The 57,671-nt window shown below is 61.8% G+C and carries 45 protein-coding genes (1 of these 45 running past the window's edge); 29 read left to right on the plus strand and 16 right to left on the minus strand.

The genetic code is table 11. The features are described from left to right. The first annotated feature begins 131 nt into the window (after positions 1-131). Complete coding sequence (locus AAAX36_RS06340) at positions 132-365, plus strand: hypothetical protein (protein ID WP_349074679.1); 234 nt, start codon at positions 132-134, stop codon at positions 363-365. Between the two features lie 101 nt (positions 366-466). Here AAAX36_RS06340 and AAAX36_RS06345 read toward each other — a convergent pair whose 3' ends face one another. The 7 genes from AAAX36_RS06345 to AAAX36_RS06375 all read right to left on the minus strand — a co-directional run bounded on the left by AAAX36_RS06345 (position 467) and on the right by AAAX36_RS06375 (position 6,222). After that, entirely contained in the window at positions 467-2,425 is a 1,959-nt protein-coding gene (locus AAAX36_RS06345) for a type IV secretory system conjugative DNA transfer family protein (RefSeq protein WP_349074681.1), read from the minus strand. Further along, positions 2,422-3,777 carry a hypothetical protein gene (locus AAAX36_RS06350; protein WP_349074684.1) on the minus strand — a complete coding sequence of 452 codons (1,356 nt, stop codon included), beginning with the start codon at positions 3,775-3,777 and terminating at the stop codon, positions 2,422-2,424. The genes AAAX36_RS06345 and AAAX36_RS06350 overlap by 4 nt, the downstream gene beginning before the upstream one ends. Next, on the minus strand, positions 3,770-4,234 hold the full coding sequence (locus tag AAAX36_RS06355) for a hypothetical protein (RefSeq protein WP_138113696.1): 465 nt from the start codon (positions 4,232-4,234) through the stop codon (positions 3,770-3,772). The genes AAAX36_RS06350 and AAAX36_RS06355 overlap by 8 nt, the downstream gene beginning before the upstream one ends. 82 nt (positions 4,235-4,316) lie before the next feature. Beyond that, positions 4,317-4,775, minus strand: a complete 459-nt coding sequence (locus AAAX36_RS06360) for a hypothetical protein (RefSeq protein ID WP_227790518.1) — start codon at positions 4,773-4,775, stop codon at positions 4,317-4,319. A gap of 57 nt (positions 4,776-4,832) precedes the next feature. Further along, positions 4,833-5,297: a hypothetical protein gene (locus AAAX36_RS06365; protein ID WP_349074686.1), complete on the minus strand. Its 465-nt coding sequence runs from the start codon at positions 5,295-5,297 to the stop codon at positions 4,833-4,835. Between the two features lie 84 nt (positions 5,298-5,381). Then, positions 5,382-6,014: a hypothetical protein gene (locus tag AAAX36_RS06370; protein ID WP_227790517.1), complete on the minus strand. Its 633-nt coding sequence runs from the start codon at positions 6,012-6,014 to the stop codon at positions 5,382-5,384. Between the two features lies 1 nt (position 6,015). Beyond that, the gene (locus AAAX36_RS06375) at positions 6,016-6,222 is read right to left on the minus strand and encodes a hypothetical protein (RefSeq protein WP_138113704.1); all 207 of its coding nucleotides are present in this window, start codon (positions 6,220-6,222) and stop codon (positions 6,016-6,018) included. A gap of 116 nt (positions 6,223-6,338) precedes the next feature. On the opposite strand from AAAX36_RS06375, the gene AAAX36_RS06380 reads away from it, so the two are divergent. After that, entirely contained in the window at positions 6,339-7,769 is a 1,431-nt protein-coding gene (locus tag AAAX36_RS06380) for a hypothetical protein (protein ID WP_349074690.1), read from the plus strand. A gap of 1 nt (position 7,770) precedes the next feature. Here AAAX36_RS06380 and AAAX36_RS06385 read toward each other — a convergent pair whose 3' ends face one another. After that, positions 7,771-9,063, minus strand: coding sequence for a site-specific integrase (locus AAAX36_RS06385; RefSeq protein ID WP_227790515.1), 1,293 nt, complete (start codon positions 9,061-9,063; stop codon positions 7,771-7,773). Between the two features lie 775 nt (positions 9,064-9,838). Between AAAX36_RS06385 and bilR the strand changes: the two genes are divergently transcribed. From bilR to AAAX36_RS06425, 8 genes are all read left to right on the plus strand, one after another. Further along, entirely contained in the window at positions 9,839-11,869 is a 2,031-nt protein-coding gene (bilR, locus tag AAAX36_RS06390; protein ID WP_349074692.1) for a bilirubin reductase, long form, read from the plus strand. A 447-nt stretch (positions 11,870-12,316) separates the two neighbouring features. Then, on the plus strand, positions 12,317-12,712 hold the full coding sequence (locus AAAX36_RS06395; RefSeq protein WP_349074694.1) for a transposase: 396 nt from the start codon (positions 12,317-12,319) through the stop codon (positions 12,710-12,712). A gap of 181 nt (positions 12,713-12,893) precedes the next feature. Further along, positions 12,894-15,776 carry a proton-conducting transporter membrane subunit gene (locus AAAX36_RS06400; protein WP_349074696.1) on the plus strand — a complete coding sequence of 961 codons (2,883 nt, stop codon included), beginning with the start codon at positions 12,894-12,896 and terminating at the stop codon, positions 15,774-15,776. Positions 15,777-15,788: 12 nt separating this feature from the next. Continuing rightward, entirely contained in the window at positions 15,789-16,391 is a 603-nt protein-coding gene (nuoB, locus tag AAAX36_RS06405) for an NADH-quinone oxidoreductase subunit NuoB (RefSeq protein WP_349074698.1), read from the plus strand. Then, positions 16,391-17,101 carry an NADH-quinone oxidoreductase subunit C gene (locus AAAX36_RS06410; protein ID WP_349074700.1) on the plus strand — a complete coding sequence of 237 codons (711 nt, stop codon included), beginning with the start codon at positions 16,391-16,393 and terminating at the stop codon, positions 17,099-17,101. The genes nuoB and AAAX36_RS06410 overlap by 1 nt, the downstream gene beginning before the upstream one ends. A 5-nt stretch (positions 17,102-17,106) precedes the next feature. Continuing rightward, entirely contained in the window at positions 17,107-18,195 is a 1,089-nt protein-coding gene (locus AAAX36_RS06415; protein WP_349074702.1) for a nickel-dependent hydrogenase large subunit, read from the plus strand. Positions 18,196-18,202: 7 nt separating this feature from the next. Further along, positions 18,203-18,544 carry a 4Fe-4S dicluster domain-containing protein gene (locus AAAX36_RS06420; protein ID WP_349074704.1) on the plus strand — a complete coding sequence of 114 codons (342 nt, stop codon included), beginning with the start codon at positions 18,203-18,205 and terminating at the stop codon, positions 18,542-18,544. 730 nt (positions 18,545-19,274) lie between these two features. Then, positions 19,275-25,553 (plus strand): FctA domain-containing protein, encoded by a 6,279-nt coding sequence (locus tag AAAX36_RS06425; RefSeq protein ID WP_349074706.1) that lies wholly within the window; start codon positions 19,275-19,277, stop codon positions 25,551-25,553. 607 nt (positions 25,554-26,160) lie between these two features. Here the strand turns inward: AAAX36_RS06425 and AAAX36_RS06430 are convergent. Then, the gene (locus tag AAAX36_RS06430; protein ID WP_349074708.1) at positions 26,161-26,790 is read right to left on the minus strand and encodes a response regulator transcription factor; all 630 of its coding nucleotides are present in this window, start codon (positions 26,788-26,790) and stop codon (positions 26,161-26,163) included. After that, a complete protein-coding gene (locus AAAX36_RS06435) occupies positions 26,787-27,932 on the minus strand; it encodes a histidine kinase (RefSeq protein WP_349074710.1) in 1,146 nt (381 codons plus the stop codon). The genes AAAX36_RS06430 and AAAX36_RS06435 overlap by 4 nt, the downstream gene beginning before the upstream one ends. A 197-nt stretch (positions 27,933-28,129) precedes the next feature. On the opposite strand from AAAX36_RS06435, the gene AAAX36_RS06440 reads away from it, so the two are divergent. The 4 genes from AAAX36_RS06440 (at position 28,130) to AAAX36_RS06455 (ending at position 32,781) form a co-directional block, all read left to right on the plus strand. After that, positions 28,130-29,068, plus strand: a complete 939-nt coding sequence (locus tag AAAX36_RS06440; protein WP_349074712.1) for an ABC transporter ATP-binding protein — start codon at positions 28,130-28,132, stop codon at positions 29,066-29,068. A 9-nt stretch (positions 29,069-29,077) separates the two neighbouring features. After that, entirely contained in the window at positions 29,078-30,265 is a 1,188-nt protein-coding gene (locus AAAX36_RS06445) for an ABC transporter permease (protein ID WP_349074715.1), read from the plus strand. Further along, entirely contained in the window at positions 30,252-31,457 is a 1,206-nt protein-coding gene (locus AAAX36_RS06450) for an ABC transporter permease (protein ID WP_349074717.1), read from the plus strand. The genes AAAX36_RS06445 and AAAX36_RS06450 overlap by 14 nt, the downstream gene beginning before the upstream one ends. Before the next feature lie 118 nt (positions 31,458-31,575). Further along, complete coding sequence (locus AAAX36_RS06455; RefSeq protein WP_349074719.1) at positions 31,576-32,781, plus strand: DUF362 domain-containing protein; 1,206 nt, start codon at positions 31,576-31,578, stop codon at positions 32,779-32,781. A 251-nt stretch (positions 32,782-33,032) separates the two neighbouring features. On the opposite strand, the gene AAAX36_RS06460 is transcribed toward AAAX36_RS06455, so the two are convergent. Further along, the gene (locus AAAX36_RS06460; RefSeq protein ID WP_349074722.1) at positions 33,033-33,998 is read right to left on the minus strand and encodes an alpha/beta hydrolase; all 966 of its coding nucleotides are present in this window, start codon (positions 33,996-33,998) and stop codon (positions 33,033-33,035) included. 186 nt (positions 33,999-34,184) lie between these two features. Between AAAX36_RS06460 and AAAX36_RS06465 the strand changes: the two genes are divergently transcribed. From AAAX36_RS06465 to AAAX36_RS06500, 8 genes are all read left to right on the plus strand, one after another. Continuing rightward, on the plus strand, positions 34,185-34,868 hold the full coding sequence (locus AAAX36_RS06465) for a hemolysin III family protein (RefSeq protein WP_227790499.1): 684 nt from the start codon (positions 34,185-34,187) through the stop codon (positions 34,866-34,868). Positions 34,869-34,978: 110 nt separating this feature from the next. Further along, a complete protein-coding gene (locus AAAX36_RS06470) occupies positions 34,979-36,352 on the plus strand; it encodes a hemolysin family protein (protein ID WP_349074725.1) in 1,374 nt (457 codons plus the stop codon). A gap of 24 nt (positions 36,353-36,376) precedes the next feature. Continuing rightward, positions 36,377-37,210, plus strand: coding sequence for a hypothetical protein (locus AAAX36_RS06475; RefSeq protein ID WP_349074727.1), 834 nt, complete (start codon positions 36,377-36,379; stop codon positions 37,208-37,210). Between the two features lie 136 nt (positions 37,211-37,346). Then, entirely contained in the window at positions 37,347-37,736 is a 390-nt protein-coding gene (locus tag AAAX36_RS06480; RefSeq protein ID WP_035136593.1) for a YtxH domain-containing protein, read from the plus strand. Beyond that, positions 37,736-38,491: a PRC-barrel domain containing protein gene (locus AAAX36_RS06485; protein ID WP_117773686.1), complete on the plus strand. Its 756-nt coding sequence runs from the start codon at positions 37,736-37,738 to the stop codon at positions 38,489-38,491. Before AAAX36_RS06480 ends, AAAX36_RS06485 begins: the two co-directional genes overlap by 1 nt. 72 nt (positions 38,492-38,563) lie before the next feature. Then, positions 38,564-39,970: a polysaccharide deacetylase family protein gene (locus tag AAAX36_RS06490; protein ID WP_349074730.1), complete on the plus strand. Its 1,407-nt coding sequence runs from the start codon at positions 38,564-38,566 to the stop codon at positions 39,968-39,970. A 327-nt stretch (positions 39,971-40,297) separates the two neighbouring features. After that, entirely contained in the window at positions 40,298-42,142 is a 1,845-nt protein-coding gene (locus AAAX36_RS06495; RefSeq protein WP_349074733.1) for a CBS domain-containing protein, read from the plus strand. Positions 42,143-42,216: 74 nt separating this feature from the next. After that, the gene (locus AAAX36_RS06500) at positions 42,217-43,413 is read left to right on the plus strand and encodes an Nramp family divalent metal transporter (protein WP_271737788.1); all 1,197 of its coding nucleotides are present in this window, start codon (positions 42,217-42,219) and stop codon (positions 43,411-43,413) included. Positions 43,414-43,956: 543 nt separating this feature from the next. Here the strand turns inward: AAAX36_RS06500 and AAAX36_RS06505 are convergent. Continuing rightward, positions 43,957-46,173 (minus strand): acyltransferase family protein, encoded by a 2,217-nt coding sequence (locus AAAX36_RS06505; protein ID WP_349074735.1) that lies wholly within the window; start codon positions 46,171-46,173, stop codon positions 43,957-43,959. A 186-nt stretch (positions 46,174-46,359) separates the two neighbouring features. Here AAAX36_RS06505 and AAAX36_RS06510 point away from each other — a divergent pair, with 186 nt between their 5' ends. The 7 genes from AAAX36_RS06510 (at position 46,360) to AAAX36_RS06540 (ending at position 53,872) form a co-directional block, all read left to right on the plus strand. Beyond that, complete coding sequence (locus tag AAAX36_RS06510) at positions 46,360-47,253, plus strand: ribokinase (protein WP_349074737.1); 894 nt, start codon at positions 46,360-46,362, stop codon at positions 47,251-47,253. A 98-nt stretch (positions 47,254-47,351) separates the two neighbouring features. Continuing rightward, positions 47,352-48,326, plus strand: a complete 975-nt coding sequence (locus AAAX36_RS06515; RefSeq protein ID WP_349074740.1) for a nucleoside hydrolase — start codon at positions 47,352-47,354, stop codon at positions 48,324-48,326. 102 nt (positions 48,327-48,428) lie between these two features. Further along, positions 48,429-48,917, plus strand: a complete 489-nt coding sequence (locus AAAX36_RS06520) for an S-ribosylhomocysteine lyase (protein WP_349074743.1) — start codon at positions 48,429-48,431, stop codon at positions 48,915-48,917. Between the two features lie 144 nt (positions 48,918-49,061). Further along, complete coding sequence (locus tag AAAX36_RS06525; protein WP_349074746.1) at positions 49,062-49,706, plus strand: DUF4867 family protein; 645 nt, start codon at positions 49,062-49,064, stop codon at positions 49,704-49,706. Positions 49,707-49,959: 253 nt separating this feature from the next. Then, entirely contained in the window at positions 49,960-51,759 is a 1,800-nt protein-coding gene (locus AAAX36_RS06530; RefSeq protein WP_195445921.1) for a histidine kinase N-terminal 7TM domain-containing protein, read from the plus strand. Between the two features lie 2 nt (positions 51,760-51,761). Then, positions 51,762-53,255, plus strand: a complete 1,494-nt coding sequence (locus tag AAAX36_RS06535; protein ID WP_349074748.1) for an ATP-binding protein — start codon at positions 51,762-51,764, stop codon at positions 53,253-53,255. Then, entirely contained in the window at positions 53,252-53,872 is a 621-nt protein-coding gene (locus AAAX36_RS06540; RefSeq protein ID WP_006236292.1) for a response regulator transcription factor, read from the plus strand. Before AAAX36_RS06535 ends, AAAX36_RS06540 begins: the two co-directional genes overlap by 4 nt. Positions 53,873-53,980: 108 nt before the next feature. Here the strand turns inward: AAAX36_RS06540 and AAAX36_RS06545 are convergent, their stop codons facing one another. From AAAX36_RS06545 to AAAX36_RS06560, 4 genes are all read right to left on the minus strand, one after another. Continuing rightward, a complete protein-coding gene (locus AAAX36_RS06545) occupies positions 53,981-54,823 on the minus strand; it encodes a hypothetical protein (RefSeq protein WP_050766192.1) in 843 nt (280 codons plus the stop codon). 80 nt (positions 54,824-54,903) lie between these two features. Beyond that, on the minus strand, positions 54,904-56,145 hold the full coding sequence (locus tag AAAX36_RS06550; RefSeq protein ID WP_349074750.1) for an SPFH domain-containing protein: 1,242 nt from the start codon (positions 56,143-56,145) through the stop codon (positions 54,904-54,906). 48 nt (positions 56,146-56,193) lie between these two features. After that, positions 56,194-57,516 carry a hypothetical protein gene (locus AAAX36_RS06555; protein ID WP_349074751.1) on the minus strand — a complete coding sequence of 441 codons (1,323 nt, stop codon included), beginning with the start codon at positions 57,514-57,516 and terminating at the stop codon, positions 56,194-56,196. Between the two features lie 24 nt (positions 57,517-57,540). Further along, a protein-coding gene (locus AAAX36_RS06560; protein ID WP_349074752.1) for a DUF4428 domain-containing protein crosses the window boundary here: on the minus strand, positions 57,541-57,671 show its final stretch. Its footprint extends 607 nt past the window's final position; only the last 131 of its 738 coding nucleotides appear in the window; its start codon lies beyond the right edge, outside the window — the gene reads right to left on this strand; it ends in the stop codon at positions 57,541-57,543.

The raw sequence follows: 57,671 nt of genomic DNA on the forward strand, positions 1-57,671 counted from the left end.
CCAGCCGGGGGCGGATTCGGCCTCATGTTGTGGCGCACGGCCTTCAGGGGCTTCCCCTGGTGAGTTATGTTCGTCCGTATGGGTAAGGGTTGGGTTGAGCTGACAATCCCGTGTCGGAAGGGGCTTGCACCATGCGCGCGATGACAGAGATTGAGTGGCTGGACGGCCGTGTGACGAAGGTGCCGGAGCTCGCCCGGGGCGATGCGTTCGGCGAGAGCGTCCAGGCGGAGCTCGATTTCGGGTTCGACGATGTGTTGGAGGGCCTTTGGGTCGAGGTGCGCCATCATGAGCAGGATAAGGGCGCACTACGGGCGCCCGGGATTTTACGGCGCAACTCGGCGTGCCGAGTTCGTTGCCGCTGGTAGCGTGGCCGGTTAACCCGGAAGGCGGTCACGGCCCGCCGTCATACGCGCCTCGCGTGCCGTATGACGGCGGGCAGTTTTTGCAGGCAGGGCCGTATGACGCATCAGAACCCGTCGGGCGCGGCGGACACCTTGCGCTTCCTGCCGCCGGGCGGCGACCCCTTGGGCTTTTTCGGCTTCTCCGGGATGCGCCATACCGGTGCCGGGGAGGTGTTGCGGGTCTCCCCCTCGAGCGCCCGCGCGAGCAGCGCGCCCTCGGCCTCCGGCGACGTCAGGCCCAGCAGCGGCCCCAGGAACGTCTCGGTGATGTCGCGGCTGGCGAGCGCCATCGGTCCCCCCGCGTCGATCACGAGCGCGCCATTCTCGCGCGCGCTCCAGGCCATGAGCTCCGACGGGGTGATCAGCGGGCGGCGCGCCACGGAGAACGACTTGCCGGACGAGGAGCTCTGCGTCCCCTTGGTGGAGCTCTCCCCGGTCGTCCTCACGCTGTAGTCGCCGAGGCGCTTGCTGATCTCCTCCGCCTCGCCGACGGACTCAACCGAGAGGACGACCTGGGTGCCGAGCAGCGCCAGCAGCGCGTCCGACTCGGCCCTGGAGTAGCCGCACCGCGCCTCGAGCAGATGGGTGTTCTGGAGCACGAAGACGACGTGCAGTCCGATGCTCCGGACCTCGGCGAGGTCGCCGAGGAGGCGGGGGATCTTGGGGATCCCGGACCCCTCGTCGATGGCGAGCAGGGTCTCGGCCGGCAGCCTGCCGCCCGACAGGCGCGCGGTCTCGCGCAGCGCCGACAGCGCCTGGGAGAAGATGCACGAGACGAGCGCGCCGCGGTCCCCTCGGTCCGTCGCGCTGGCGATGTAGAGGATGGTGGGCTTGCGCCCGACCGATGCGAGGTCGACCTCGCCGTCCCAGAGCATTCGGCTGACGTCGTCGTCGCAGAAGGACATGAGGTAGTTGCGCGCGGTGGAGACGAGGGCCTCCCCTCCGCCGCCGTTCGACGAGGCGACGAGGAGGAACTGGCGCGCCGGGTTTCCCGCCGGCAGGTCCGCGGCGAGCTCCTCCAGCGACTTCACGGCGCTCTTCCCGTCGCGGGGTTCCAGGAGCGCGAGCACGGTCGAGAGGTTCCGCGCGCCGTCGGGGATCCGCTCGTCCGTTATCGCGAGCAGGCAGAGGCCGGTCAGCAGGTTGCGGCTGGCGTCCGTGAAGAACCTCTGGCCTGAGGAGAAGGCGTCGGGCACGATGGCGGACGACAGCTCGCGGAGCTCGGCCACGGCGCCGGCGGTGCCCTCGGTCCCGAGTGCCGCGATGGCGCGGTCGAGGGGGTTGAACCTCGCCGACTTGACGGGCTCGTCGAGCCGGATGGCGACGACCTCCATCCCGGCCCTCCTGGCGAGCGGCTCGGTCCATGCGCGGATCTCGGACTTCGGGTCGTGGACGATGACGGACGTCGGGATCCCGTGGGCGTTGCGGTCGATCGCCGCCGCAATTGATGGCGCCAGCGCGCGTCTGCTTTTGCCGGCTCCACTGCCCGCCCTTATGAGGCAGTGGACGGCGGGGACCATCGCGATCCCGCCGCCGATGCAGCCGGCCGCCACGAGCCCCTCCGCGGCGGCCTTCCCGTCCCAAGGAGGGCAGCGCCTCGCGACCCTGGAGGGCCTCGACTCGAGCCAGGCGTCCCCGTGCGTGCGCGTGGGCGCGCGGTCGCCGGCGAACGTCCCGTCGTGGAGCCTCGCCCATGAACGGCCCCAAGAAACGAATCCGAGCGCGAGGACGGAGGCCGCGACGAGGGCGAGCGCCGCGAGCAGCTCGCCCGCCTGGCCCGACGCCGCCGCGTCGGCGGCCGCCTCGAGGGGGCCGCGGAAGACGTAGGTGGGCTCGGGGCCCGGGTCGGCCGTGGGCAGCCGCAGCAGGACGGAGAGGCCCGAGATGAGGGATAGAGTCCACCACCTGGCGTAGTCCCAGGCACCGGCGGCCGCGGCGCAGGCTATGACGGCGGCGACGCCGTGGGCCGCGAGCGTGCCGGCGAGCTCCCTTTTCATGTCGCGGTTGAAGGATTTCGGTTTCATCTCGTGATCGTCCTCTCTATCCTGTTCGCTATCTTCAGCGCGGGGACGCTCGACGGCCCGGTGCCGCCGGAGGCGAGGATCCTCAGGGTCGCGGCGATGAGCCGCAGCGCCCTCTCGCCGGCCTCGTCCCCCATGTCGCGTCCTCTGGCGTCCCGTGTGGCTTCCCTGGCGACCAGGGTCGCCATCGCGGCGGCGCGCCCGAGGGCCGGACCGGGCGACGGCGCATGCCTGAAGGCCCGGTCTGCCGTGGGACACCCCCTGAGGTCTGCCGGCTCGAGGGTCCGGCCGCGCGCGGCCTTTCGCGCGAGCTTTTCGAGGCGCGTCTTCGGGATGCAGGCCCGGGCCTCGGTGGTGAGTCCGGCTTCCCGCCGCCTCTCCGTCGCGGGGCCGGTTTGGGGCGCGGCGCGTCGTGTCGGCACCTCCTCGCGAGCCGGCGTTCTGTCTGGGACTATGACCCGCAGCGCCGCGTTCTCGCACCGGAGGCCGAGGTCGGCGGCTGCCTTGCGGACGTAGACATCCCGCGCCTCACCGGTCAGGCACTTGAGGCCGGCGCACCTCTCGACCGCTTTCCTGTGGCGCTCCAGTGCGCCGGCGAGTGCGGGGGAGTCGGACGCCGCCCGGCCGAGGGCCTCCCTCAACGCGGCGGAGGCCTCCGGGTGGAAACGCCTGAGGTGGGCGGCCTCGATCCTTCCGTTCGGCGGCAGGCCGATGTCGAGCTTTCCGCGGTCGATTCGCGCAACTGCTTCCAGGGCCGCCTTCCTCGCGAGGTCGCGCTCGATGTACGCTTCCCGCAGCAGCGGTGCCATGGCCTTCGAGGAGATCTCGAGTCTGGCCGCCTCCATCTTCCCCTTTGGCAGCAGGGAGTCCCAGTCGCCCTCGCGGTCGATCGTGAGGATGTGGACGTGGTGGCTCGTGCCGTTGATGTGCATCGCCGCGTAGAACTCCACGCGGCTCTCGGGCACGCCGGTCATCTCGGAGAAGAGCCTCGGCCACTCGGACCGCACCAGCGCCTGCCAGGCGTCCAGGCGATCGAGGCCGGCGCCTGGGGCGATGTCGTTCGGGACCGTGACGACGGTGGTGAGCACTGCGCCGCCGTTTTGGGCGATGGCGCGCCTGGCCTCCGCCACGGGGACCGGGCCGTCCGCGCCCCAGAGGCCGCCGGTCGAGCCGGTCCTGTTCGCGGCGTAGGCGGCCAGGCCGTCCACGCCGAGCCTCCTGCCGTCCGCCTCGCTGATCTCGATGACGACGCCGCGGCGGGTGCCGGCGTATGCCGCCAGGCCCGCGGCGGACGCCCTCGCTGACGCCCCCGCGCGGACGACGGAGTGGTTGACGATGACGGGCGGGCTAGCCATCGGCGCGCTCGCGCGCGTGGAGCTTCACCTCGTCGATTCGGCCGAGCCCGGCGCGGCTGAGCTCGCCGGCCTGCGCGAGGTAGTTCTTCCAGATGTCCGCGACGGGGACCTCGTCGAGCGAGGCGTAGGAGGCCTTGAGGACGTCGGCCGACATGAGGCCGGCCATGATGGCGGCGGTCATGGGCCGCGAGAGGACCGCGGCGATGCGGTCCTCGGCGGCGTCGAGCTTGCGCTCGATGTCGAGTGCGGCGACGTCCATCCGCGCGTCGACGACGCCGCGGATGAAATCTGCGACCTCGTTGCCGTAGAGGTCGAGCCCCTCCGTGGCGAGCGCCGAGCGCAGGAGCGAGCGGATCTCGTCGCTGACGTTGGAACCGTTGAGCTCTGCCCGCGTCTTGAGGGCGGTGTAGAGCTTTGAGTCGAGCTTCACGCTGACGTTCTTTGTTGCTGCTGTCATTCGATCCTCTCTTCGATGCGCGGTGATCGTCGGCCCGAAAGCAGGGGCGGACCGACCGTTGTCGATCCGCCCCGCTTGAGGCCTACTCGTCTTCGAGAAGGACGTTGGGATAGCCCTCGGGCGCCTGGTCTGCCGGGAGGGGAGGATAGGCGACAAGCTTGTTCACGACTCCCAACGTATCGAGGTCCAGGATGCAGTCGATACCGCGGAGGACGCTGTCCGGGGTGTAAGAGCGATCGCCGCTGCGGGCGACCCCGACGATGACCCTGGCGAGCTCGCGGGGGTCGATGCCGGACCAGCGCCTGGCGATTTCCGCGACGATGGCGGGCGCGACGTAAGGGATATTGGGGACGGAGGAGTGGGACGCGATGACGAAGGCGCCGGGGATGCCCTCGATCTTCTCTGCGGGCTCGATAACGATGGGCTGGACGCCGAAGGTGCTCCAGCCGTCGAGCAGGCATTCGGCGTCCGAGGGGATGCGGAAGGAGTGGCCGTTGAGGGTGAGGGGCTTGTGGTTCTTATCGACACTTTTCTTGGGCATGGTTTTCCTTTCGATGTGAGATGGCCGCCGCCCGCTCGGGCGGCGGCGTACGATGGGCTAGTCGTCGATGTCTTCGACGGTGAAGATAGGCCAAGGGGCGCGATCGGCGAGTTCAATGGGGACTGCGCCGAAGACACCGAGTTCCTGAGTAATATTCTCGAGTCGAGCTGCGAAGCGTTTGACGAACGCGTCGTGCATCGCGCCAGTGCCGTTGACGACATAGGCGCGAGCTGCGATCTTGACGAGCTCGTGGTCGGGGATGCCATAGCACTCGTCGATGGCAGCGAGACAATCCACCGCGTCGGGGGCCTCGTCGGTGGGGCTAAACGCCATGAGGGTGCGGGGAACGTTCGCAATCGCGTGCTTGAACTGCAGGATCCAGGCGCTCTGGGCGTTTTCGGTGTGCTCGAGGTTGAGGACGGGGGTGTCCTGGCCGCCATGGTAGACATAGCGCTTCTTAGCGATGTCGAAGACGAGGGCCGGACCGCTGTCCGTCTGGACTACGACAGTCTGATGCCGCATAAGTACCTCCTAGATGTTGGGATGTATAGAAAAGTTGCCAATGGCGAATGCCGCTGAAAGGCGGAGCCCTCGCCCTCGCGCCGGTCACGACCTCCTCCCCTCGCGCACTCCGGCGCTAATCAGTTCGATGAGCTTGCGCACCTGATCGGAGTTCGATCCGGCCGCCTCCAGCGCCCTGGCGATGCTCTTGCCGGTAAAGGTCGACGCGAACAATGTCGAGCGCTTGTGGCGCCGACGATCTCCGAGCAACTCGATCAGCGCGAGTGCCTCCTCGCGCATACCGCTCGCGCCAAGATCCGCGATGACGAGCACGGGCAGATCGCGATAGCGATCGACGGTGTGGGCCTTCGAGTTGGGGCCGTAAAGTTCGCCGCCGTTCCATGCCGTTGCAAGCTCACATGCCGAGATGAATACAGCGCGCTCGTGGGAGGCCATGGCGGCCGCCGTAGCCACCGCTGCCGCTTCGTCGGCATCGTCGTGCGCGTACCAGATCCATGCGCCGATAGAGAGGCGAGCAGCCTCCTTCTCTTTAGCGTTTCCGGTCTTTGCCGCGAAGATGGCCGAGGCGCGCTCGGCGATGAGCCTGGGAGTGTGCTCGGGAACGCGATGAGCGCGGTTGCCGGGCCCGCGCAACGCCCGCCACGCCTCGGGCGTGATGACGGTGCCGATGGCGCCGTAGTACTCCTTCGAGGCGGGCAGGCCGTCGTAGTCAATCATCCTATTCGCCGCCTTTGCCGCGCAGAGCGCTGAGGTAGACGTCGAGATCGCGCTCATAGATGTACGTGCGGCGACAGAGGTAGATGCCCTTGCCGGTGCGGGCAATCAGCTGGCCGGCGGTGTCGGCGGTGAGGTGAAGCTTGTCAGCGACCTCGTCGCGAGTGAGAAGCGGGCCCGTCTGGATGCCAGGCGTGTCGTTGTCGTCCATGTGTATGCCTCCTTCGGTGTATGTGTTACGGGGCGGGAGCTGCTCCGTGACTACACAATGCCGTCGGCGGGCATAAATCGAGGTATTACATCACCTATTACGGGGGTTTACCTGCGATGATGCTTATCGATAAATTGATAAATAAGATTGAATTGCTGTTGACCGATGCCAAGGGCGGTGAATCGGACTCAAAGGTTATCGATGTTGTGGAGGAGGGGGAGCCGTCTTTGCCGCCTGAAGATGAACGTCGATATTGGCCGATCATGCCGCTTGATCCCGCGACCGGTCAGGTTCAGGTCGGCTATAAGACGAAGGACGGGCTTGAATTTCACGAGAACGGTCGTCTCGTTCCGGACGTAGCGGGCGAGAGTGCAGGCGACCACATGAACTTCACTTATCGCGAAGAATCAATCGGTATGCCGAACAGGCCGTCAAGCGTTGAAACAGACGCACCGGGGGCGGACAAGGACCTTGCTTTCGGCCTGATTCGCTCCGTGGCCCTTGACGGTCTTCTGGAAGGCGTTCTGCCGTCTTGTAAATTGGAAGATTACGGAAGCGTTGATGCGATGCTGCTCGCTCTGTCAGAAGTGCCGGCACCGGCGTGTTGCGTCGACGACGCGCCGCATCCCGGTGACAAGGCCTCCGGCGTCGACCCTCGGGAGAGGTTCGCTGCCGCGGCGCGCGTAACCGGTCCTTTGTTTGGCTTTGTGGGGAGAGTCGGCCCCTATGAAATCGACGAACCGCTTGACGCCTGGCTTTCGGTCGCCGGGGCAATGAAGATCTCTTCCCTGGCTTCATCGGTCGAGATGGGTTCGCCGTCTTCGCTGGGGGTTTTGGATCCCTATTGGCGCGTGTATTGCTTCGGCAACGTTGAGGCAAATAAAACCGCGTACGTGGTTCTCACCAACCTGCAAATCCCTAGCGATCATGAGTTTAGGGATAGCTTCGTGGGCGGGCTTGAGCGCGGTGGCAAGTGGGCGGTGATCAATGAAAGGATTGAGCCCGGGACTGCCATGGTCGAGCGTTCGTTTGTCAGGTGGTGCAAGAACGATACATTGTCCTTTATGGAGACAGTTGGAGAAGCTGACTTTCCAGGTCCGTCTTTTGTTGCAAGGGTGCCTGGTGATACTCTCAGGGGGCTCGACGAGTCTTCCGAGCGCGTTCTCAAGACCGAGGAATCCCTTGCCTCGCATCTGGTGCAGGACATGACGGAGTGGTTCTCGCGCTGCGCGGGTTATGGGTGGAGGAGAATCCTCGAGCCCAAGCGGCAGACTCCGACGCAGATGGCTAATGGCGTCATCGATTATGGCCGCGGCTCTTCTTTCGACCTTTGCGTTCCCGATGCTGCTACGCGCCTTTGGGTCGCGCTTGCAAAGAGTTATTCGGTTGATGTCGTCAAAATATGCGAGCACTGCGGCCGGCCGTTCGCCGACACCGCAAACGGCAAATCGCGATGCTGTTCAGAGGAATGCACGAGAGCGAAGAACGCCAGGAACAGTAGGAAGAGGGCGAACGCGAGGCGAAGCGCATCGAAAGCGAAGAGCTGATTTAATTTGAAAGCAAGTTGCCGATCGTGTTGGCGGCTGCCTGGTCCTTGGCGGCAATTGCGTGTGCATAGGTGTCTAGCGTGAGCTTGACGGTGCTGTGCCCGAGGCGGCTGCTGACGGTTTTGATGTCGACGTTCTCTCCGATCAGCAACGTCGCCTGCGTGTGCCTGAGCATATGCGGGGTCAGGCCGGAGTACTTTGTACCTCGAGCGTACATCTTTCCGTCTCGCTCGATGTAGTGCGTGATTTCTCTGAACTGCCCAAAGCCATAGTCCGAGCACCATTCGCGGAACCATCGCGAAAAGCAGTTTGGGTCCATGTGCGCGATGGCGATTGGCCCCCTCTTTCCTTTTTCGTCATCTTTAGTTTTTGCCCTCGTGTTTCTTTGGGGATCGACTAATGTGTGCACAATCGGGGTGCTGGAAGCCTGTTCGAGGTCGACTTCGGCGAGAAGCGTGCGCTGAAGCTCGCGCCAGGCGGCGAGCCTCTCGAGTGCAAGCGGGCTCAAAGAGACGGACCTTTTCCCCGTTGAGCTCTTTGGGTCTCTGACCAGCTTGTCGGCGGCATACTGTCCGTCGATGCGGACATAGCCGTCGCCAAAATGGACGTCGCCCCATCTGAGTCCGAGCATCTCTCCGCGGCGCATGCCGGTATCGAGCAACAAGAGGGTGCCTATTCTGTGAGAGTCCATCTCCTGTGAAAGGAGGAGGGAGAGAAGCCTCCGGGCTTCATCGAGGGAAAGAGCCTGCCTCTCTTTTCCTTTGGGCCGCGGGATGACGGTGCCGGCGCAGGGGTTCTTGACAATCAGGTCGTCAAGCATGGCGGCCTTCATAATCTGATTCAGTTTTACACTGATTTTATGCAGCTCAGATTCGGAGAATCTTCCACTTTTGCGGGCTTCAGCATAGCCGGCGTTTATTATGTGGGGCCTCAGGTCTTTTACGGGATAATTGCCGAAAAGCTCCTGTATTTCCTTAACTTCAAGCTCTTCGCGGTCAAGGGCAAGCGGGCTGATGGTCTCGGCGTCCACGCGATCTTTGTGGAACTCTTTGGTGTACTGATAAACGGTCTTATCGGGGTCTTTGATGGTGAGTCCGCTATTGAGCTCAGCCTTATATGCTTCGAGCTCGGCTCTCAATTCCGACTTGTTCTTTGCGTAGACCTTTCGGCGAGGTGAGTACCTATATTTGCCGGTAATGGGGTCTTTGCCCATGTTGTGCCTGATATAGTACACGTTTTTCTGCGTCTTGCTTTTAAGGGCGCTTCCCTTACCAACGACAAGAGGCCTGCTCATGCGCCGATCCTTTGGTCAAATGAATACGAATGTGACTCCATGGCTGCGTGGCATACGCTCGGAGCAGCACGCCCGTGCGGCCCGTGAAGCGGGCGCTTCGGGTGCGCTGCTCCGAGCGTATGCCACGCAGTGGCGAAAGTCAAGATTTCAGTGGTCGAATTTTGGTCGAAATCGAACAGAACCGCTATTTGGTGTTTTTGAAAGAAATGTATATCTACCTGCCTATATAGCGGTGTCAAACAGTCTCAAAGAGTGTCAACAAGTTTAGAAACTACGGGCTCATAACCCGGAGGTCGTAGGTTCAAATCCTGCCCCCGCGACCAAGAACTTGCAGCTCGTCGGCCTAGCCGGCGAGCTTTTTTGTTATTTCGGGACCGTGTTTTCGGTCCAATTCTCGGCCTCTCAAACAAAATCTCGATCTGTAACATCTAGACCCGATTTGGGCGGCTAGGTGTTACAGACCGAGATATACCGGTGGGTTGGGTCGTGTTTGTCTAAATCTGTAACACGAGGGACGGATTTTGCCGAGTTGTTGTTATAGATTGAGATTTTCTAGCAGGCGGGTTTGGTTTGTCTCGATCTGTAACAGTAAGACCCGGTTTTGCCGCGTAACTGTTACAGATTGAGATAAACCGACGGGCCGCCCCGCCCATCCCCATCCACCTGCCGCTACCTGCTGTCCGCCGATTTCCGTTGCGCTGTTGTATTCCCATGCCATATTCTCTAGACAACTACGCGGCATCATCGCCGCCGCGCCTACAAGAGAGGAATGTTCATGACCGCACCTGCATCCAAGCTGCTCCAGCCCATTACGGTTGGCCCCCTTGAGCTCAAGAACCGCATTATGTTTCCGCCGCTGACCACCGGCTACGAGGAGCGTGACGGTTCCATCGGCGAGCGCAGCCTGGCTTTTTACGAGCGCTTGGCCCGTGGCGGCGTGAGCTACATCGTCATCGGCGACGTCGCTCCCGTCATGACCGCAAGCCCCACGCCCAAGCTGGCAACCGACGCCCAGATCCCCACGTTTAAGGCGCTGGCCGACGCCGTCCACAAGCACGGCGCCAAGGTCGCGCTGCAGCTGTTCCACCCCGAGTACGATGTGCCCGGTGTCGGCCGCATGGTCATGGGATCCATGGCCGCCGCCAAGGCCGCGCAGGAGGCCAAGGCCGCCGGCGACGAGGAGACCTTTGCCGCCAAGATGGCCGAGTCCAACGAGATCCGCAACCAGGCCTACGCCAAGCTGCATCACGACATGCAGCACTTTGTGAACGAGGCGAGCGTAGAGCAGCTCACCCAGATCAAGGAGGCCATCGCTGCCTCGGCCGCTCGCGCACAGCAGGCCGGGATCGACGCTATCGAGGTCCACGGCGACCGCCTGGTGGGTTCGCTGTGCTCGGCCATCCTCAACCAGCGCACCGACGAGTACGGTGGTTCGTTCGAGAACCGCGTTCGCTACGCGCTGGAGGTCGTCGCTGCCATTAAGGAGGCCGCGCCGCAGCTGATGGTGGAGTACAAGCTCCCCGTGATCATGGAGAACCCCGACGGCACGCCGCGCGGCAAGGGCGGCCTGCAGCCCGACGAGGCCTGCGAGTTTGCCAAGCTGCTCGAGGGCGCCGGCATCGACATGATCCAGGTCGCGCAGGCCAACCACACCGGCAACATGGGCGATACCATTCCGCCCATGGGCGCCATGCCCTACAACTGGACGCTGCCGGTGGCCGAGCGCGTTAAGGCCCTGGTCTCCGTGCCGGTGGCCACCGTCGGCCGCGTGGTCTCGGTCGAGGCCGGCGAGAAGATCCTGGAAGACGGCGCGGCCGACATCATCGCCTATGGCCGCTCGCTCATGTGCGACCCCGACATTGCGCTGAAGGCTGCCACGGGTGAGCCCATCCGCGAGTGCCTCAACTGCAACAAGGGCTGCGTCGACGCGATTCAAAACCGCAAGTACATCTCGTGCGTGCTCAATGCCGAGAACGGCGACGAGGCGACCGTTGCCATCAAGCCGGGCGAGGGCGACAAGAAGATCGCCGTGGTGGGCGGCGGCATCGCCGGCCTGGAGGCCGCGCGCGTGGCGGCCAAGCGCGGCTACGATGTGACCGTCTACGAGGCGAGCGATCATCTGGGTGGCCAGATTGTGCTGGCGGCTGCGCCTCCGCGCAAGGACGAGATCATGCGCTCGGTCGAGTACTACGAGAAGATTCTGCCTGGCCTGGGCGTGAAGGTTGAGCTCAACCACGTCGCTACCGCTGAGGACCTCAACGCCGCCGACGCCGCGATTGTGGCCGTGGGCGCGCACGACGTGGTCATCCCCGTTCCGGGTGCCGATTCGGACAAGGTCGTCTCGAGCTGGGACGTGCTGGCCGGCAAGGTTGAGCTTACGGGCCGCGTCGCCGTCATTGGCGGCGGCCTGGTGGGCACCGAGACTGCCGAGTACCTGCTGCAGCACGGCTGCGAGGTGGCGATCGTGGAGATGCTCGACAAAATTGCCGCGGGCGAGTCCGAGACCATTCTGCCGCTGATCATGAGCGACTTTGCCGAGCACAACGTGGAGCAGCACGTGAAGACCCGCCTGACCGCCATTACCGACGAGGGCGTGGAGGCTGTTCGCACCACCGAGGACGGCGCCGAGGAGTCGGTGAAGATCGCCTGCGATTACGTGGTGATGGCCGTGGGCTCCAAGGCCAACGCGTTTGACCTGGATAGCGTGACGGTGCCCGTGACCTGCGTGGGCGACTGCTCGGGCGAGCGCACCGCCGACATTGCGAGCGCCATTCGCACGGCATATCACGCGGCCAACGAGCTGTAGCTGACCATCGCAGCGGGGCGGGGCGGTAGCACGGATTCGCCTCGCCCGACTGCGTCCCATCGGGTGTCAACCGGGGCGGGGTCTGCAAGCGCAGCAGGTCCCGTCCTTTTTGTTTTGCTCGGGTGGATGGCAATGCGCGGTAATCATGAGAAGTGAGGCGTCACTGCCCTGCAGGCCGCTCAAAATTATTGGGGGAGAGGTTAATAATTATTCCCTCTAGACCAAAGGACATAAAGAGATGCCAATTTTGTTGGCAAACGAATGACGATTAGCTGCGAGCTAGCTACCAGCGTAAATAATCGATAAAGAAACGCCGTAAATAGGTGTCAAATGCCCAGATAATGCCGCGTCTATTTTAATTAACTGCTTTGAGCAAACAGCAAAATGCTACTATCTAGCGTGCACGTAAGAAAGCAGATTAACGGTTAAGGCTAAGAAGTGGCAGGTATGTCGGAAGCAACTAGGACTCGCACGCATACGCCCGAGGTTAGGCAGCGTGCCGTCGAGATCCTCCAAGAGGGGGTCGGTCACCGCGCCCTCGCTGCAAAGCTCGGCATTCCCCAGGCCACGGCTCGTCAGTGGGCCCGTGCATATGCCGTGGGCGGTGCCGACGCTGTGCTCAACGCGGGCGCTCGCCATCACACCTATTCGTACGACGTAAAGCTCGCCGTGGTTAAGGACCGTCTGGAAAACGGCCTGACGGTTCGCGAGGCCATGATCAAGCACAAGATTCCCAGCGAGTCTTCGGTCAAGGCTTGGTGCCGCCAGTATCGCGATGGCGGTGCCGACGCGCTTATCGATAAGCCGCGCGGTCGCAAGCCGCGCGTAAAAAAGGCGGAATAGCGAACGAGATGGTGCGCCCACAGGGGGCGCATTTTTCTTGCCGCCCCTCTGCTCCAAAGCAGACGTGCCCTTGCCCCGTACGTCTAAAACTCCCCAGTTGGCCGAAAACCCGCCGTCGCTACTCCTCAATTGAGCTATAACGTTAAACAATTGCAGCGTTTTTGCATGGGGGAGTGATGGTATGACGCTACTGTATTTCCTTACCCTGTTTCCGCTGGTACCGGCGCTGGGCATGCTGCTCGCGCGCGGTGACCGAGCTCGCGATACGGTAGGGCTTGTAGGCTCCGGCATTATTATGGCGGCGACAGTTGTAGTCGCCGTCATGTTTTTTGGCACGGGTCCGCAGAGCTTTGAGGTTGCCCCCGGCACCTCGCATGTGCTCTCGATCATCAGCTCCGTCATCGATGTCATCCTGTGCGCCGTCATCCTGTACAGCGCGTACAAATATAGGAACGCGCTCACCACGGTGCTCGGCGTGGTGCAGCTGGTGGGTTCGGTTGCCTTTGCGACCATGACGCTGCCCGCGGCCGAAGCCGTCACCGCAACGCCGCTCTACCTAGACTACATGAGCGTAATCATGGTCCTCGCCGTCGGCATTGTCGGCAGCCTTATCTGCGTGTATGCCCTGGGCTACATGAAGGACTTCCAAGCGCACGATGAGCACGAGGCCGCGCTGTGCGGGCAGACCGCGCCCGACCGTCGCCCGCAGTTCCTGGCGCTTATGTTCCTGTTCCTCTCGGCCATGTTCGTCATCGTGACGAGCGACAACCTTGAGTGGCTGTTCTGCGGCTGGGAAATCACCACCGTGTGCTCGTTCCTCATGATTGGCTACACGCGCACGCCCGAGGCCATCAAGAACGCCTTCACCCAGATTATCCTCAACATGCTGGGCGGCATCGCGTTTTTGCTCGGACTCATGTACCTGCACGTTAACGGCATGCCGCTGACCATCTCGGGTATGCTCGAGCTTTCCGGCGCCGGAACCGCGCAATCCGCGCTGCTGGTGATGCCGGTCGTTCTGCTGTCGCTCGCCGCCCTTACCAAGGCCGCGCAGATGCCGTTCCATACCTGGCTGCTCGGTGCTATGGTTGCCCCCACTCCCACGAGCGCCCTGCTGCACTCGTCAACCATGGTCAAAGCCGGCGTGTTCCTGATGGTCAAGTTGAGCCCGCTCTATGCCATCTATCCCGTGACCGGCTTTATGGTCACGAGTGTGGGTGCCATCACGTTTTTGCTCGCCGCTCTCATGGCCATTTCGCAGAGCAACGCCAAACGCGTGCTCGCGTACTCCACCATCTCCAACCTGGGCCTTATCAGCGCCTGCCTGGGCGTCGGCGCGCCCGAGGCCGTGTGGGCCGCCATCTTCCTGATCCTGTTCCATACGGTGGCAAAGTCGCTGCTGTTCCTGTGCGTGGGCACGGCCGAGCATCATATCGGCAGCCGCAATATCGAGGACATGGACGGTATGTTCAGCCGCATGCCGCACCTGACACGCCTGATGATGCTGGGTATCATGGGCATGTTTGTGGCGCCGTTTGGCATGCTCGTGTCCAAGTGGGGCGCCCTGGTGGCGTTCGCGCAGACCGGCAACGTGCTCATGATCATGGTGCTTGCCTTTGGCTCGGCCGCGACGTTTTACTTCTGGGGTAAGTGGCTCGCCAAGCTTTCGGGCGTTGACCCCACGGCTCAAAACGTTGAGGTCAATGTCCATAAGACCGAATGGATGGCGCTCAACACCATCGCCGCGCTGCTGATTTTGTGCTGTGTGGCGTTCCCGGTTATCTCGAGCGGTCTGGTGTCGCCTTACTTGGCCATGGTGTTTGGCCGCGTGCCGTACGTTATCGGCAAGGACGCCATGTATCTGATGGTGGTTATCGTGGCGTTTATCGCCGTGGTGCTGCTGACGTCGTTCCGCGTGAGCAACAAACCGCACGTCAACGTGTACCTTTCGGGTGTGGGGACCGACAATTACCGCCATTTCCGCGGCTCGATGGGACGCGAGGTGAAGGCCGAAAAGCGCAATTGGTACTCGGAGGACGCCCTTGGCGAGAAGCGTATTGGCCCCGCGGGTAGCGTCGTGTGCTGCAGCATTATCGTGTTTGCGCTGCTGTGTTGCGCGTGGATTGGGCCCGAGAGACTTGCCATGAGCGCGCCCTCGGTGCTGCGCGGCAAGTATTTTGAAGGTTCGGGCGTCTTGGGCATTTTTGTTGGCACCGTGGCGTTTGCCCTGCTGGCGCCTTTGGTTGGTGGCCTGATCGATGGTCTTGACCGTAAGCTTTCGGCCCGCATGCAGGGCCGCGTGGGCCCGCGCTTGCTGCAGCCATTCTACGACGTTGCCAAGCTGCTGCGCAAGGCCCCCGCCAGCGTAAACACCATGGACGATACCTACATGGCGTGCGCGCTCATCTTCACCGTCGTGGGCGGCGGCATCTTTGTGTCGGGCTCCAACACGCTGCTGTGCGCCTTTATGGTGACGCTTGCCGCGATCTTTGTGGTGCTAGCGTCCGCCTCGACACAAAGCCCGTTTGCCCAGGTTGGCGCCGACCGCGAGCTGCTGCAGGTTATGAGCTACGAGCCTGCCGTTCTGCTGATGAGCGTGGGCCTGTACCTTGCCACCGACAGCTTCGATTCCATCGCCGTGACGGGGCAGTCGGCCCCCATCATCGTGTACAGCGCGCCCATTTTCCTCGCGCTGCTCGCGGTGCTTACCATCAAGCTGCGTAAGTCGCCGTTCGATCTTTCGTACTCGCATCACGCGCATCAGGAGATCGTCCAGGGCGTCGCCACCGAGATGAGCGGCGGCACGCTGGCCAAGATGACCCTTATGCACTGGTGCGAGACCGTGCTGTTTTTGATGTGGGTGGGCATGTTCTTTGTTTGGGACAACCCCGTGAGCTGGCTGGTCGCCCTGGTCGTGATGGCCGCGACGTATTTTGTCGAGGTCCTGATCGACAACACCTTCGCCCGTAGCACCTGGCGCAGCTGCTTTAAGCTCGGCTGGGGCGTGGCGCTGGTGTTTGGCCTGCTCAACCTTATGCCCATCCTCGTTGACGTGTTTATTTAGGAGGCGGCATCCATGGATCATAAAATGTCGCGCTCGCCGTGGGTTATTCATTACGACGGCTCGAGCTGCAACGGATGCGATATCGAGGTGCTGGCCTCGCTCACGCCACTGTTCGATGCGGAGCGCTTTGGCGTGGTCAACACCGGCAACCCCAAGCATGCGGATATCTTTTTGGTGACGGGTTCGGTCAATGCCCAGAACCTGCCCGTCGTGCGTCAGATCTACAACCAGATGCTCGAGCCCAAGTGCGTGGTGGCGTGCGGTATCTGCGCGTGCTCGGGCGGCGTGTTCCGCGATGCGTATAACGTGATCGGCGGCGTGGACCGCGCGATTCCCGTGGACGTGTACGCGCCCGGGTGCGCCATTCGCCCCGAGACCGTGATCGATGCCATCGTGGAGGCATGCGGCATCCTGGACCAGAAGGAGGCCGTGATGCGCGCCGGCGGCGACCCACTTACCGTGGGCGGCGCTGCTACCTGGGACGGTGGCGTTGAGCTGGGCGAGGACGGGTTTGTGGCTGCGGGGGTCGGCGACGCCCCTGCCGGGACGCCCGCCGCACCCGCCGCTGGCGACGCACCCGCCGGGACGCCAGCCGCTGCAAAGGAGGCCGAGTAATGCAAAAGGCAATCTATACCACCGTCGGGATCGACGAACTCCTGTCGCATGTCCAGGCGCTCAAGGGCGTCGGCGCGCGCTTTGTGCAAATGCACGCCGAGCGCAACATCGACGACGGCACGTATCGGCTGGTCTATACGTTTATCGACGTTCGTGCTGCTCAGGAGCATATTGCGCAGGACGGTAGCTATGCGATCGAGAACCTGGTAGTCGAGGGTATCGACCAGTACCAGGAGATTCCGTCCATCAGCTCGTATTATCCGGCGGTATTCCCGTTTGAAAATGAGGCCCACGACCTATTTGGTCTTGCCATCACCGACATGCAGATTGACTTTAAGGGCTTTTTCTACCAGGTCTCGACTGCCGAGCCCATGAGCGTCATCACGCCCGAGGTGAAAGCCGCGCGCGAGAAGGCCATGAAGGTCCGCGCCGCCGCCGAGGCCAAGGCGCGCAAGGCCGCGGCCGAGAAGGCTGCCGCGGCTGCTGCAGGGGAGGGCGCTGCGAGCGCCGGCGATGCCGCAGGCGCCGCCGCTCAGCCTGCTGCGGCTGCCGGCTCCGATGCCCAGCATGACGAGGCTGCCGCCAAGGCCGCGCTCAAGGCTGCCGAGCTGGAAGCAAAGCTCGCCGCCATGGATCCCGAGAAAGCGGCCAAGGTCCGCGCGGCGCTTGCCGCCAAGGCCGCCCGCGACAAGCAGAAAAAGGAGGCGTAAGGTCCATGGCACATCGCTCCGTTATTCCGTTTGGCCCGCAACACCCGGTGCTGCCCGAGCCGCTTCATCTGGACCTGGTGATCGAGGACGACCGCGTCATCGAGGCAATTCCGCAGATCGGCTTTGTGCACCGCGGACTCGAGAAGCTCACCGAAAAGCGTGACATGCACCAGTTTGGTTACATCGCCGAGCGCATCTGCGGCATCTGCGCCGTGGGCCACAGCTGCGGCTATGCCAGCGCCTGCGAGCGCATGCTCGACATCGAGGTGCCCGGCCGCGTGCAGTATATCCGCACCATTTTGCATGAGCTTTCGCGCATTCACTCGCACCTGCTGTGGCTGGGCCTGCTCGCCGATGCCTTTGGCTTCGAGGCGCTGTTCTATCGTTCGTGGACCCTGCGCGAGCAGATTCTCAAGATCTTCGAGAGCACCTGCGGCGGCCGCGTGATCCTTTCGATCAACGAGATCGGCGGCCTTAAGCACGACATCGAGGACTCCGAGCTGGCGGGTATTGTCCAGACGCTCGATGCCATGCGTCCCGACTACGAGGCCCTGGTGCATACGTTTTTGGACGACAATAGCTGCGGCGAGCGCCTGCATGGCGTGGGCGTGATCAGCAAGAAGGATGCGCTGGAGCTTTCGATGGTCGGCCCGTTCGGCCGCGCCTCGGGCGTGGACTACGACGTGCGCATGTTTGGCGACGGTGCCTATGCGGATCTGGCCGCGTTTGAGCCTATCGTTGCTAGCGATGGCGACTGCTATGCCCGCTGCCAGGTGCGTTGTGCCGAGGTCACGCAGGCCATGGACATCATCAAGGAGCTTGTGGGCAAGATCCCGCACGACGGTATCGGTGGGCGCACCAAGCTCACGCCGGCCGACGGCGCGCGCGGCGAGGTTGTGATTGAGCAGCCGCGCGGCGAGGCGTATTACTATGTGCGCGGCAACGGCACCAAGAACCTGGACCGTTTTCGCGTGCGCACGCCGACGTCGCAGAACCTGGCAGGTCTGACGCATGCGCTGCAGGGCGTGCTCCTTGCCAACGTGCCCATGATTATCCTGACCATCGACCCCTGCATTAGCTGCACGGAAAGGTAGGCGCGGCATGAGTTTACTGACATTTGCCAAGACGGCCTTGGGTTCTATGGTCAAGCAGCCGGTCACGGTGTGCTATCCGCAGGAGAAGCTGACGGCGCCCGAGCGCTTGCGCGGGCATATCGTCAATGACATGGATGTGTGCATCTGCTGCGGCATGTGCGCACGTCGCTGCCCGGCGGGCGCGCTCGCGGTCGATCGCAAGGGTGGGACGTGGTCGATCGACCCGTACGCCTGTGTGGTGTGCGGCGAGTGCATCGAGAGCTGCCCCAAACACTGCCTGACTATGGACACCGCTCGTACTCCAGTTGCGGCGAACAAGACTCCCACGGTAGAAACCAAGCCGGAATAGCTCTGGAATTGGGCTGGTATAGCGCTGGAATGGGGGCCGGTGGGGCAAAATTGCCCCACCGGCCCCGCGCTTAAACGCGCGGTTGTACCGCCACGAACAAAACCATGCCGGATTACGGGGCTGGATAGCGAACCTCCGACCATACAGAAAATCGCAAAAACAAAACCGCAGGTAGATAGCCTGCCGTTTTTGAAAAAATGAAGGTATGGATGAGGGCCCCGACTTTAGCCCCGTAATCCGGCATAGTTTTGAAATGACACCATATCAGTACCAGCCCCTGATCCCTCGGGGACGGAGGAAAACGGATTATTTTGGCCTTGCGAGGACATCCGCGTGACCCGTTCGCCATGAAATGGGCCTATCTACTACATTTGGGTGGCTACCCTCAACCACGGCGAAAAATGCGAAAAGAAAACAGCAGGTAGAACGCTTGCGGTTTTTCGTAAAACGCGGTTATGGTCAGGGGTATCGGGTTAAACGTAGTAGATGGGCCGGTTTCGTGGCGAGCGTTACCAACTGATCCCCCGGGGACGGAGGAAAACGGATCATTTTTGCTTGATGGCTCCGAGTCGCACCCGTTTTCTTGCGAAAACTCTCGTGTCTCAACTTTGGTGAGACATTTGTCTCACGCCCAAAACCGAATCTGGAACGTGTGTCACCTGCCCGAATTGTGTCTCATTTCGTAACTTTAGGCTGATACAAGGTCTGAGCCCGCGAGAAGGGAGACACGATGGGTAAGTACACGAGGGGTCTCTTGGCGGTGATACTGGCCGTAGTGCTGGTATTGCCGGCTGCAGCATTTGCCATGCTGCCCGAGGCCAACGCCAGGTCCAGTACCGGAATGGACGGGCCGACAGTAAACGGAACGGTCGTCGACCCCGATACCAGCGGTCGCTGGGAAATCTGGGCGGCAGGCCACGGTGGCAATAAGGTAACGACCCAAAACGTCGGCCGAATCTGGACCGACAAGACGGTCAAGGCAACCGGGGAAAACGAAGAGTCGGACTTTTTGACCACGCTTTCGGCGATGTCCTCGACGTCTAATTCAACCGTGACAGTCACCACGCCACTCGACATCGTGATGGTGTTGGATGCCTCCGGCTCGATGGATGATCCTATGGGTGGCGGAGATCGCACCAAGCGTATCGATGCACTGAAGAGCGCTGCGAACAGCTTTATCAATACCATCGCCAAACAAAACGAGGCTATCGAGGTCGTTGATAGGCAGCATAGGGTTGCCATTGTTAAGTTTGCGGGTGATAAGACTGATAAGGTCGGCAATGACACGTACTATCAAGGCCAATACAAGTACAACCACTCGCAGGTAATGAAGGGTTTGACCGATTGCTCCGGTGGCAACGTGAAAGCTCTTAAGGATACAGTTGCTGGAATCAAGCCAAGCGGTGCTACGCGTGCCGACTATGGTCTGGAACTGGCCGGGGATATCACTTCTGGTCGCGCAGATGCCAAGAAGATCGTTGTGTTCTTTACCGACGGCAAGCCAACGAGCTACAGCGAGTTTGATTCTGACGTCGCCAATGCTGCCGTGACGGCTGCCAAGAAGATGAAGGATGGCAAGGCCACCGTTTATACCATCGGCATCTTTAGTGGAGCGGACCCCGTTGCCGATCCCTCGAAAAAGGGGACAAGCGACGTCAACAAGTTTATGCACGCCGTGTCGAGTAATTATCCCGATGCCACGTCGTATGCGAGCGACGAGCTTGGCATGCGCGCGGAAAATTCCGACTACTACAAGTCGGCGACCAATGCTGAAGAGCTCAAGAAGGTCTTCGACGACATCTCACAGGCCATCACATCGGAGCCGCCTTATCCGACCGAAATCCATAAGGGCTACGACGAGACCAAGTCCGGCTACATCACGTTTGCCGACGAGCTGGGCGACTTTATGCAGGTCGACGGATTTACCGAAGTCGTCATCAACGGCATGTCGTTTACCAAGGCGAGCAAGACGGTCAACAAAGAAACCAATACCGACACCTACGAGTTTTCCGGCAAGGCAAAAGACCTGCTCATCACCGTGCAGCGTGCTGGCGATGACAATCCCCGGAAGGGCGATATCGTAACGGTTAACATTCCTGCGTCGTTGATTCCGCTGAGTCACTTTAAGACCGTAGACGGCAAGCTTTCGGTCGACAACGTTAAGCCCATTCAGGTGAAGTATGCCTCGAGCGTGAAGAGCGCCGCACTTGACAACCTGTTTACGCCCGAGAAGGTAGCAGGGCTCAAGAACTACATCGAGCATAATACGACTGTCGTTGACGGCACCAAGACCGTGAGCTTCTACGCGAACAAGTGGAGCGGTGGTGCGCTGGGTGATACGGTTGCGACCTTTGAGCCGGCCGACACCAACCGCTACTACTACTTCCAGAAGCAGACTCCCATTTACGCGGATAAGGACTGCACGCAGCCTGCAAAGAATTCGCTGGCAGATACTGGCACCTATTACTACAAGGATGAGTTTGAGGAGCGGGGCTCGAACGGCGAGGCCAAGCCCGCCACTGCTGTCATCGAGTTTGTCGGCGGCGACGCAGCGAAGTTTGACGGCGCTCTTGTTGCCGACGAGGACGGCAACCTTTCGTTTAGCGTGGGAACCGCGCGTTTGGCCTTTATCGATGAGCTCCACACTACCAAGGGCAGCGTGGGCGGCAACAGCACTGGTACCGCGACCGACGTTCTCAACCCCAAGTGGAACAACGTGTCTGCCAAGGCGACCGCGACGCATGTCAATTCCTACCTGGGCAACAACGGCAAGATCAGCTTTGCGTATGACATGACGCCGGCAATGGTGAACACCAAGGCCAGCTTTGGCCTGACCAAGGTGCTCGAGGGTCGCGACTGGACGAATGCTGACGCGTTTGAGTTTGGCCTGACATCCGAGAGCGGCGCCCCGATGCCTGCGGCTAGGACTGCGACCGTGCGTAAGGCTGACCTGGACCAGGGCAAGGCTGCCATCGACTTCGGCACGATCGAATACACCGAACCTGGCACGTACGTCTACAAGGTCAGTGAAAAGCATGCCGGGACCACGATTGACGGCATCGCCTACAGCAAGAACGTCGCGGAGATCACCGTGACGGTAACGCCCGACAAGAAGGGTGAGCTGAGCGCTGGCGTGAAGGTGACCTCGGGCGAGACCGAGTTCAAGAACGTTTACGCCACGAATCCTGTTGAGTCCAGCGTCACCGACCAGATTACCGTGACCAAGTCTCTGACCGGGCGTGACCTTACGGCCGACGAGTTCAGCTTTGAGCTGCTCGAAATCATTGACAAGGAAGTTAAGCCTGTCGAGACCGTTAAGAACGCCGCCGACGGCAAGGTGACGTTCAGTGCCATCAAGTACACCGAGATCGGCCAGCACACCTACAAGCTGCATGAGGTTAAGGGCAACGCCGGCGGTATTGACTACGATGACGCGGTCTACACCATCGTGACGACCATCGCCGATAACGGCAAGGGCCAGCTGGTTGCCACGCACGAGCTGAAGGACGCCAAGGACGTCAAGAGCATCGAGTTCAAGAACGCCTACACCACGAATGCTGTCGAGGCATCGCTTGCGGGCATCAAGAACCTGCAGGTCGCCGACGGCTTGACCCCGGCTGACATTGCCGGCAAGTTCACCTTTACCGTGACCGGTGAAGAGGGCGCACCCATGCCCGCGAATGCGAGCGTGACCAATGATGCCAAGGGCAAGGTCGACTTTGGCAAGATTACCTTTACGCTCGACGACCTTAACAAGGCTCTGGGCGAGAAGCCCGAGAAGCGCGAGCACACCTTTACCTATACCGTGACCGAGTCCGGCGAGGTCGCTGGCGTGACCAACGACGCCAAGCTGTCGCGCGAGGTTTCCTTCACCGTGACCGATGACGGCAAGGGCAATCTGAGCGTATCCTGCAAGCCGGACGGCGATGTGGCATTTACGTTCACCAATACCTATAACGTGACGCCTGTCGAGACGAGCGTCACCGACCAGATCACCGCGAACAAGGTCCTGACCGGGCGTGAGCTCGCTGCCGGCGAGTTCTCTTTTGAGCTGGTCGAGGGCGACGAGGTTGTCGCCAAGGGCACCAACGCTGCCGACGGCACGATCGCCATGGACAAGATCGCCTACGACAAGCTTGGTAAGCACACCTACACGCTGCGCGAGGCCAAGGGCGGAACCACCAGCAAGGGCGTCACCTACAGCGACGCCAAGTACACCATCGAGACCACCATCACGGACAACGGCGACGGCACCCTCAAGGCCGAGCATGTCCTGAAAGGTACCGAGCCCGCCGAGTTCAAGAACACCTACAGCGTAACCCCGCTCGATGCAGAGCTCGACTTTGACCTGAGCAAGGTCATCAGCGGCCGCGACTGGACGGATGGGGACGAGTTTAGCTTTACCATCACCGCCCCCGAAGGCGCCCCGCTGCCCGATCCCGCAACCGTAACCGTGAGCAAGAAGGACGCGAAGGACGGCATCGCCGCCATCAAGTTCGGCAAGATTCACTACGCTGCCGCCGGAACCTATAAGTACGAGATTCGCGAGAACGCGGGCAGCACGGTCGGTATGACGTATGACGCGCATGTCGCAACCGCCGAAGTGACCGTGACCGAGGACAGCGATGGCAACCTGACCGCAAACGTCACCAAGAAGGAAAACGGACGCTTTACCAACACGTACCGCACTGAGCTCGATTACGCCGCGGCCGGCGGCCTCAAGCTCAGCAAGACCCTCTACGGACGTCCCATGACCGAGGGGCAGTTCACCTTTACCGTGACGCCCGCCGACGATGATTCGGCTCGCGCACTTGGCCTGCTTCCCGGGGCCAACAACTTCGAGTCTCCTGCAACGATAGAGGGAACGGTCGGTCAGATTGACATCCTGGCGGGCCATGAGGCCAAATTTACGCAGGCTGATGCCGGCAAGACCTTTACGTACACCGTGGCCGAGAAGAACGACGGCCAGCCGGGTTACACCTACGACGACGCTGTCCGCACCGTGACGATCGCCATCGCCAACGACACCGCCGGTACGCTCACCGCCACGACGACCGTCTCCGGCGGTTCCGAGGGCACGCTGGTGACCGAGTACAAGACCGGCGCGGCTGCGGTCGAGAGCGCCGTGGTTCCGTTCGTCAACAGTTATAGCGCTACGACCAACACGCCTGGTGGCACCGCTGCTCAGGTCGTTGCCGCCAAGACCCTGACCGGTCGCCCGATGGTCGACGGCGAGTTCTGGTTCGGTATCGCCTATCAGGGTGAGCTTGTGGGTTATGAAAATCTCAAGCCCAATATCGGCGGGCACGTGAGCTTTGATGCTCTGCACTACGACACCAAGATGCTTGCCGATCTTGAGTCTGCTGGGCTTGCCCATCGTACCGATAAGGACGGCAAGCTTGCCTGGACCATTAACTACACGGCCTACGAAGATTTATTCGGGCTGCCAAATGGCGTTTCCGCTACAACGTGGAGCTTTGGCTTTAAGGTTATCGTCGTCGACAACGGTGACGGTACCCTGACGGCAACGGTCGACTACGGCGGCGTCGAGCCCTTGTTCGAGAACGTCTACGGCGCCGAGGCCGTCGATGCCGCGCTCACCGGTACTAAGAAGCTCCAGGTTGCCGAGGGCCTGGCCCCGGCCGACATCACGGGTAAGTTCACCTTTACCGTGACCGCCGACGAGGCTGGTGCCCCGATGCCCGAGCGCACGACCGCAACCAACGACGCGGCCGGCAACGTGGAATTTGGCAAGATCCACTTTACGCTCGAGGACCTCAACCGCGCCCTGGGCGTGGCGGACGATGCGACCGATAAGGCCGAGGCGGACGAAGCTGACGAGGCCGAGGCCGACGAGGCTGACGAGACCGAAGCTGAAGAGGCCGACGCTGACGCCAACGCCGACGAGCCCGAGCCTGCGGCCCCCACCGCTCCGCGCTCGCACACTTTTACGTACACGGTAACCGAGACCGGCAGCGCCCCTGGCGTGACTAACGATGCCAACGCCACGCGCAAGGTTTCCTATACCGTGACTGACGACGGCACCGGACATCTGAGCGTCAAGCGCGAAGGCGACGACGGTGCTGCCTTCACGTTCACCAACACCTACAGAGTGGCGCCTACCGATTCTTCCGTGACCGATCGGGTCAAGACGGTCAAGCGTCTGACCGGACGCGACCTTGCAGCTGGCGAGTTCACGTTTGATCTGCTCGAGGACGACGTGGTTGTCGCAAGCGGCGCCAACGACGCCAACGGCACTGTGACACTGAGCCCGATCCGCTACGAGGCGCCCGGCACGCACACGTACACGCTGCGCGAGGCTTGCCCCAACGCGCTCGGCCTGTACAAGGGCGTCACCTATGACGGCACGACCTACACCGTCGTGACCACCGTTTCCGACAACGGCGACGGCACGCTGACCGCGACGCACAAGCTCGAGGGAACCACCGAGTCGGCTGGCTTTACCAACAAGTATCACGCCATGCCCACGCAGGTCTCCATCGGCGCCATCAAGGTGCTCGAGGGACGCGAGCTCAAGAAGGACGAGTTCAGCTTTAAGCTCGTTGGCGAGGGCATCGAGTCCGCCGTCACCAACGATGCCGACGGTAAGATCAACTTCGACAAGTTCGAGTACAGCGAGCCCGGTACGTACGTCTACACCATCAGCGAGGTCAAGGGCGACGAGGCCGGTATAACCTACGACAAGTCCGTCTTTACCGTGACCGTCAACGTGGTCGATGACGGCGAGGGCAACCTCAAGGCGAACGTCGCCTTTACCAAGGGCGACAAGAGCGTCGAGGGTATCGTGTTCAACAACACGTACAAGAAGCCCGAGACGCCCGTGCCGACACCCGATCCCGGCACGCCCAAGACCGTGACGAACATCGTCAAGACGGTCAAGGGTTTCCTGCCCACCACGGGTGACCAGCAGGCCGCCGCATTGCTCATGGCATTCGTCATTGCCATGGCCGGCGTCGGAGCCCTGGTCTGGGGTATCCGTAAGCGCTAGGCACGCTGGCAGCGCCCGGGGCCAAAAGGCCCCGGGCGGCCGGCGGGGAGCCAGAACATAGCCCCCACCCCCACCCCCAGCCGCCACGGAGGTATCTCCCTCCTCCGTGGCGGCGCTTTTGTGCGTAGGCGAGAAGGGTTCGCCACGAAACCGGCCCATCTACTACGTTTAGTCCCTTACCCCCAACCATGCTAAAAAACGCGAAAACAAAACCGCAGGTAGTACGCCTGCGGTTTTGTTCAAAATGAAGGTATGGTCAGGGGTACCGAGTCAAACGTAGTAGATGGGCCGGTTTCGTGGCGGGCACCGTCAAATGATCCCCCGGGGACTGAGGGAAACGGGTCATTTTGGTTCCACGAGGCTTGCGGAGGCGCTCGTGCAGGGCCGCCCGAACAAAACTATGTCGGTTTACGGGGCTGAGTCACGAGTCCCCAACCATGCCGATATTCGTGAAAATAAAACCGCAGGTAGACGAGCCGTCATTTGACGGAAAACGTGGGTATGGATGGGGATCCTGAGTTTAGCCCCGTAAACCGGCATAGTTTTGAAATGGTATTAAATCGGTAGCAGCCATTTTGCTAAGCCGGAGCGGTCGGCCGTTGGGTAATTACCCTCGCAGGTAGGCGATGGCGATTTGGGTGCGGTTGCGCAGGCCCATTTTGGCCAGGATCGAGCTGATGTGGTTGCGCACCGTGCCTTCTCCCATATAAGCCGTGGCGGCAATCTCCTTGTTGTCGAGGCCGCGGGCGATGAGCTCGGCGACTTCGAACTCGCGGTCAGTCAGGCTGACAAAGGCCGCGGGCCGGCGGGTCGCGCCGGCCTCGACGCCCGCCCCATCAAAGTTGATATCCTCGATCGCCTTGCCCTCGAGCACGCGTTTGCCGTCCATGACCTGCGCCAATGCCGGTGGAATGGCGGCGACATCGGTTTTGATCAGGTAGCCGCGGGCGCCCAACTTGAGCGCCGACACAATGTACTCGTCATCCGAGAATGTCGTCAGAAACACCACGCGTGCCGCAGGATCGCGCTCAAGAATCTCGCGTGCCGCCGATAGGCCGTCGCGTTCCGGCATCTGAATGTCGAGCAGCGCGATATCGGGTGCGTGTTCGGCATAGAGCGAAACCGCGTCGTTGCCGTTGGCGCCGGTACCCACTACCTCGATCTGCGGCTGGGCGCCCAGGATAATCTTGAGCGAATCGACCACTAAGCGGTCGTCGTCGACAACGAAGAGCCTCATCGGTCCTCATCTCCTTGCTGTTTGGGGACGGTGGCAAACACGCGCCAGCCGGGGGCGCCGGCGCGCAGGCCGGCGGTGAAGGTTCCGCCAAGCGCCTCGACGCGCTCGCGCATGGAGGCGAGCCCCATGCCTTCTACGACGTTGCTGCTGCTCGCCGGGGTCGCGTCCGCGCCATCATCGGTAACGATGAGCTGGTAAAACGACGGATGCTCCATGCATCGTACGGTGACGGTCTGGGCGCAAGCGTGGCGCATGGCGTTGGAAAGCGCCTCGCGCAGCACCGCCGCAAAGCAGTTGGCGACGTTGGCGGGTGCATGCTCGGCCAAAACTTCAAGCTCAATCTGCGGGCCGCCGTCCGAGCGCGCGCCTTCAACAATGCGTTCGAGCTGCACGGAAAGGTCGACGGCGTTGTCGTTGAGCGCGTGGACGCTGGTGCGCACAAGCTGGAGCGCCTCGTCAACCGTGCGTTTGACGTCGGCGAAATCGGCGGCGACGCCGGGCTCGTCGGCGTGGACCACGCGCAAGGCTTCGGCCTGCAGTGAGGCACGCGTGAGCTGGTGCCCGACGTTATCGTGGATCTCGCGCGCGATGCGGGCGCGTTCGGCGAGCGTCGCGAGCTCGACTTCGTAGTCCTGGCGATCGGCAAGATCACGGTTGCGCGCCTCGAGCGCGAGGGCTCGTTCCTGCAGTTCGTCGCGGGTACGGCGCATGCGCTGCTGCTCGCGCTCCAACTGGGCGGTACGTAGCGATAGCAAGGTGGCGGCAACCGAAAGGATAGCGGTCAGCAGGAGCGTTCGGGTGGTGAGCGCGCCGCCGCGAAGGTCCGCGGCAAGCGCGCAGACAAACACGGCGCCAATCGCCAGCGCGGGCCAGATGCGTTCACGGCGCACGCGTCGCGCGATGTCATAGAGGGCGAGAGGCGCAAACGGCACAAACGTCGGCACGAAGACAGCCGCGATGATGTAAGCGTAACTTGCGGTCTCGCTTGCGTGGCGTGTGCGTTCCCCCTGTACGACCTCGGCCAGCGAGGTGGCAATAACGCCAAGGCAAAACGCCGCGACCAGGCGAGCGTCCACAGCAAGGCCCATGGCGGCCGCAATGCAGCACGCCAGCACGATCGATTTGTCGAAAAGCCTGTTCATACGGGTATTGTACGCGAACCCGCGCGTGGTGGAGGAGCCGCCTGCGCAACCGTGACATTCCTCCCGTGCGGCAAAGCGGGGACGTCGGCGGGCCGCACGGCCAAGCCCCGCACTCGTGACAAAGCTCACTGGCGTGCGCCGGAGGCTCCTGCGATGATGCAATCGTACCGGGCCGCAATCAACGGAAGGGCCGCCTCATGACAGACATCGTCCACGTCGAAAACCTCGTCAAGCGCTATGACGACCTTATCGCGCTCGACCACTTTAACCTGAGCATCGCCACCGGCGAGATCTTTGGCCTGCCCGGACCCAACGGTTCGGGCAAGACTACGTCCATCAACTGTATCCTGCAGCTGCTTGCCTACGACAAAGGCACCATCGAGCTGTTCGGCGAACCCATGACGCCCGCCCGCTACGACCTCAAGCGCCGCATCGGCGTGGTGCCGCAGCAGGTGGCGGTGTTTGACGAGCTTACGGTGCGCGAGAACATCGACTATTTCTGCAGCCTTTACGTCAACGACCGCAAGCGCCGCCGCGCGCTGGTGGACGAGGCGATCGACTTTGTCGGGCTGGGCGACTTTACCAAGTTTCGCCCCGGCAAGCTCTCGGGCGGCCTGGCGCGTCGCCTCAACATCGCCTGCGGTATCGCGCACGAGCCCGAGCTCATCTTTTTTGACGAGCCCACGGTGGCGGTCGACCCGCAGAGCCGCAACGCCATCCTGGAGGGCATCTGCCGCCTGCGCGACGAGGGCGCCACGGTGGTGTATACCAGCCATTACATGGAGGAAGTCGAGCAGATTTGCAGCCGCATCATGATCATGGACGGCGGCCGCGTGCTGGCGCAGGGCACCAACGACGAACTCAAGCGCATGATTCAGATGGGCGAGCGCGTGACCGTCGAGGTCGGCGCCGTCGAGACCGCCACGGTTGAGCGCCTGCGCGCCCTCGAGCATGTGCTTTCGGTTGGGCTGTCGGGCGGCGAGCTCGTCTGCACCTGCGAAGCGAGCCCGCACAATCTGGTCGACATCCTCGATACGCTGCGCGCCGCCGACGTGGCGCTCGGCCGCGTGTGGAGCGAGCCGCCGACTCTCAACGACGTGTTCCTCGAGATCACCGGCCGCGAGCTGCGCGACTAGGGGGCAGCCATGTTCAACACCATCATCACCACGGTCAAGACGCTGCTGCGCCGGCCGAGCACGTGGGTTTGGGGCGCGATCTTTCCCGTCGCGCTTTCCACGATGTTCATGTTTATGTTTGCGAACCTCAGCTCCGACGGCACGGTCGACCCGGTGCCGGTGGCCGTCGTGGCGGATGAGGCTTGGGACGCTTCGACCTTTAAGGACGTGGCGACGTCGCTTGCCAAGGGAGGCGACGACCAGCTGCTCGAGATCCACGAGTGCGAAGACTTGGCTGCCGCGCGCAAAGCGCTCAAGTCCGGCGAGGTCGCGGGCATCTACACGGTCGACGACGCGGGCACGCCCAAGCTCACGCTGCTTTCGAGCTATGACAACTCGCGCGCCTCGTCGGTGCTCACCGACCGCAGCATTCTGGAGACGGTGGCAAGCTCGTATACGCAAAATGCCGAGCTCATGTCCCAGATTGCCCAGGACAACCCGGCGGCGCTCGCCGACCCGGAGGCGGTTGCGCGCGCCCTGTCGCTCGAGGGCGGCACCCGCCGCGTTAGCCTGACGCGCACCACGCCCGATGGCACGGTCATCTACTACTACGCGCTCTTTGGCCTGGTTGCGATGATGTCTGCCGAGTTTGCTGCCTTGAGCGTCGTCGATTTGCAGCCCAATCTGTCGGGCCTTGGCGCGCGCCGCTGCGTGGGCGGCCTTTCCAAGACGGCGTCGCTGGCCGGCATCTTTGTCGGCTCGTGGCTGGTCTCCTTCGCCTCGATGACGATCGCGATTGGCTATGTGCGCCTGGTCGTGGGCGTCGACTTTGGCGGGCGCGAGGGACTGTGTCTGGTGGGCGGCGCCGCTTCCGCGCTTGCCGCCACGGGCCTGGGGCTCTTTGTGGGCACGCTTCCCGTTAAGGGCGGTAAGGCGTCCAAGTCGGGCATCCTCACGGGCTTTGCCACCACGTGCGCCCTGTTTGCCGGGCTCTACGGCGAGCCGGCGATGGCGCTTGCCGATGACGTTGCCCGCGCCTGCCCGGCCGAGTGCTGGCTCAACCCCGTCAAGCTTATCTGCGACATGTTCAACCGCCTGTATTTCTTTGAGGACCTGGGGCCCTTCGCCCTTCGCGCCGGCGCACTGGTCCTTATGGCGCTGCTGTTCGTTGCCGCCGCCACGCTGATCTTTGGAAGGAGCCGCTATGAGCACCTTTAAGACCGCGCTTCGCATGGCGCTCGCGCACCCGTTCTACCTGCTTATCTACACGGTGTTCATTTCGCTGATGGGCGTATTCATCGCGGCATCGGTGAGCTGGAACTCGTCGCAGCTCACCGAGTACAAGCCCTACGATGCCAACGTGATTGTGGTCGACCGCGACGACAGCGACCTTTCGCGTGCGCTTACCAAGCATCTGGGTTCGTGCTTTGAGCTGGTCACGGGCGTCGGCGACGACACCTACGACCTTGCGGACGCGCTCTCCAAGAGCAATAGCGCCAAGGGCAGCGCCGACTGCGTATTCTTTATCCCGGAGGGGTTTGAGGGCGACCTCGTTGCGGCCGCTCGCGCGGGGGAGTCCCTGCCCAAACTCGACGTGACGTACGGCTCCGGCACCATGGCGGCGACGCTTTCGTCTACCGAGGCCTCGCGCTGGATCTCGCTCGCAGGCGCTGCGGCGGCGCTTGAGCCCACTGCCTCCAACTGCGACGTTGCCAAGGCTGCCGAACATGCCGCCGCCAAGCGCGCGGAGGTCGAGATCGATCGGGTCAAGGTTGACTCGACAGTCGCCGCCACGCTCGAGTCGTACTTCAACTTTGGCGCGTACGCGATTATCTCGTCGGTCATCGTGTCGGTGGGGCTGGTGTTCTCGGGCATGAACGAGCCCGAGCGCGTGCGTCGTATGGATGCCGGCCCAATCTCCGAGCGCCAACGTTCGCTTGCCGTGTTTGCGGCTGCCGCGGTGCTCACCGTCTGCATCTGGTTTGTGTCGAGCATGATGGGTGTCGTGGGCTTTGCCGGCGCGGTCGCTGAGGTCGGCGTGGGCCGTGTGTGCTTGGCGCTGGCAGCGACGTTTGCCCTGGCGTGCACGCCTCTGGCCGTTGGCTTTACGTTGTCGAGCTTGGGCGCGCGCGAGGAACTGCTCAACGGCGTGGGCAACCTGCTTGGCATGCTCATGACGTTTTTGGGCGGCGCCTGGATGCCGCTGTCGCTCATGGGCTCGGCCGTGCAGACCGTGGCGCATTTTGTGCCGACATATTGGGTGAACGACGCGATCAGCAAGGCACTCGCCTCGGATTTAACGTCCACCGTGCTGGGCGACATCGCCTGCGACCTGGGCGTCACGGCACTCTTCGCCGTGGCCATCGCCGCCGCAGGCCTCGCCCTCGCACGCACCAAATTCCGCGTCTAGCCACCTAGTCATTTAAGAGCGTCCCCAATGACTAGGTGTCGCGCTTGACTTTGACCCTACTTTAACGGGTACCATCCTCTTATGTCTGTAACGCCATATAGACCGAGGGGATAGATCTATGACCGCAACTGCACCCGCAGCACCCGCTAAGGTGTACTTCACCAACCTGCGCACGCATGCTCGCGAGAGCCAGCTCGACAAGCTCAAGCGCCTCATCCGTCACGCCGGAATTGAGCAGATCGACTTTGAGAACAAGTTCGTCGCCATCAAGATTCACTTTGGCGAGTTGGGCAACCTGAGCTTTTTGCGCCCCAACTACGCTCGCGCCGTCGCGGATGTCGTGAAGGAGCTGGGCGGCAAGCCCTTCCTCACCGACTGCAACACGCTCTATGTCGGTAGCCGCAAAAACGCGCTCGAGCACATCGACACCGCCTATCAGAACGGCTTTACCCCGTATGCCACGGGTTGCCAGATCATCATCGCCGACGGCCTCAAGGGCACCGACGAGGCGCTCGTCCCGGTCGAGGGCGGCGAGTACGTGCACGAGGCCAAGATCGGTCAGGCGCTCATGGACGCCGACATTGTGATCAGTCTTACCCACTTTAAGGGCCATGAGCAGGCCGGTTTTGGCGGCGCCATGAAGAATCTTGGTATGGGCGGCGGCAGCCGTGCCGGCAAGATGGAGCAGCATGCCGCCGGCAAGCCGAACGTCGCGACCGAGCACTGCGTTGGCTGCCGTGCCTGCGAAAAGATCTGCGCGCACGACGCCATCTCGTTTGACGATGCCCGCGAGCGCGAGCTTGCCAACGGTAACACCCGCACGGTGCACGTGGCCGCCATCGACCACGATCGTTGCGTGGGCTGCGGACGCTGCATTGCGGCATGCAACCAGGACTGCATCAAGCCCGGCTATGACGCTGCGGCCGACGTGCTCAACTACAAGATCGCCGAGTACACGAAGGCTGTCGTCGACGGCCGCCCGAGCTTCCATATCTCGCTTGCTATGGACATCAGCCCCAACTGCGATTGTCATCCCGAAAACGATACGCCTATCGTCAACGACATCGGCATGTTCGCGAGCTTCGACCCGGTCGCCATCGATCAGGCCTGCGCCGACGCCGTCATGGCGTCCGAGCCGCTGCCCAACACCGAGCTCACCGATAGCGCGGCCAAGATGGAGCACAACCACGAGCATCTGGAGGGCGAGCAGGCGCACGACCCCTTCTGCATCACGCATCCCGACACCGACTGGCGCGCGTGCATCGCGCATGCCGAGAAGATCGGCCTGGGCACGAGCAAGTACGAGCTCATCGAGGTTAAATAGCGCCTAGCTATTGGACAAAACAAGCGCATTTGTAGCGCAACGTTAGCAAATGTCGCCCGTGAGCACAGCGCCCACGGGCGGCATTTCGGAAGTGCGGTGAAAAATCGAATACCGCCGACCACAAACCGTTTTTTGGCAACAAAACCCCTGATAAATTGTTGGTAAAACTGTGGTCTGGTTGAGCTTCCCGCGATTTTCCCCGCACTTCCGAAAACAGGGGGTCAGATAAAGCCCCAGACGTTGCTTTTTGCCTAAAAATACTCGTCGAGGAAGTTGTTGACTGTGTTCCAGTAGAGCTCGGGGTCAACTTGCGCACTCTTGGCGTGGGTGGCGCCATGGATGGTGAGCTTTTGCTTGACCTTGCTGGCGCACGCGTCGTAGTTTTGGTCGAGCATGTCGTACGGCACAAAGGTGTCCTGGTCGCCGTGGATAAACAGCATGGGAACCGTCGCGTGTTTGAGTTGCTCCACACTGCTCGCCTTATGAAAGTCGTAGCCCGCGCGCACGTTGCACACCAAATTTGCTACATCGAGCAAGGGAAAACTGGGCAGGCCGAACACGTCTTTGAGCTGCAGAGAAAACTCGTCCCAAACACTCGTATAACTGCAGTCCTCGATAATGCATTTCACGTTTGCGGGCAGAGATTCCCCCGCGACGTTCATGGCGGTTGCCGCACCCATCGACTCGCCAAAGACAAGAATGCGCGCCTCGGGGTCGGCTGCAACGATCCGTCCAATCCATGCAACGACATCGAGGCGCTCGGGCCAGCCCATGCCGATATAGTCGCCGCCGGAGCGCTCGTGGGCGCGGGCGGCGGGTGCGAGTACGTTCATGCCGCGGTCGTGGAATCGCTTGACGTATCGAGCCATGCCGATGGGCTCGTTGGTATATCCATGCAGGCAGACGGCGTAGTCGTGTGCGCTCTCCGACGCAGCAAAATACCAGGCGGCAAGCTCGGTCCCGTCGTCCGCGGTGAGGTTGCTGCTCTCGCGATTCTCTTTAAACCATGCCCGCGCCTCGGTATCCTCGGCATCCGGCTGCTCACCTTCTTTGTCGTTCTTGCTATCCTGCATCATCTTCATGGTGTATGGCGCGCGGGGATTCAGCGCGAAGTCAAACAGAAAGTTGCCGGCAAATCCGAGCAGCGCAACGACAGCCACCAGTGCAACGATGCCGGCTATCTTGAGCTTTCGATTGGAACGTGCGTTTTGAGCCATGCGGTATTCTCCTATAAGATGTTAATACATCAACATTTAATGCAAGCGCATTATGGACGTTCGCCGTTGATGCGTCAACAGGCAAAGAATGGGTAAACAAAGGGTCACGTATGGTGCAAATTTCGCACGTACCTAGACGCTTTGATATAGTGTTGAGAACTCTTTACGTTGGAGGATGTAACCGGCATGTCCGATTCGAGCGACAGTTCTAAGCCGCGACCCAAGACCGCGGCCGTTCCACACTACACGGTGGGTGAGGAGATCATGAACTCCGTCACCCATGGTGTCGGCTGCCTGTTGGGTATCGCGGGCCTGGTGCTCCTGATCGTATTCGCCGCCCTGCGCGGCGGAGGCCCGGCCCACATGGCCGCGGCGATTGTCTATGGCGTCAGCATTATCCTCGAATACCTAGCCTCCACGCTCTACCACGCGATTCAGCCCGCGCGCGCCAAGCGCGTGTTTCGCATCATCGACCACAGCTGCATCTACCTGCTCATTGCGGGCAGCTATACGCCGTTTTGCCTTATCACGCTCGCAAACGACGGCGGCCCTGCGCTGTTCTTTGCCGTATGGGCCATCGCCATTATCGGCATCGCCCTCGAGTGCTTCCTACGCGAGCGTCAACCGCACTGGGTAAGCGGCCTGGTCTACCTGCTGATGGGCTGGCTCGTTGTCTTTAAGCTGCCCGAACTTGTGGCGCTGCTCAACCCCGTGGCACTTGCCCTGCTCGCCGTCGGCGGCGTGTGCTACACCGCGGGCGTGCCGTTCTATATCGCCAAAAACGTGCGCTATCTGCACAGCGTGTTTCACCTGTGGGTGCTCGCCGGCAGCATCTTCCAGTTCATGGCGGTGATCCTCTTCGTAATCTAGCGACCATGCCTGCGCGCCCGCGTTCTCGTTTGGGCGCCGGTGCAATTGCCGTATCCGCCATCAACGTTTTAACCTGACGTCCCGAATCTTGGAGGTTCGAGAAACTCCCGATGGACATAACCATCTCCCTTATCACCACCCTCGTTTTGACCCTCATCAACGGCTACTTCTCTATGTCCGAGATGGCGCTCACCACGGCCAAGCGCGCCGTGTTGGAGCACGAGGCCGAGGAAGGCGACAAGCGCGCCGAGCGTGCCATTAAGCTGGCTGCCGACTCCGACCAGCTGCTCGCCACCATCCAGGTTGCCATTACGCTCGTGGGCTTCGCCTCGTCCGCCGTCGCCTCGACGAGTCTGTCCGACCCGCTCGCCACGTGGCTCATGAGCTTTGGCATCGCGCCGCTCTCCGCCATCGCGCGCGGCCTGGCGCCGGTCATCATCACCGTCGCGGTCGCCTTCGTGTCCATCGTGATCGGCGAGCTCGTCCCCAAGCGCATCGGCCTGGCCAATGCCGAGGGCGTGTCCAAGCAGGTCGTGGGACCGTTGTCGTTTTTCCAAAAGATCGCCCGTCCGCTCGTGTGGCTGACCGGCGCCTGCTCCGATGGCCTGGCCCGCATCCTGCGCATCAAGAGCGCCGACGACCGCCAAAACGTCTCGGAAGAAGAGATCAAGTACATGGTCTCGGAGCAGGACGACCTGCTCGACGAGGAAAAGCGCATGATCCACGAGATCTTCGACCTAGGCGACACCGTTGCCCGCGAGGTCATGGTGCCGCGCGTGGACACCACCATGTGCGAGGACGACGAGACGGTCGCCGACGTGTTGTCCACCATGCGCCAGACCGGCTTCAGCCGCATCCCCGTCTATCACGAGGATCCCGACAACGTCGCCGGCATTGCGCACATCAAGGACCTGATCCAACCCGCGCTCGACGGCAAGGGTGACCAGCCCATCGCCGGCTTTTTGCGCGACGCCACCTTTGTGCCCGACACCAAGGACATCCTGCCGCTACTGTCCGAGATGCAGACCTCGCACGACCAGATCGTGGTGGTCGTGGACGAGTACGGCGGCACGGCCGGCATTATCACCATCGAGGATATCGTCGAGGAGATCGTCGGCGAGATCGAGGACGAGTTCGACCCCGACAACAAGTATCTCACGCGCCTTTCGCGCCGCGAGTGGCTCGTTGATGGGCGTTTTTCGTGCGATGACGCGATTGAGCTTGGTTGGCCGCTCGAGGAAAGCGATGATTATGAGACCATCGCCGGCTGGATTTTGGAGCTTTGCGACTCGGTGCCCGACATCGGAGAGGTATTTGAGGTTGCGGGGTACAAGTTCAAGGTGCAGTCGATGCGTGGCCAGCGCATCTCGCTCATTCGCGTGATCGCTCCGGCCGAAACCGATAAGAAGGATTCCGAGTCTTCGGCAGAGAAGCCGGCGGCGTCGGGTGCGGGTTCCGCGAATCCGCACGACGGCGACGAGTAGGACAAGGAAGAGTAGGGGAGAGTTATGGCAGGCCTGTTCAACATCCTTAAGGTCACCGTCAGCGAGGACAAGATCTGCGCGCATGTGCTGGTGAACCCCGGCATGCCGCTCATGACCTCGGAGGATATCGAGGCCACGGCGCGCGTGTATTACCTGGTGCCGGCGATTGCCAAGCACCTGTGCCTGGGTGATTCCGGTCGCGAGTTCCAGGACTGCATGGGCCAGACCGAGCTTTGCCATCTGCTTGAGCATGTGACGGTCGAGCTCATGAACGAGGCCGGTCTTGCCGGCAGCATCTCGTGCGGCCGCACGCGCGTAAGCGAGCACGACGAGCGCGTCTTTGAGGTTGAGCTTTCGTGCCCCGACGACGCGCTGGCCATCGGTGCGCTGTCTTCGGCCACCTTTATGATGGACTGGGCCTATCTGCACGCCGACCAGCCTGCCCCCGACGTGGAGGGCACGGTCGCGGGCCTGCGCAACCTGGTGCTGGGCATGCGCGCCGAGGCCGAGGGCAAGGATCCTCACGAGGCCGTCGCCGCTGCGAACGGCGAAGATGCTGCCGAGGACGAGGGCGCTGACGAGGGCAATGTGCCGGCCGACGCCGAGCCCGTTGCCGATGCGACCGCCGAGCCCGTTCCCACCGAGCCCCAAGGCGTCCCCAACTTTGACGACGAGCCCCAGGTGGCGATTGATACCGAGGGTGCGGTTGCCGAGAACCACGAGGCCTCCGCTGCCGTCTTTGGCGGTGCGGCGACGGTTCCGGCAGGACCTGCGCATGAGGGCGGCCTGCCGCTCGTGGACGGCGCCGGCGAGGACCCGGGTGCCACGGTGGCCATGCCGGCTATGTCCCAGGAGTAGGCCTACGCGTTTATCACCATCACGTACCTGCGCCTTTGCCGTACGCAGATGAGCGGAGCGGCAAGTGATGCGCTGCGGGTATAATGGACAGCATTCAAACGGTGGGCACCGACGTGCCCGCAGGAGAGGAATGATCATGGGTAAGACTTTCAGCTTTGTCTCCGGCGCACTTTTTGGTGCCGCTGCCGGCGCTATTGTCGGCGTTGCTCTGGCCCCGCGCTCGGGCGCCGAGACCCGCGCCATGGCTGCCGATATCGCCAACGACGCCTGGGACAATATGCGCGACACCTACGAGCACAGCGCCGAGGAGGCCCGTGCTGCGGTGAATGACTTTGGCCCGATGGTCGACGCCAAGACCGACGACCTGCGCGCCAAGGTCGACCTGGCCCGCGAGCGCATGGACCAGCTGCGCGAGCAGCTCAACGACGCCATTTCGGGCGGCAACGTGACGCCTGCCGCCGACGTCGTGGTCGAGAACGCCGTCGAGGCTGATACCGAGGCTGCGGAGCCCTCGACCGAGGCATAATGCGCGCCGGGGATTTTGCCGGCGCCAAGATCTATCGCAAGCCCACCGAGGACAAGCGCACCAAAAAGGACGGCACGCCGCGCAGCCCTAAAAAGCTCGGAAAGATTCACTTTCCGGTCTTTACCCCGGGCGGTACGCGCGTGGTCGGCTTTATGGTCCGCCAGTCCGATATCGCGGGCATGATCGAGCGTCCCGATCGATTCGTAGCGCTCGACGCCATTGGTGTCTACGAGGGCGCCATTGCGGTCGATGACGTCAAGGACACGTACGATGCCGCCGCCGCCAAGCGCCTCGACATCAACCTGGACGATTGCATCATCTGGGTCGGTATGGACGTGCGCACGGAATCGGGCGACGTCGTGGGCTATTGCTCGGACGTTGAGTTCAAGCCACGCTCGGGCATCGTGCAGGCATTCTATGTGACCGCTGGTGCTGCTTCGAGTGTTTTGGTCGGTGACACGCAGGTGCCGCCGACGATGCTGCGCGGCTACGAGAACGGCGCGATGGTCGTCTCGGACGAGGTCAAGTCGCTCGGGTATTCGGGCGGTGCGGCTGCCAAGGCCGCCGAGGCCAGCGTCGTGGTGGGCGACAAGGTCAAAAAGGGCGCCAAGGTGCTCGACGACAAGGGATCGGTTGCCGTGGACAAGGGCAGTCGCGCACTGGGCAAGCAGCTCGGCAAGACGCGCGGCATGTTCAAGGCCTTTAAGGACGAATACCAAAAGGCGAGCGGAGGCTCGTCAAAAGCTACAAAATAGCGACGTACCAAATGATGGGAGGCAAGCCGGAGACCTGTTGCTCCGGCTTGCTGTGTTTATGGGGGAGGGCACATGCGCCAAAACGGATCCAACTTAAACGGGCGTTCGGGCGCGCGTCCGACGGCGCGCCGCGACCTTGGGCAGCTGCCCAGCGGTCAGCGCAAGCGTCACCGTAAGCCCGGCGCGATGTATCTCAACCATAGCCGCGGCTTTAGCGACCGCAGCGCTCGCATCGGCAACAGCCGTACGCCCCGTCGTTCGTCTCGCCTGCCCTATGCGCTCATTGCCGTGGGCTGTGCGCTCGTGCTGTTTATCGCTGCCGTCGTGGGCTACGTCAACCGCAGTGTGGACGTGGAGCTCAACGGCCAGAAGACCGCGGTGCGTGTGGGCTCTACGCTGCAGAATCTCATCGACGACCAGGAGTTGACTGACACCTACGACGCAGGCGACCTGCTGGCCGTCGATGACAGCGTGCTCAAGCGCCATGGGGGCGAAAAGCTGTCGGTGAAGGTCGACGGCAAGCGCGTGAAACAGGGCAAATGGGATAGCCGCGAACTTGAGGGCGGCGAGAAGGTGACGGTCAAGGATGGCCGTAACACCTACGAGAAGCACGAGGTTCAGGCTACGGTTATCGAGCCCAAGCTTAAGGTCGAGGGCACGGGCGCTATCGAGTATGTGCAGACATGGGGTGTCCAGGGCCGCTCCGAGGTGTGGGTTGGTGAGCAGTCGGGCAAGACACAGGACCGCGGCGAGGTTGTGCCCGCCACCGATTGCGTTGTTGCGTGCGCCAGCGTGGCGCCCAAGGGCAACGAAAAGTACGTGGCGCTGACGTTTGACGAGGGTCCGAGCGGTGCCACCAAACAGATCTTGCAGGTGCTCAAGGAAAAGGGCGTCACCGCGACGTTCTTCCTTTCGGGCGATGCGGCCGAGGCCTCGCCTGCCACGGCCAAGGCGATTGTCGATGCCGGGTGCGAGATCGGATCCAACAGCTACAGCGACGATTCGCTCAAGGGTCAGGACCGTGAGGCGGTACGCGAACAGATCACGAAAGGCACCGATGCGATTAAGTCGGCGACCGGCGTGAAGACGATGCTGCTGCGTGCTCCCTACGCTGCCTTTGACGAGCAAAACTGGATTGATGCGATGGACCTGGTCTCCGCCGTGGTCTCGTGGAATATTGACTCGGGCGACTGGCTGCTAAACGGTGCCGACGAGCAGGTCTCGACGGTGCTCGATTCGGTGACGCCGGGCAATATCGTGCTGCTCACCGATAGAGACGAATGCGCCGAGCAGACGCTCGAGGCGCTGCCGCAGATCATCGACGGCCTCATTGCCGACGGCTACAAGATCGTGACGCTCAGCGACCTGGTCAAGACGGACACGTCTCTGAGCAAAAAGCTCACCTCGCTGACGAAGGTCACCATGCCCAAGGACGCCGTGTTCCCCCAACTTGCCGAGGACGACGACACCACAGAGTAGTTATCGGGTAGTCATTTAAGAACGTCCCCAATGACTATGTCACGGATGCGTCAGCGTTTGGTATGCCTGCAATGTGCAGCGCATAAATTCGATGCCGCAGGGCGAAGCTGATGCTATAGTTACTGCGGTTAATGAGGGTCAAGAGAAAGGTTACAGGTGAAATCCAAACCTCGACCATACAGTCGATGACCCCATGCAGGTGCTTTTGCGCATGCACGGGGTGTAAGCGTCGAGCGGCGTGCCGCCCGCGCATGCGTATACATATCCAGAAGCCCCCGGACGCCGCACGCGCGGCCGCGTCCGGAGGAATTATGATGGGGAGCACCATTGAATTATCTGAGTGAGATGCTCAAACTGCCGGTCTTGGACGTCGATGGCGAAAAGCTCGGCGTTGTGAACGATTTTGGCATTGCTACCGGCGAAGTTTTTCCACACGTGACGTCGCTCGCGTTCCGCGGTCCCGGCAAGACGCCGTTTATGATCAGTTGGCGCAAATGGGTCGACCGTATCGACGAGACGGGTGTACACCTTAAGACGTCGGCCACCGAAATCCGTTTTTCGTACCTGCAGCCGACCGAACTCTTGCTTGCCCGCGACGTGCTCAACAAGCAGATTGTCGACACGCAGGGCATGAAGGTCGTGCGCGTAAACGACATCAAGTTTTCCATGTCGGGCGAAAACCAGCTGCGCCTGCTGGGCGCCGAGGTTGGTGCTCGCGGTCTGCTACGCGCCATCAGCCCCGCGCTCGAGCATATCGTCGAAGGCTTTATGAAGCACCTGGGCAAGCCGCTCAGTGAGGACATCATCGCTTGGTCCTACATGGACCTGCTCGACCGCTCGACCAAGAACATTCAACTCTCGGTGTCGCACAAGACGCTCGGCGAGCTGCACCCTGCCGACATCGCCGACATTATCGAGCAGCTCGACCCGCGCCTGCGTGCGCAGGTGTTTGCGCAGCTCGATACTGCCCAGGCCGCCGAGGCCATTTCGGAGTTCGATGACGACGAGCTTATGACCGAGATGCTCGAGGGCCTGTCCGACACGGACGCATCGTCGATGCTGGCTATGATGGACCCGGACGATGCAGCCGACCTGATCGACGAGCTCGATTACGAGAAGGCCGAGAAGCTCCTGCGCCTGATGGGCGTCAAGGAGGAGAAGGCGATTCGTAACCTGCTGGGGTATGAGGACAACACCGCCGGCCGCATCATGACCTCGGAGTTTGTCTCCCTGCCCGCCACGGCAACGGTCGGTGACGCCATCGAGGCGATTCGCGAGCTCGACGAGGACTTCGAGAGCGTCTACTACGTCTATACCGAGGATCCGAGCGGCATGCTGACCGGCGTGCTTTCGCTGCGCACGCTGATCGTAGCCGACCGCGACGCCACGCTGGGTCAGCTGGCCTATCGCGACCTGGTCTATGTGTCGCCCGACGAGGACCAGGAAGACGTGACGGACGAGATGACCAAGTACGACCTGGTTGCCATCCCTGTCTGCGACGAGAACCGTCATATCCTGGGTATCGTAACCTTCGACGACGCCATGGACGTTATCGCCGAGGAGCACCAGGAGGACCTGCAGATCGCCGGTGTCGGCTCGGGCGATAGCGCGTCGGACGACTCGACGAACGTGCTCAGCTGGTTCGTGCATCGCCAGTACTGGGTTGTTGTATGGGGCATCGCGTCGTGCATCATGGCGACCGTGCTGGGAACGGCGCTCGGCCCCGCGCATCTGGTGGTGTTCCCCATGTGCGCCATGCCGCTCGTGCTGCTTGCTGCCTCGCGCATGGTGTCGTTCGTCAAGAACTACTTCCTCGAGTACGACGGCCACGACGACGAGCCCAAACCGTACCTGGGATTCTTCTTCCAGAGCACGGGTATGGGCCTGATCCTTTCGCTCGTGACCTACCTGTGCGCGCAGCTGGTGCGCACCGCTGCATTCCCCGATGCGTCCATGTTTGAGGAGCAACTCTTTACCGGGTGCTTTAATATCGCTGCCATCATTTGCCTGGTTGGCAACATGAGCGCCGTGATTTACCTGATGGTGCTGTTCTGGCGTGACGAGCATGACCTCAACACGTCGGGCACCGCCATGAACGTTATTGCCGTCATGATCTCGTGCGTAGCGTACTGCGCCGCTGCGGTGCTGCTCGCCATGTCGGTCATGGGCTAGGTGGTCGCGTGCAAAATACCAAGCAAAAGTCGGGCACCAAGCAAAAGTTGACCATCGCGGCCATCTTTGGCGCTATGGGTCCCGGTCTGTTGGCGGCGCTTTCGGGCAATGACGCCGGCGGCATTGCAACGTATTCCAGCGCGGGCGCCAGCTATGGCTACAAGATGCTCTGGATGCTTCCCGTCATGACTGTGCTGCTCATCGTGACGCAGGAGACCGCGGCGCGCTGCGGCTGCGTCACGGGCAAGGGCCTGGCATCGCTCATTCGCGAGCGCTTTGGCGTGCGCAAGAGTGTACTTGCTATGGCGGCGCTGTTGATCGCCAACACGGCTGTGACCATCTCGGAGTTCGCGGGTATCGCGAGTGGCCTTGCTCTGTTTGGCGTGCCGGCGAGCATCTCGGTGCCGCTCGTGGCGCTGCTGGTGTGGATGCTTACCATGTCGGGCAGTTTCCAGCGCATCGAGAAGATTTTGCTGCTGGTAAGCTGCGTGTTCGTGACCTACGTCGTCGCCGCGTTTATGGCCGGCCCCAACTGGGGCGAGGTCGCGGTCGACCTGGTCGTGCCTAACATTCAAAATGATCCCAACTACGTGTCGCTCGTGGTCGCAACGATCGGTACCACCATCGCGCCGTGGATGATTTTCTTGGCGCAGAACAACGTGGTCGATAAGAACGCGGGCGAGGACGATATCGTGCTGCAGCGCATCGATACCGTGAGCGGCTCGCTTGCCGCCGATGTCATTGCCGGCTTTATTATCATCACGACCGGTACGGTGTTGTTCCCGGCGGGTATTCAGATTAGCGATGCCGCCGATGCTGCCCGCGCGTTGGAGCCTATTGCGGGTCAGTGGTCCACGGTACTGTTTGCCTCGGGCCTGGTCGCGGCGAGCTTCTTGGCCGCCTGCGTGCTGCCGGGCGTTACGTCGAGCGCTATCTGTGAGGCATTTGGCTGGGAGCGCGGTGCCGACCGCAGCTGGGACGAGGCCCCGGTCTATCGCGGCATCATTACGGCCATCATCGGTATCTCTGCCGTGCTGGTGCTTATGCCCGGCGTCGATCTGTTCCAGATTATGATGACCTCGCAGGTCATCAATGGCGTGCTACTGCCCGTGGTTCTGGTGTTCCAGGTGGTTATTGCCGCTGACCGTCACATTATGGGCACTAACCGCAACGGCCGCGTGTGGAATGTGCTCACTTGGGCGACTATCGGTGTGATTACGGTGCTCACGGTCGTCATGTTTGTTCTGCAGGCGATGGGTTACAGCGCTTAGCGCCTCTTTTGGACTCCAAACAGGCCGCAGCGATGGGCTGCGGCCTGTTTTTGTCTGCTATAGGGTGTTAGTTATATGGCAGTGGGCAAAAAATGCCAAATATGAGTACTGTTGCTAAGTGAATAGCATTTACATTCAAGAAGATAATAAACATAACCTATAGTATGTTCATTAAAATTGGCTCCAATACGCCTTAAACCAGTCAGGTTGGCTGTCTTAGGGGGTTGTAGGGTTCGCTCGGACGTCATTTTGGGTGGTTTTGCCTGCTACTAAAATGGTAACAGTACTCATATTTGCCCTTTTTTGCCCACAGACCTTTGAGGGTGCGGCGAAAAGGGCTTGTTTTGATTGTTTGGGGCAGGCGCGAGGCGCGGAAACGATGTCTGGAGCGACGGAGCGGCCTGGAATTCATCCGTAGAGGTCTTCATTGGCTGCGCCAGGAGTGTCCCTAGGTACCGGCACATAAGGAACGTCCCTAACTGCCGGAGGGGGCGTCTGCCACGGCAGACGCCCCCTCCGGATGTGGGAAGTTTGCGCTGCAGGTTACTTGTCGGTGCCCAACTTGTGCGGCTTGAGAGCGAGCGCATTGACGAGCGCGTCGGTGGCAGACTTGACGGCTGCCGGCTGCGGATCGTTGACGTGATCCTCGGGGTGTACGGGCAGGTCCTTCTTGACGGCATCGTGGATCAAGTTGAGGTACTCAGTCACGCCAGTGGTCGATAGGTGCGTGCCATCGCCATCGAACAGGTCGTTGCGGTTAGCGCTGTATCCGTACCAATCGATAACGCGCACGTTCTTGTAGCGCGTAGCGGCGTTGGCGATGGCCTGGTTGGTAGAGCCAACCCACGGCTGCGGGCTGCGCGTGTTCACAAACACCACAATACGCTTATCTCCTGCATCGGCCATGATGGCGTCGATCTGGTCGTCGGTTACCAAGCCGTTGGTGCCCAGTGCAAAGACCACGATCTTGCCGGCAAGGTTCTGCTGGATATAGCCCTCAAATGTCGCACGGCCCGCATCGAACTGGCGGCCCTTTTCGGCATCGATATGGCTGTGCGGGAACACACCGTCAAAGGCGTCCACGGCACGCAGCGACACGGAGTCACCGATCATCAACAGGTCGTAGGAGCCGTCGGGGAAGCCGTCGTTGTCCTTATCGGTGTCGTCGGCCGCTTGCTGGTCTTTCGGTGCGGTGTTTTTGGCTTCCTTGTTCAGAACCTCGGCGCCCTCGCCGCTCAGCGCAGACGTCTCGGGCACAAAGATCAGGCCGCCCAGTGCAACGACCAACACGACAGCGCAGGCTGCGCAGGCAGGGACGTGCGCGCGCACCCAGTTGGCGGGCGTGGTGGTGCCATCGCGGAACTCGGATACGGTGCGGCCGAAGGCGCCCTTCCTAAACGGCGTCTCGATAAAGCGATATGAGCATTCGGCCACGGCGACCACCAACAGCACCTGCAAAATGTACTGCCACCACGGTGTATCGTTGATGTTGGCGACCGGGTTCATGAGCAACAGCAGGGGATAGTGCCACAGGTAGATGCTGTACGAGCGCTTGCCAACCCACACGAGCGGCTCGGCGGACAGCGCGCGGGCAACCATTCCCTGGGGCTGCACGCAGGCCGCGATGACCATGAGCGTGAGGATCGAGCACAGCAGTGTGCCTCCGCGATACTGGAAGGCAGTGTAGCCGTTGGTGAGCGCGACCATGGCGGCAAGGCCAACCAGACCCACGACGCCCAACACATCGATGGATGCGGGCGAGGACCAAAAACGCACGAGGGCGCTCGGCTGTGCCGGGGCGGTCTCGGCTGCTTCGTCGGCCTTCTCGCCAGGCTTGCCCTCGGCGTTCTTGCCGTGCTTGGCGGCGCCAGCTAGGCGATTGAGCCCCAAACGACGAGCGAGACGCACCGGCGCCAGGTCGCGATCGGGGATAAAGGCCATCCAGGCACCCAGCAGCAGCGAGAACACACGGGTGTCGGTGCCGTAGTACACGCGGCTGGGGTCGGCGGCGGGGTTATAGAGCACCATCATGGCGATGGCGGAGACAGCAGCCAAGCCCAGAACCACGCGGCGCGTGTTGGGCTTGCTCACATGCATGGATACCATGGCAAACAGCAGTGGCGGCCAAATCAGGTAGAACTGTTCCTCGATGGCAAGCGACCAAAAGTGCGTGAGCGGCGAGGGGTCGCCCAGAGCATTGAAGTACGAGACGTTTTGGGCAATCTGCCACCAGTTGTTGAAGAACAGCAGCGACGGCAGGATGTCGGGGCGCATCTTGGTGAGCATCACGTGGTTAAAGATAGTGCACAGCGCGCAGGTTACAAACACTACCGTTACCACGGCGGGGACCAGGCGACGGATGCGGCGAATCCAGAAGCTCTTGAGGTCGATGCGTCCGGTCTTAGCGACTTCGTTGAGTAGCAGGCGTGTGATCAGATAGCCCGAAAGCACAAAGAAGATCGTGACGCCGAGCAGACCGCCCTGCGCCCACGTGAGGTTGAGGTGATAGAGCACCACCGCGACGACGGCAAGCGTGCGCAGGCCGTCAAGGGCAGGGATGTAGCGGGACTTGGGGCGAGCAGGCGTCTGCTCCGCGGCGGGAGTGTTGGCGCGGCCCGCGTTGTTGGCAGAAGCGCGATGGGGACTCGTGGTGCGTCGCGGCTCGTTGGCACGGCGTTCGCTCTTCACGCGTTCGTGCGGCGCCGGCTCGTTGCCCGTGCGGCGTCGACCGCGCGAGCCCGATTGCGAGAATTGTTCCATAAAACATCATCCAATGACGAGAATAATCAGCACGTATTCATTGTAGCTGCCTGCTCCTGTGAATGCTTGCTGCTGGCGCAACCTCAAGGGTGCGTTCACATCAAAGTGAACTAAAGTTATAGAGGTGCGAAGGCGCGCAATCGACGGTCGACGGTGGGTGCAAAGCCCGCAGATGAGGAGGTTTCCATGGCAGATCGCGGCATCGTTGCGGTGTTCGGCAGCATGAACATGGACCTTTCGGTGGCGTGCGAGCGCATACCGCGCGCGGGCGAGACCGTCGGCGGCAGCGGGTTTATCACCAACGCCGGCGGCAAGGGCGCCAATCAGGCCGTAGCTGCCGCGCGTATGGGCGCGTGCACGCACATGATCGGCGCGGTCGGTCGCGACGCGTTCGGCGCGTCGCTCGTGGTGGGGCTCCAAGACGCCGGCGTGGACTGTGACTTTGTAGTGCATCGCGATGACGTGGAGACGGGAACGGCGACCATCATTCGCTGCGAGGGCGACAACCGCATCGTACTGTCACCGGGCGCCAACCATGCGCTTGCGGGCGCGGACGTTGCCTGCGCGCTGAGGCGTCTGGTGGCTCATGAGCTCGACGGCGACGCCAGCGAGATTGCCCCGGCTGCCGGAAGCGTCTTTATCGCCCAGGGCGAATGTGACCTTGCAGCGACGGCCGAGGCGCTTGTTTGCGCTCACGAGCTGGGGTTCTATACGGTCTTTAATCCAGCGCCCGCCTGCGAGCTGCCTGCGGAGGTCTGGCCTGCGGTCGACTTGGTCTGCCCCAACGAGACCGAGTGCCAGGTGCTGACGGGCATTCTGCCCACGGATGACGCGAGTTGCGTCACCGCGCTCAATGCGCTGCTCGACAAGGGTGCCGGAGCTGCGGTCATCACGTTGGGCGGTGCCGGCTCGGTTACGCTCGGCGATGGCGGTGAGCTGCTGCGCATGCCGGCACTTTCGAGTACGGTAGTCGATACCACGGCCGCCGGCGATACGTTTATTGGCGCGTTGGCGGCGGCTCGCCTAGAGGGCTTGCCGCTCTTTGAGTGCATGGCCGCGGGTGCTCGCGCCTCGGCATGACGGTGTCGCGCCTGGGCGCTCAGCAATCGATTCCCACGCGCGCCGAAGTTGAACATTGGTTTGGTTAAACGATAAAGACGGAGAAGCGGAGTAGAACATTGGCAATCAAGAAGCTGATCCTTGATCTGGATATGGGTGTTGACGATGCGATGGCGCTGGCCTATGCCATCGCGAGCCCCGAGGTGGAGCTCGTGGGCATCACCACGTGCTTTGGTAACGTGCGCGTCGAGCAATCGGCGCACAATTGCCTGGCGGTGCTCGATCTGCTGGGTCGCCCCGAGGTTCCGGTGTACCTGGGTGCCGACCGTCCTCTGCAAGCGACTGAGCCCTATACGCCGCCGGCGTCCACCGCGCTCATTCACGGCAAGAACGGCATCGGCGGCGCGAGCGTGCCCGCGTCGCCCTACGAGCCGGTGGGGGCGACCTCGGCCGACGGCAACGCTGCGGTCGATTATCTGATCGATGCCGCGCGCACCTATGGTCCCGATCTGGTCTACGTAGCGACTGGCCCGCTCTCCAACCTGGCGCTCGCCCTGGAGCGCGATGCGGCGGCGATGATGTCCATCGGCCGCGTGGTCGTGATGGGCGGCGCCCTTACCGTGCCCGGCAACGTGAGCGCGGGCGCCGAGGCCAATATGGCGAGCGACCCCGAGGCAGCCGACGCGGTGCTGCGCTCGGGCCGTAAGCTCACCATGGTGGGTCTGGACGTGACGCATCGCGTGGTGCTCACACGCCGCGACATTGCCGGCTGGACGGGCTCGGGCACCATGGCGGGCTGCGCATTTGCGAGCATGGTCGAGCACTACATTGGCTCGTACGAGATGAACGCACCCTACCTGGGTGGTTGCGCGCTGCACGATCCGCTGGCCGTTGCCGTGGCGATCGACCCCACGCTCGTAGGTGCGCTCGGCTGCAACCTGCGTGTTGATCTGCTGGGCGAGTACCGCGGTCGCACCATCTGCGATGAGCGTCGCCTGTCCGATCCGGACAAGAGCGCGCTTGTGGCACTGACCTTGGATGCTCCGCGCTTCCTGTCCGAGTTCAAGACGCGTATGGCCCGTGTCCTTGGCTAAGTTGTCTTTTTGGGACGGGGCTTTTTGACTGGTATGATTGGTGCGACCAATCGAACCAGCTAAAAGAGCCCCGTCCCAATTTGACTATCGAGAGGATCTGCCATGGAGCGCATCGCCAGCTTTTCCGTTGATCATCTGCTGCTTGAGCCCGGCGTGTATGTGAGCCGCATCGACCGCAATCCGGCGACCGGTGCCGCCGTCACCACGTTTGACCTGCGCCTGACCACGCCCAACAAGGAGCCGGTCATGAACACGGCCGAGTGCCACACCATCGAGCACCTGGGCGCGACGTTCCTTCGCAATCATGCCGAGTGGTCGAGCCGCATTGTCTACTTTGGCCCCATGGGCTGCCGCACGGGCTTTTACCTGGTTGTCTTTGGCGAGCTGACGAGCGAGAAGGTCTTGCCGCTCGTCCGCGAGCTGTTTGAGTTTGTCGCCGGCTTCGAGGGCGATGTCCCCGGTGCCGCTCCCGGGGAGTGCGGTAACTACCTGGACCAGAACCTCCCCATGGCCAACTGGCTTGCGCGCCGCTACCTCGACCGCGACCTGGCCGATATCGACGAGAAGCATCTGCACTATCAGCAGGCGTAAGAGCTTTATCGCCCAAAACGCGCGCATTGGGCGTCTTCGCTTATGCGGGGGTGCCTTTTTGCTGAGTGGTCGGGACGAGTGTTTAAAATCGCTTATGTTTGTTCTAGAATGTTCATACTGTCACATAAACGAACAGGAGCGAACATGCATATCTACTCTGTCAACGATCCCGAGTTCAAGTCCTATGGCAACGTTTGGGATAACGTTCCGTCCGAGCTTACGTCGCCCGTGCTCGAGGCGCTCTCTGCCACGCCCATTCCCGAGGGCAGCAAGTACGTTGCAAGTGCGCCGGAGCTCGAGGACGTCAAGGATGCCGACAAGCTTGGCTTTCTCATGTTTGGTGGCCGTCCCTTCCAGCTCGGCTGGTGCAACGGCTACAATACGCGTCTCAACTGCCTGGAGTATCACCGCGCGAGCGAATTCAACCTGGGCGCTCGCGACTTTATCCTGCTCGTGGCGCATCGCTGGGAGATCGAGGACGGCAAGCTCGACACCGCGTGCGTCAAGGCGTTTCGCGTGCCGGCGGGTACGGTCGTCGAAGTCTTCAACACCACGCTCCACTACACGCCGTGCATGGTCGACGACGGTGGCTTCCAGGTGATGGTGGCGCTGCCCGCCGGCACCAACGGCCCGCGCCCCGAGGTCGCGGCCGACATGCCTGCGGCCGGCGACAGCTACTGCTACTGGAAGGCCGACAAGTGGGTCCTCTGCCATGCTGACAGCCCCAAGGCAGCCGAAGGCGGCTACGTAGGCCTCATCGGCAAAAATCTCGACATCACCGTGGACTAGCGCATCGCCCCAAACCACCACAAAGGTGCCTGTCTCCTTTGCGGTGGTTTGGGGCGGGCGGATATCGGGAAGTGCCAGACGGGGGAGGCTGCCGGGCGCCTTGCCGTCTGCGGATTTTGGGACATGTGGCCCGCTTTTTGAGCCTGCCTGTCGGTACACTAAAAGCACTATGGGTACCCGCGAGCGACATATCGGCCACGCGGCCGCCCGATCCGCACCCGTGGCGGATCCCAGGGGCGGCAGGCTCTTCGCCATGCCGCGATTCCTTGTTGGCATAACACATCAGGCGTACCGTCGCCGCGTCTTCGCTATCGCCGGCGCCATCACCGCACTGTTCCTCATGCTTTTGGCAGTCTTGCCGGCGCTGTTCGCCTTCGACCCCAAACTTTCTAACGCCGTGCCCGCCTATAGCGAGGTGTCCGAAGAGGTCGTGGATGCGCTCGTCCATTCGAGCTCTCTGCCGTTGCTTGTTGCCGCAATTGCATTTTCGATCTGGGGCGTATCGGTCTATCTGCGCTGTTTGGACTATGTGTTGCGCCGCCGCCTTGTTGCCATCGCCACCATCTGCGCCCTGTGGATGATCGAAGTCATTCTCAAGTACAAGTCGTTCACGCCGTTCTATGCCACCGTGCTGTGGTACCTGTACTACGTGCCCATGACGCTCATTCCGCTGCTCTACCAGTTGTGTGGTTTGCGCCTTGCGGGTCTGGAGCAACACCGCCTGGGTCGCCGCTACTGCGCTGCGCTGTGGATTGTGGCCATCCTGCTTATCGGATTTGTGCTCACCAACGATTTTCACCAGCAGGTCTTCCGCTTTGACCGTACAAGCGACACCTGGAGCAACGATTACACGTACGGCTGGGGTTATTTCGCCGTCTTAGTGTGGACGGCCTTTAACTTTGTGGCCTTTTTTATCCTGGTGGGCCGGTCCTCGTCCTTTCGCATCCAACGTTTCTCGGGCACGGCGGCGCTCGTGCTGCTGGGCGGCGCGTTCTTTGCCATCTCATATGCGTTGCGCGTGCCCTGGGCATGGAGGCTCAACTTCTCGCTCATCTATTGCGTCTTGTGTGTGGTGGCGATGGAAATCTGTCTCGATTGCGGTGTCATTCCGTCATATCACGACATCGCCGGCATCTTCGACACCTTGCCGCTTGACCTCAAAGTTCTAACGCGCGACCTGCAGGAAGTCTATGCCACGCCGGTGTCGAAGCCAATGCCGGCGGGCGTGTGCGAAGAGCTGCGAGCCCAGGAACACGAGCATGCCCATGCCTTTGCCGTGGAGTCCGATCCCGATGTAATGTACCGTGCCTTCCCACTGCTGGGCGGATCGGCCCTGCTTGCCCAAGACGTGTCGGAGCTCAACGAGCTTAACCGTGAACTGGCACATCGTCGCATGGAGTTGCAGCGTCAAAACGAGCTGCTCGCCGCCGACTACGACCTTAAGACGCATTTGGCAGATCAAGAGGCCGAGACCTTGCTGGTCCAAGACGTGGATCAAGCGCTTGCCCGCGCGCTCGAAGGGATGTACGACCTGCTGAGCTCGCTGCCGCCGTTGACCGACGAAGCGTCTTCGCACGAGCGCTACCGCATGCTGCAGCGCGCCAAGATGCTCGTCGCCTATTGCAAGCGCAAGGGGTCGCTCACGTTGGCACAGCACGGGGAGAGCGGTTTTGATCGCGACCGCATTCAACTCATTGCCAACGAGCTCGCAAGCGACCTGCGCACCATCGATATCGATTGCGCCTCGATTATCGCCATACGGCGCCCGATGCACGCCAGTACGGTAAGCGCCCTGTACGACTGCGTGTATGACTTTGCGTTTTTTGCCTACACCACCGACCATCCGGCGCTTATGTATCACTTGGGCGATCATGACCGATGCAGTGTCGAGCTGCGTGCCGCGCTTTTTTCCAACGATGATGCAGATCTTTCGCAGACGCCCGCTGCGCAAGAGCTCGAAAGCGCTCTGCAAGGGCGCAACGTGGCATACCGCCTTGAGGGCGAGCCCGGCCAGCTGCGCATGATCGTCTTGATGCCGAGGGCGGGTGAGTGACGATGCAGATTTCGCTCATTCTTCCCCAAATCGTTGCGCTCGATGTTGTCTTTGCCCTGGCTGCGTGTCTGCAGACGATCCACGTCCCGCTCATCGCATCGCGCCGCTCGTCCTATAACCGTAAGGTGATTTGTGCCTACGAGGCGAGCCTTGTGCTTCACCTAATTATTTCGGCGCTCATCTTGTTCGCGTCGTCTGGCTCATATCTGGTGGCGCCGCTTGACGTTTGCGCCAGGGCAATGGGCGGAGCGTTGTGGCTCAATGCCGTGATCTTTGCCTACGGCATGGTGCTTATGGTGCACTATCGTCGCCCCGTCATGCTGGCCGAACTGTTGCTCGTTGCCGCCGTGACACCGCCGGTGGTGCTTGCCATGGGCTCGGCGTGGACCACGGTCCTTATCGCAGAGGGAGCGTTTTTCCTGTTCCGCTCCATTGCGGCGCTCTTGATGGATGTCCGCAACCGCCAGGAGGATATCACCGCGTTCTCGACGATCGAAACCATCAACGTGATTCCCGTGGGCATCCTGTATCTGGACCCGAGGGGCCGCCCGCTGCTCATGAACCGCTGCATGCGAAAAAACCTGGTGGAGCTTCATATGCCCACCGACCTAGGCGATATGAGCGGTACATGGAACGACCTGCGCAAACTCAGCATGCAAATGCCCGAAAGCAGCCAGAACCGCGTGCGGATTAATCTGGACCGCTTTGGTGAGGCGCGGGCGGTGGTCGAGGTTTCTCCCGCCGAGATTCGCTTGTTTGTGCACGATGACGTTATGGTTTCGGGCCGCCTCTTCGAGCGCATTATCGGCCTGGATGTAACAGAGTATGCGCATGCTCATGATCGCCTGGCGCAAGCCAACCACCTGCTTGAGCTTGCGGGCCAAGAGCTCCAAGCCCAGATCGAAGAAGTCAAAAAAGTTGCTGACAATGCGGCCTATCTGCGTATGCGCGCTCGCGTGCACGACGTGATCGGGCAGCGCCTGTCCATCCTCCATCGTTATCTGGAGGAGGGGCGCCTGGATGACGAGTCACTCGAGCAGATCGACCCGCTGCTGCGCTCAATCGCTGCCGATCTACGCAGCGGGGGCGACACCGAACCGGCAGAGCAACTGGGAGATATCGTCCATGCCTTTGGCCTGGTGAGTGTGCAGATCGATGTTGAGGGTGCGCTGCCTGAGGACGCGCGTGTCGCCGCCGCATTTTTGCAGATTATCCGCGAGGCCTCGACCAATGCCACCAAGCATGCACAGGCGCATCGGGTCCACGTGCGTCTGTGGCAAGAGACGTCGGAAGACGGTGCTGTTGCGCGGATGACCGTTTCTAACGACGGCGCGCCTGCACCCGTATCGTATCGCGAGGGAACGGGTATCCCAGGTATGAGGCATGTCGCACAGAATCTGGGCGGCAGCCTGGAAGTCCACACCGCCCCGCCCTTCACGCTTACGGTGTCCATCCCGCTCGCCTCCAACGCCACGGTCCAAAGGAGAAGTTCATGATCCGCGTCCTTATAGTCGAAGACCAGGCCATCCTGCGCGAGAGCCTGGCGCGCTCCGTTGGCGACCAGCCCGATATGACCGTTGTTTCCGCCATTGCCGATGCTTCCGAGGCCTTGGGTGTCGCGCTCAAGGAGCGCCCGGACATGATACTGATGGACGTATGTACCGAGCATGATTCCAACGGCATCGTGGCGGCGGCGCGCATCAAAGAACAACTGCCCGAGTGCCGCGTCATTATCATGACGGGTATGCCCGAAATCACCTTTGTGGACCAGGCGCGCGAGGCGGGCGTCGACAGCTTTGTGTACAAGAACGTCGGTATCGACGAGCTATTCGCCGTGATGCGCTCCACGCTGGCGGGTTACTGCACGTTTCCCAAGCCGCCCGAGAGCATCTTCTCGGGCACGGCGGCCCTCGACGATGTCGAGCTGTCGATCTTGCGCCTTGCCTGCGAGGGTAAAAGCCGCCGCGAGATCGCGGCCGAGCTGTTTATGAGCGAGGGCACCATCAAACGCCGCATCTCGGAGATTCTCAATAAGACCGGCTACGACAACATCATGCGCTTGGCCGTGCGCGCAGTAACGGAGGGCAGCATCGTTCCCAACATGGAGCGCTAGCGCTCGTTACGCATCGGCATAAAGCGGCGGGGCCGCAGGATCAACTCCTGCGGTCCCGCCTGGTGTGCGTGGATGTGTCCGCCAATCCGCGGCCGTCGATGTCTGCCGCTACGCGATGGTTGCGCTGTAGGAGGCGACGTCCTCGTAGGAATCGGTCAGGTAGGCGTCGATGCCGATGGTCGTATTGACCAGGTCGTCAAGGCTGTCAAGCTCGCCGCTCGAGAACGTGAATTCCTCGGTGGCGCTGGTGCCGGGCATCAGGTTAGCCGAGAACCAGGGTTCCTTCATAGTGCCGTTGACGTTGGTCTTGCCGGAAGGAGCGTAGAAGGTCAGGTCCTTGTCGCTCTTGTTGGTGATGTTGACGACAAAGCCGATGTCGCCCCAGTCGTCCTTGAACTTCTCGGTGATGGTGATGGTGCACAGATCGTCATCGGCGACGGTGACGGCGGGGGAGATTTCAACACTCTGGACGTCGTCGTCTTCGACAGCCTCATCGACCTCTTCTTCCTTCTCGGCCGCCTCGCGATCCTTCTTCACCGTGCCGGACAGATCCTTGTCGGACTTGGTGAAGATAAGCTTGTCGCCTTCCACCTCCAGGACGAGCTTGTCGTCCTTGAGCTTCAGGTCGTGCGACTCATCTTCGGCGGTGATCGTTACGGTGGTGGCGTCCTTGGCTTCCCATTTCAGGTCGGCGACCTCAAGGAACATATCGAGGACGCCTGTGCCGTCCTCGTCGAGGATCAGGACGCAGTTGAGGCCCCACTCCTTGAGCATATCCATGTACTCATCGGTGAGCTCTTCGCCATCCAAGGTTCCACCCGAGTACTGCCAGCTGCCGACGAAGTTGGCCTTGGGGTCCTTGCCGCCGCCGCTGCAGCCCGTCAGGGCAAAGGCGAGCGCCAGGACGCATGTCAGAAATGCGAGTACGGACTTTTTGAACGTTGTCTTCATGGTGTCCTCCTTCATCGAACGAAACCCATAGAAGCAAATGCGGGGGTGGCGGATCCCCCGCCAATTACCAGATAGAGGGGCTAGGGCCGGGGCGTTCCGCAGTTGCTGCAGAACTTGCCGCCGTTTTCGCTGCCGCAGTTGGGGCAGAACCACTTTGCCGGTGCCGGGGCGGGTGCGGGACTGCCGCACTCGGAGCAGAACTTGCCGGTGTTGGTGGCGCCGCAGCTGCAAGTCCACGTGCCGGCCGCAGGTGCGGCGGCGGGAGCCGGTGCGGGGGCGGGAGCCGGAGCCGGCTGCGGGGCGGCCTGCTGCTGTGCCTGGCCGGCGGCGAACAGCTGGCTGGCATTCATGCCGCCCATGCCACCTGCCATGCCCATGCCCATAAAGCCGGCCATTGCGCCGTTGGGGTTAGCGGCCGCCGCGCGCATCGCGTCGCTCTGGGCGCTGGCGATGTTGGCTGCTGCCATGGTGGGATCGCGCATGACCGCGGCCTTCTGCAGGTCCTTGATCATCTGCTCGTCTTCTTGCGAGGCGGCGATGGAGTTGACGCCAAAGCTCACGATCTCGACACCACGCAGGTCGCGCCAGTCGGCCGAGAGGACCTCGTTGAGCGCGCGGGCGAGCTCGGTGGTGTGGCCGGGGATGGCACTGTAGCGGATGCCCATCTCCGAGATCTTGGCAAAGGCGGGCTGCAGGGCGGTGAGCAGCTCGGACTTAAGCTGGCTGTCGATCTTGTCGCGCGTATAGCTATCGGTCACGTTGCCGCATACGTTGGTGTAGAACAGCAGCGGGTTGGTGATGCGGTACGAATACTCGCCGTTGCAGCGCACGGAGATGTCGACGTCCAGGCCAATGTTGTTATCGACCACGCGGAAGGGCACGGGCGAGGCGGTGCCGTACTTGTTGCCGATGATCTCCTTGGTGTTGATGAAGTAGACGCGCTGGTCCTTGCCCGCGTCGCCGCCAAAGGTAAAGCGGCTGCCGATATTGGCGAAGGTCTCCTTGATGGAGTCGCCCAGGTTGCCGCTAAAGACGCTCGGCTCGCTGCCGGTATCGAAGACGAACTCACCGGGCTCCAGCGCGACTTCGATGATCTTGCCGTTTTGCACCACGAGCATGCCCTGGCCGTCGTTGACGGCGATGACCGAGCCGTTGGAGATGACGTTGTCCTCGCCGCGCGTGTTGGAGCTGCGGCCACTGGTGCGTTTGCTGCCCTTGCAGGCCAAGACGTCAGCAGGCATCGATTCGCAATAGATAAATTCCTTCCACTGGTCGGCCATGACGCCGCCGGCAGCTCCCAATCCAGCTTTCAAGAGTCCCATGGTAATCTTCCTTTCTCGTCAAAGGCCGGGTGGTATTGGTTGGATTGCTTAGTCGTCCTTGTCGTCTTTCATGACAACGGTGGTCTCGGTGTGGCTGAAGGTGTCGTGCTTCTCGGTCAGGTCGAGCTCGCCGCAGTACTCGTCGGCGTGGGTGGCCTCGTTGGCCGTCTTGAGCTGGCCTACCAGTAGCACGTCTCCGATAATCACGATGATCAGCGGCGCGATGACGTTGATGAGGATGCCCTCGATATCAAAGGTGAGGTAATCTGGATCGAAGGCGTATTCCCCCATAAAGAGAATCTGGGAGAGGATAAATCCGATCACAAAGAACAGCACCGAGGCGATGGCGAGCTTGGGCTTGGAGCAGGGGAGCTCGCCGACCAAACGGCCGGTCTGGCCGTTCATGGCAAACAGGTAGCTCTTGCCGTTCCACGAGGTGGAGAGCATCCAGACGGGGAACAGGGCGTAGTCGCTGTCTTCCCAGGTGTAGTCGAGCTGCTTGCTTTCGACCGTGGCATCGTCGTATTCGTCGACGACGGTCTCGCGCAGGGCCGAGATCGTGCTTTCTTCCATACGGCGCTCGGCGCGCGCCTTGCAGGTCTCGCAGTCCTCGTCGTAACGGTTGGCGATGTAGCCGGGCATATAGGCGACCGAGAACGGACGCAGCGCGTCGTAGTCAAACGGCTCGATGGCATCCATGTGGCCGTCGGGCATCTTGGACGATCCGTCGACGGGCACGCGCTTAAACGAGATATTGCCCTTGCGATAGGCATCGTAGTGGTCGGTGGTCGTGACGGTGCGGTCGGATTCCTCGGTCACGGTCTCGTTGGTCGCGTCAAAGTGCACTTCGCCGTCAACGCGGGCACCGTAGAGCCAAAACGGCACGTAGACACCTTGGACCTCGTCGATGTGGTTGCCGGTGACAAAGCTCTTGGGCAGCAAGATCTTGCCCTTGTAGTGTTCCTTGAGTGCGGCCGTGACGTCATCGCGCCCGAGCTTAAATGGAATCACCAGGTCGGGCGAGAAGTCGCCCGAGAGCTGACCGGGTGCCACGGCGGGGTTGCCGCAGTACGGGCAGGTGGTAACGGCGACGGTACCGTCCGAGATTAGCTCGGCGCCGCACGACGAGCAGATATAGCCGGCGTTTTGGGCGAGTTCCTGCACCGCAGTGTCGACGGCGGGCTTGGGTGCCGCTGCTGCGGCGTCGGCTTTGGCGTCTGCCTTGTCCTGGCGCTCGCGATAGAGGGCTTCGACTTCTTCGACTTCAAAACGCGAGTCGCAGTAGTCACAGACGAGCTTTTGCTCGGCACTGGCAAAGTGAAGGGGGCCGCCACACGCGGGGCACTGATAGTTGACGCTCTCGAAGGCCATGATCGGTCCTTTCGTTGCCGGAGGCTATGCGCCGATGGCGCCGCCGCAGTATTCGCAGCGCCCGCTGGCATCGGGAATGGTGGTGGCTCCGCAGAAGGGGCAGGTCACCGCGGTCTTGGGAGCCTTGGCGGCCACGACGCTGTCGCGCGTTTCCT

It is taken from the genome of Collinsella sp. CLA-ER-H10 (assembly GCF_040092475.1).
Classification (GTDB): domain Bacteria; phylum Actinomycetota; class Coriobacteriia; order Coriobacteriales; family Coriobacteriaceae; genus Collinsella.

Excerpts from the sequence above, each read along its gene's own strand:
- AAAX36_RS06530 (WP_195445921.1), top strand. The coding sequence starts at position 49,960 with ATGCCGCGATTCCTTGTTGGCATAACACATCAGGCGTACCGTCGCCGC.
- AAAX36_RS06470 (WP_349074725.1), top strand. The coding sequence starts at position 34,979 with ATGGACATAACCATCTCCCTTATCACCACCCTCGTTTTGACCCTCATC.
- AAAX36_RS06380 (WP_349074690.1), top strand. The coding sequence starts at position 6,339 with ATGATGCTTATCGATAAATTGATAAATAAGATTGAATTGCTGTTGACC.
- AAAX36_RS06535 (WP_349074748.1), top strand. The coding sequence starts at position 51,762 with ATGCAGATTTCGCTCATTCTTCCCCAAATCGTTGCGCTCGATGTTGTC.
- AAAX36_RS06445 (WP_349074715.1), top strand. The coding sequence starts at position 29,078 with ATGTTCAACACCATCATCACCACGGTCAAGACGCTGCTGCGCCGGCCG.
- AAAX36_RS06540 (WP_006236292.1), top strand. The coding sequence starts at position 53,252 with ATGATCCGCGTCCTTATAGTCGAAGACCAGGCCATCCTGCGCGAGAGC.
- AAAX36_RS06505 (WP_349074735.1), bottom strand. The coding sequence starts at position 46,173 with ATGGAACAATTCTCGCAATCGGGCTCGCGCGGTCGACGCCGCACGGGC.
- AAAX36_RS06340 (WP_349074679.1), top strand. The coding sequence starts at position 132 with ATGCGCGCGATGACAGAGATTGAGTGGCTGGACGGCCGTGTGACGAAG.
- AAAX36_RS06555 (WP_349074751.1), bottom strand. The coding sequence starts at position 57,516 with ATGGCCTTCGAGAGCGTCAACTATCAGTGCCCCGCGTGTGGCGGCCCC.
- AAAX36_RS06400 (WP_349074696.1), top strand. The coding sequence starts at position 12,894 with ATGACGCTACTGTATTTCCTTACCCTGTTTCCGCTGGTACCGGCGCTG.
- AAAX36_RS06345 (WP_349074681.1), bottom strand. The coding sequence starts at position 2,425 with ATGAAACCGAAATCCTTCAACCGCGACATGAAAAGGGAGCTCGCCGGC.
- AAAX36_RS06460 (WP_349074722.1), bottom strand. The coding sequence starts at position 33,998 with ATGGCTCAAAACGCACGTTCCAATCGAAAGCTCAAGATAGCCGGCATC.
- AAAX36_RS06510 (WP_349074737.1), top strand. The coding sequence starts at position 46,360 with ATGGCAGATCGCGGCATCGTTGCGGTGTTCGGCAGCATGAACATGGAC.
- AAAX36_RS06520 (WP_349074743.1), top strand. The coding sequence starts at position 48,429 with ATGGAGCGCATCGCCAGCTTTTCCGTTGATCATCTGCTGCTTGAGCCC.
- AAAX36_RS06435 (WP_349074710.1), bottom strand. The coding sequence starts at position 27,932 with ATGAACAGGCTTTTCGACAAATCGATCGTGCTGGCGTGCTGCATTGCG.
- AAAX36_RS06415 (WP_349074702.1), top strand. The coding sequence starts at position 17,107 with ATGGCACATCGCTCCGTTATTCCGTTTGGCCCGCAACACCCGGTGCTG.
- AAAX36_RS06430 (WP_349074708.1), bottom strand. The coding sequence starts at position 26,790 with ATGAGGCTCTTCGTTGTCGACGACGACCGCTTAGTGGTCGATTCGCTC.
- AAAX36_RS06360 (WP_227790518.1), bottom strand. The coding sequence starts at position 4,775 with ATGCCCAAGAAAAGTGTCGATAAGAACCACAAGCCCCTCACCCTCAAC.
- AAAX36_RS06480 (WP_035136593.1), top strand. The coding sequence starts at position 37,347 with ATGGGTAAGACTTTCAGCTTTGTCTCCGGCGCACTTTTTGGTGCCGCT.
- AAAX36_RS06455 (WP_349074719.1), top strand. The coding sequence starts at position 31,576 with ATGACCGCAACTGCACCCGCAGCACCCGCTAAGGTGTACTTCACCAAC.
- AAAX36_RS06465 (WP_227790499.1), top strand. The coding sequence starts at position 34,185 with ATGTCCGATTCGAGCGACAGTTCTAAGCCGCGACCCAAGACCGCGGCC.
- AAAX36_RS06425 (WP_349074706.1), top strand. The coding sequence starts at position 19,275 with ATGGGTAAGTACACGAGGGGTCTCTTGGCGGTGATACTGGCCGTAGTG.
- AAAX36_RS06355 (WP_138113696.1), bottom strand. The coding sequence starts at position 4,234 with ATGACAGCAGCAACAAAGAACGTCAGCGTGAAGCTCGACTCAAAGCTC.
- AAAX36_RS06440 (WP_349074712.1), top strand. The coding sequence starts at position 28,130 with ATGACAGACATCGTCCACGTCGAAAACCTCGTCAAGCGCTATGACGAC.
- AAAX36_RS06385 (WP_227790515.1), bottom strand. The coding sequence starts at position 9,063 with ATGAGCAGGCCTCTTGTCGTTGGTAAGGGAAGCGCCCTTAAAAGCAAG.
- bilR (WP_349074692.1), top strand. The coding sequence starts at position 9,839 with ATGACCGCACCTGCATCCAAGCTGCTCCAGCCCATTACGGTTGGCCCC.
- nuoB (WP_349074698.1), top strand. The coding sequence starts at position 15,789 with ATGGATCATAAAATGTCGCGCTCGCCGTGGGTTATTCATTACGACGGC.
- AAAX36_RS06525 (WP_349074746.1), top strand. The coding sequence starts at position 49,062 with ATGCATATCTACTCTGTCAACGATCCCGAGTTCAAGTCCTATGGCAAC.
- AAAX36_RS06490 (WP_349074730.1), top strand. The coding sequence starts at position 38,564 with ATGCGCCAAAACGGATCCAACTTAAACGGGCGTTCGGGCGCGCGTCCG.
- AAAX36_RS06500 (WP_271737788.1), top strand. The coding sequence starts at position 42,217 with ATGGGTCCCGGTCTGTTGGCGGCGCTTTCGGGCAATGACGCCGGCGGC.
- AAAX36_RS06350 (WP_349074684.1), bottom strand. The coding sequence starts at position 3,777 with ATGGCTAGCCCGCCCGTCATCGTCAACCACTCCGTCGTCCGCGCGGGG.
- AAAX36_RS06410 (WP_349074700.1), top strand. The coding sequence starts at position 16,391 with ATGCAAAAGGCAATCTATACCACCGTCGGGATCGACGAACTCCTGTCG.
- AAAX36_RS06475 (WP_349074727.1), top strand. The coding sequence starts at position 36,377 with ATGGCAGGCCTGTTCAACATCCTTAAGGTCACCGTCAGCGAGGACAAG.
- AAAX36_RS06450 (WP_349074717.1), top strand. The coding sequence starts at position 30,252 with ATGAGCACCTTTAAGACCGCGCTTCGCATGGCGCTCGCGCACCCGTTC.
- AAAX36_RS06395 (WP_349074694.1), top strand. The coding sequence starts at position 12,317 with ATGTCGGAAGCAACTAGGACTCGCACGCATACGCCCGAGGTTAGGCAG.
- AAAX36_RS06545 (WP_050766192.1), bottom strand. The coding sequence starts at position 54,823 with ATGAAGACAACGTTCAAAAAGTCCGTACTCGCATTTCTGACATGCGTC.
- AAAX36_RS06550 (WP_349074750.1), bottom strand. The coding sequence starts at position 56,145 with ATGGGACTCTTGAAAGCTGGATTGGGAGCTGCCGGCGGCGTCATGGCC.
- AAAX36_RS06365 (WP_349074686.1), bottom strand. The coding sequence starts at position 5,297 with ATGCGGCATCAGACTGTCGTAGTCCAGACGGACAGCGGTCCGGCCCTC.
- AAAX36_RS06370 (WP_227790517.1), bottom strand. The coding sequence starts at position 6,014 with ATGATTGACTACGACGGCCTGCCCGCCTCGAAGGAGTACTACGGCGCC.
- AAAX36_RS06485 (WP_117773686.1), top strand. The coding sequence starts at position 37,736 with ATGCGCGCCGGGGATTTTGCCGGCGCCAAGATCTATCGCAAGCCCACC.
- AAAX36_RS06420 (WP_349074704.1), top strand. The coding sequence starts at position 18,203 with ATGAGTTTACTGACATTTGCCAAGACGGCCTTGGGTTCTATGGTCAAG.
- AAAX36_RS06375 (WP_138113704.1), bottom strand. The coding sequence starts at position 6,222 with ATGGACGACAACGACACGCCTGGCATCCAGACGGGCCCGCTTCTCACT.